A 57,671-nucleotide genomic window follows, 5' to 3' on the forward strand; every position below is an offset into this window, starting at 1 on the left:
ATGTGCCAAGGGCGGTGATGCATACCATGAGACGAAGGGAAGGAAGGTAACGCGTGGTTAGCATGTCGAGACTCCCAGCGAGAGAAGTGGACTCTCGTTTTGTGATTGCGTGAGATTTGTTGTTGAAAGTGGGGAGCCAGGGAGGCACTGATCCAAGGCTCGCGGAATCAGTGTTTACCTTGAATGCATCCGGATGCAATAAGATAAATTAAGAAAGTTGATATGTGTCTATTAAGGTATTGATATTAAAGCAAATATACTTTGGTTTAATGGCTTGAATACGGAGTCGGTAAACTGATTGATAAGCGAATTGATTGATAAGCGAATTGGCTGAACAGCGGGTTGGCAGGTCGTTAAGTAGTGAAGTAGTGAAGGTGTGTTGCAAAGACAGGACATGCCGCCCTTATCATGGGCGGCATGTCATCATGAACGCGGACTGAGCAGCAGCTCAGTGGTTTCGATCACCTGGCCGCAGCGGTGGGGGGCATAGCCCGGCAAGGCCGATACGGCTTTCTGGAAGTCTTCACTGCGCAATATCTCCAGCAGGCGCATGAAGCGAGAGTCGTGCAGGCTGCGTTGCTGGCAGACCAGCAGATAGTTTTCCTGTGCCAGAGGGACGAAATCCAGACCAAAGCGCTGTGCTGCTGCTTCGACACCAAACCCCGCATCTGCCATGCCTGCTGCCACATATGCCGCGACGGCAGAATGGGTGTATTCCTCGACCTCATAGCCGGAGATGGCATTTGGCCTGATACCTGCCTCGCTCAGCAGTCCATCCAGCAGTGCTCGGGTGCCAGATGTTGCTTGGCGGTTGATGAAGCGCACTTTTCTTCCGGCCAATGCCGAGAGTCCATCGACTCCCAAAGGATTGCCTGGGGCCACCATCAGGCCCTGATGACGCGAAATGAACCCGATGACGCGGTGACTGCGTGGCTTGAGCAAGCCTTGATAGTCACGAATGACCTGTTGCCCCACGGGGCCTTGGGGGAGATGGAAACCTGCCAGGTCGCAGGCGCCGCGATTGAGCGTTGCCAGTGCTTCCCGCGGGCTGCAGTACTGCAGGTCCAGGCTCAATTCCTGAAGATATCTGGGCAACAGCTCAACAGCAAAGCCATGGCTGGCATGGAGTCGCAGGACGGGTTGAACACCTTCAAGTTGCTGCTGGATAGCCAGGTTGAGTTCCGATCCCAGACTTTCCAGTTGCGGGCCCAGGCGAGCAATCACTCGCTGCTCGGCCCAAAGCAGTTTCTTGCCCAATGGGGAAAGCTGTGCGCCCCGCCCACGAGTCAGTTCGACCAGGGATGTGCCAAAGAACTGTTCCCATTTCTTGAGCAGATTCCAGGCATGGCGATAGGAGACGCCAGCATCCTCGGCGGCCTGGGTCAGCTTTCCATATCGATGGATGGCCTCGAGCAGGGCGAATAGCGTGGGATCGATCTGGTTGCCGGATTCGTCACTGAAGTACCAGGCGGGGGTAATCTGAATACGTTTCATATGAACAAAGTTTCATATTTTATGCTTGTTCGCACAATGGTAGCTTTGATCGCACCGTGACGCACGTATTTCATAGACCCTTCATGGCTGTTTTATAGCGAACCTGCTGTCGGCATGAATACCAACTCTAAATATGAATTGTCGTGCATATTTGATACAGCAAGATAACAATCAGGGGGAGTGCAATGAGCAAGCCTCGAGAGGGCAGCCCTCAGTCAGTTCAGGCCGAGATAGACGCCCTGAAGCATAAGCCAGGGGCCTTGTTGCCTATCCTGCACGCCATTCAAGATCGCCTCGGTTTCATCCCCGAAGCGGCAATCGCACAGATCGCTGATGCCCTCGGCCAGACCAAGGCTGAGGTGCATGGCGTGATCAGTTTCTATCACCATTTCCGCACGACACCGCCAGGCCGCCATGTGGTGCAGATCTGTCGTGCAGAGGCTTGCCAAGCCGTTGGTGCCCGCCGTCTGGAAGCGCATGCCAAGGCAAGCCTGGGCATTGATTACCATCACACCACTGCGGATCGCGAGATCACCCTGGAAGCTGTCTACTGCCTCGGCAATTGTGCCTGCGGACCGTCCGTGAGGGTCGACGATCGAGTGCTGGGCCGAGTGACCCCGGAGCGTTTCGATGCCTTGACCGATGCGTTGCGTACACAGATTCTGGAGGTGGCCGGATGAGTGTTCATGGCGGTGTTCGTGTCTTCGTCCCTTGCGATACCACGGCCCTTTCCCTGGGTGCCGATGAGGTCGCAGCGCGTCTTGAGCGAGAGGCACAGGCCCGTGGTCTGTCCATCACTCTGGTGCGTAACGGCTCCCGAGGCGCTGCCTGGCTGGAGCCTCTGGTAGAGGTAGAAACTGCCAATGGCCGCATGGCCTATGGGCCGGTCAGCGCGGACGATGTATCTGAACTGCTGGACGCCGGGATGCTGGATGGTCGTGAAGGGCATGCACTGTCCTTGGGGCCGACGGAGGCGATTGCCTACTTCGCCAAGCAGCAGCGACTCACCTTTGCTCGCATCGGCGTCACCGACCCACTGTCGATTGTCGATTACCTGGCCCATGATGGCTTTCGTGGTCTGGAAGCCGCGCTTGCCCGCGAGCCGCGGGAGATCGTCGAAGAGGTCAAGGCGTCGGGACTGCGCGGTCGAGGAGGGGCGGCATTTCCCACCGGCATCAAGTGGCAGACGGTTCTCGATACTGAGGCGCCGCAGAAATACATCGTATGTAACGCTGACGAGGGCGACTCCGGGACTTTCGCTGACCGGCTGGTGATGGAGTGTGATCCCTACATGCTGATTGAGGGCATGACCATTGCCGGGCTCGCGGTAGGCGCGACCCAAGGCTATATCTATCTGCGCTCGGAATATCCCTTGGCCCAGAAAATCCTGGATACAGCGATAGCGCGTGCCGAAGCTGCGGGCTATCTGGGAGACGATATTCGTCACAGTGGCAAGCGTTTCCATCTGGAAGTGCGACTGGGTGCGGGCGCCTATATCTGTGGCGAGGAAACCTCGTTGCTGGAGAGTCTCGAAGGCAAGCGGGGCCTGGTGCGTGCCAAGCCTCCACTGCCTGCCATCGAAGGGCTGTTTGGCCTTCCCACGGTGGTCAACAATGTGCTGTCGCTGGCTGCCGTGCCCTATATCCTCGCCGAGGGCGGTCAAGCCTATGCCGATTATGGCATGGGGCGTTCGCGCGGCACGCTGGCGCTGCAACTGGCGGGCAATGTACGGCGCGGTGGTCTGGTCGAGTTGGCCTTTGGTGCCTCCCTGCAGGAATTAATGGAAGAGTTTGGTGGCGGCACGCTCACAGGTCGGCCGCTGCGGGCTGTACAGGTGGGCGGCCCGCTGGGTGCCTATCTGCCAGAATCCCAATGGCAACTGCCGCTGGACTACGAAGCCTTCTCGGCGGCAGGAGCTGTACTCGGGCATGGCGGTGTGGTGATGTTTGACGACAGCGTCGACATGGCCGAGCAAGCCCGCTTTTCCATGGAGTTCTGCAAAGTGGAGTCCTGCGGCAAGTGTACTCCGTGTCGAATCGGTTCTACCCGTGGGGTGGAGGTCATCGACAGCATCCGAGCCGACGAGGACCGGGATGCCAACCTCGTTCTTCTGGAAGATCTCTGCGAGACCATGGTGGATGGTTCCCTGTGTGCCATGGGGGGCATGACACCCTTCCCGGTGCAGAGTGCCCTGACGCATTTTTCCGCTGACTTCCGGCGCCCCGCAGATGGAGGCCATTCATGATCGAGCATTTTGACCCCCGACAGCATGCCCAGGATCTCGGTACACCGGAGCCGCCGCAAGGCCCACCCGTGAGTCTCGAGATCGATGGCATCAATGTCACGGTACCTGCGGGTACATCGCTATTGCGTGCTGCCTCTCTGGCAGGGATCCAGATTCCCAAGCTGTGTGCCACGGATAGCCTCGATGCTTACGGCTCCTGCCGCCTTTGCGCCGTGCAGGTGACAGGCAAGCGCGGTTATCCCGCCGCCTGCACGACGCCGGTGGAAGCCGGCATGCAGGTGACGACCCAGAATGAACGCCTGGCCAAGTTGCGTCGCAATGTGATGGAGCTGTATATCTCCGACCACCCGCTGGACTGTCTGACGTGCCCGGCTAATGGCGACTGCGAGCTACAGGACATGGCAGGAGCCGTCGGGCTGCGCGAGGTGCGCTATGGCTTCGAGGGCGAGAACCATCTTCAGGCTGAGCAGGACCATTCCAACCCGTATTTCAGCTTCGATCCCAGCAAGTGCATCGTCTGTTCGCGCTGTGTGCGTGCCTGTGAAGAGGTCCAGGGTACCTTTGCCCTGACCATCGATGGCCGAGGTTTCGACTCCAAGGTTTCTGTGGGACCGGAGCAATCTTTCCTGGCATCCGACTGTGTCTCATGCGGTGCCTGTGTGCAGGCCTGTCCCACCTCCACTTTGATGGAGAAGAGTGTTATCGAGGCAGGGCAGCCTGAGCACAGCGTTATTACCACCTGTGCCTACTGTGGTGTGGGCTGTTCCTTCGAAGCACAGATGAAGGGCGACCAGCTGGTGCGCATGGTTCCCTACAAGGGCGGGGATGCCAACCATGGCCATTCCTGCGTCAAGGGGCGCTTTGCCTTCGGCTATGCGACGCATCCGGACCGCTTGACCAGCCCTATGGTGCGGGAGTCCATCGACCAGCCCTGGCGTCAGGTGAGCTGGCAGGAAGCCATCGAGTTTGCGGCCCAGCGGCTCAAGGCGATTCAGGCCAAGCATGGTCGCGAAAGTATCGGTGGCATCACTTCCTCGCGCTGCACCAACGAGGAAACCTATCTGGTGCAGAAGCTGGTGCGTGCGGCCTTTGGCAACAACAACACCGACACCTGTGCCCGAGTTTGCCATTCTCCTACTGGGTATGGCCTCAAGACGACGCTGGGCGAGTCTGCCGGCACTCAGACCTTTGATTCCGTGATGCAGGCCGATACCATCCTGGTGATCGGTGCCAACCCCACCGATGCCCACCCGGTATTCGGATCGATGATGCGTCGTCGTCTGCGCGAGGGTGCTACGCTGATCGTGGCCGATCCACGCCGCATCGATCTGCTCAAGACGCCACACCTGCAGGCGGCCCAGCATCTGCCACTGCGCCCGGGAACCAATGTGGCGCTGATCAATGCCTTGGCGCATGTGGTTGTCACGGAAGGCCTGGAAGATCATGAGTTCATCGCCAAGCGCTGTGACACGGCGGCCTACCAGGCCTGGCGTGATTTCATCAGTGATTCGCGTCACTCTCCCGAGGCCAGCGAGGCCATCACGGGAGTGGACGCCGAGGCCGTGCGCCGTGCTGCACGCAGCTATGCCACCGTAGGCAATGGCGCCATCTACTACGGCCTGGGAGTCACCGAACACAGCCAGGGCTCCAGCATGGTCATGGGCATCGCCAACCTGGCCATGGCCACTGGCAACATTGGCCGAGAAGGCGTCGGGGTGAACCCGCTGCGTGGCCAGAATAATGTGCAGGGTTCCTGTGACATGGGCTCTTTCCCCCATGAGCTGCCGGGTTATCAGCACGTATCCAATGCGGAAGCGCGAGGCCGCTTCGAAGCAGCATGGGGGGTCGATCTGGATGATGAGCCAGGCCTGCGCATTCCCAACATGTTCGATGCCGCCATCGAAGGCACCTTCAAGGCACTGTATGTGCAGGGTGAGGATATCGCTCAGTCCGATCCCAATACGCAGCATGTCGAGGCGGCGCTGTCTTCCCTGGAATGCCTCATCGTTCAGGATATCTTCCTCAACGAGACGGCCAAGTACGCGCATGTACTGTTGCCGGGGTCGAGCTTCCTGGAGAAGGATGGCACCTTCACCAATGCCGAACGGCGCATCAACCGGGTTCGTCAGGTCATGCCACCATTGGCCGACAAGGCCGACTGGGAAGTGACCCAGGAGCTGGCCCAGGCCTTGGGCTATCCGATGAACTATCGCCATCCGTCCGAGATCATGGATGAGATTGCAAGTCTCACGCCTAGCTTTGCCGGTGTCAGCTATGCGCGGCTTGAAGCCCTGGGTAGTCTGCAATGGCCATGCAATGTCGAGCATCCCAATGGGACTCCGACCATGCATGAAGTTGATTTCCCCATTGGTCTGGGACGTTTCGCCATCACCGAATATATCGCGACGGAAGAGCGTACCAGCCGCCGTTTCCCTCTGTTGCTGACGACCGGGCGGATTCTGTCCCAGTACAACGTTGGTGCCCAGACTCGTCGTACCGACAATCAGCATTGGCACGATGAGGATGTGCTGGAGTTGCATCCTTCTGATGCTGAAGTGCGTGGCGTGCGCGACGGTGACTGGCTAGGCATCACCAGCCGGGCCGGGCAGACGGTGCTGAGAGCTCGAATCAGCGAACGCATGCAGCCAGGGGTGGTGTATACCACCTTCCACCATCCGGGGAGCGGGGCCAACGTCATCACCACCGATAACTCCGACTGGGCCACCAACTGCCCTGAATACAAGGTCACGGCGGTACAGGTGGAGAAAGTCAGTCAGCCTTCGGCCTGGCAGCAACGCTTCAGCGATTTTGATCGCCAGCAGCGTCACCATCTGGCATCCGCCCAGCAGGTATCGGGCAAGGCAATATCACCATGACCTACCAGCACTATTCGCTAGAAGTGCGTCGCGGGGAACAAGGGCATATCTCGGCTCAGGCCGAGGATGCCCTGGCCAGTGAAGTGCCCGTGGCCATGATCTACAACGGCATTTCCCATGCGGTGATGATGGCAAGTCCCGCGGACCTGGAGGACTTTGCTCTGGGCTTCAGCCTGTCCGAGGGCATCCTGATGCATCCTCATGAATGCTACGACCTGGAAGTACAGGAAGAAGCACATGGGATTGCAGTGCAGATGAGAATTGCCGGCCAACGGCTTGATGCGCTCAAGCAGCGGCGGCGCAATCTGACGGGGCGTACCGGCTGTGGCCTGTGCGGAACCGAAGCCCTGGAGCAAGCCATCCGGCCTATTCCCCGGGTCACTGCACCTGCCATTCGCGATAGTGCCATCCAGCATGCCCAGGCGTCTCTGGCCCAGCATCAGGCATTGCAGGCCATGACTGGCGCTGCGCATGGCGCAGCCTGGTGCAATGCCCAAGGACGCATCGAGCTGGTGCGGGAAGATGTGGGGCGGCACAACGCATTGGACAAGCTGATTGGAGCTCTGGCGCGCCGTGGCGAAAGTGTTGCCGAAGGGTTTGTCCTGGTGTCCAGTCGTGCCAGCTATGAAATGGTTCACAAGAGCGCCAGTGCAGGCATCGGGGCGCTTGTGGCGGTCTCGGCAGCCACGGCCCTGGCCGTGGAACAGGCTCGGGAAGCCAACATGCTGCTGGTGGGGTTCTGCCGTCCGGGACGTCATCTTGTCTATCATCGTCCTGCGGCCGGCACGTTGTCGGCCATGGCGACGTCTTAGCTGCTTGGAGAGAAAATGTCACACAACCTGTCACATAACCAGGATGACACTCTGATTCGCATGGTCAATCAGATCGCCACCAATCTGAGCGGTGCCAGCGATGAAGCACAGGTCGTGCAGGGTATTTGCAAGCACCTGGAAAGCTTCTGGGCGCGTTCCATGAAGCAACGCCTGGTCGCCTGTCTTGATCGAGATGATGCTGAGCTGTCCCCGCTGGCACAGCGTGCTGTGGTGGAACTGGCCGGTCGCTATCGCAACGGTGCTCAGGACAGCGCCCAGTAAGCAATTTCTTGCCTTGCCAATGGCTTTGGCGGTCTAGCGTGATGCGATGACCGCCGCTCTTATTGCCAGGACAAGAGGTGGGTCGGCAGCAGTGGATGGAACAGAAGCACGATGCCGCTGGAGACGAGGATGGCCGCCGTGATGCGCATTAGGACGAGGCTTCCCGGTACAAGTTTCTGTGCGAGAACTAGCAGGGCCAGGGCGGCAACCCAGATCAGGTTCATGACTCCGCCGACGAAGAGCAGAAGCATCAGCACCCAGCAGCAGCCGAGGCAATAAATGCCGTGCTCCATGCCCATGTGCAGTGCACCCAGGCGGCCTGGACGCATGTGGCGTGGAAGCCACTCAATGGGCGAGCGGCATTGCGTGAGACAACGGTCTTTCAGTGGCGTCAATTCATACAGTCCGGCGCCAATGAAGACCAGGCCAGCAAGGAAGGTGCTTGTTGCTGCCATTTGCATTGATAAAAGGTGTGTATGGGAGAGTAGCGTCTGCACCGCGGCTGCAGCGACGGAGTAGACACCCCAGATAGCGAGATATCCGCCAATGAAAGCTGCCGTCCTTCCTGAGGTCCCGCGCTGCGTGCGTTTCCGTTCGAGTGCGGCAAACAGGAGAATAGTGGGGGCTGCACTTGGCAGCATCATGCCGGTCATCATCACTACCCACATCAGCGTGACAAGGGTGAAGTTGACACTGGCATCGGTGAGCGCGGCAGCCCTTGGTCCCATGGTGGTGGCAATGAAGGCCGACAGGGAATCGTCGGCCTTCATGCCCATCATGCGTGCGGCTACGCCATCCATCGCCTCCATCTGCAGCGTCAGATGAACCAGGAACAGCCAGGCCAGCAGGCAAAGCCCGACCACGCTCGCGATGACAAGAATACGGTCGCGAGCGAGGACGAGTTCAAGTGGCGAGGCAACCATGGCGCCTTACCGAATGATGCCGTGTGGCCCCAGGTGCAGCATGCAGAGATGCGCGTGGAGATCGCTCCATTCATTCTCGATGGGGCCAGCCGTTCTTGTATTGCTGCTGGCGTATTCTGCTTCTGAATATTCGAAGCCTTGAGGCAGTACGACTCTTGCGCGGTGTGGTTGCCCGGTAACGGGGTTACGGATGGGTTCGGCCGAGGCTTCGACGATGCCTTCCACCGAGAAGTGCCCCATTCCCGCCTTTTCGTCGGATTCGAACTCAATGGCCTTGAACAGCGGTTCGTGGACAGTGTCTGTTGTTGCCTTGACCACGTTGAATATGGTGGCGAACTCCTCGGTTTCCTCGCCCCCCAGGATCTTCAACAGTGCCTCGCGCTGTTCGGCTGTGGCACGTTCGTCGACGATGGGCAGGACCTCGCCGTGTCCCTCATGGATAGCACCGGGCCAGGCCAGTATGGCTACCGCTTTCAGCCCGTCGAGCCTTACGTCGCCGAAATGTCCTTCGTCGATGCGCATGCCTACCGCCGCGCGGCAGTTGCCATGGGTAGGCAGTGCATTGAACTGGCAGGGACACCCCCAATTGCAGTTACAGGTGGCAATTTCCGCTCCTTGGATCATCCAATCGACATAAGCCATAGCATGGTTCCTCCAGAGCAGGTCTGTGAAAAGGCCTTCTGCACGACATTTTGCTTCCCTGCATTTCACTTCCCTACGCATCCATATTATATGTAAGGATCCCTTCGCCGGCCGGAATTAAACACGCTGGTGCCGTGGCCCGAGATACCCGATGGCCACGTTTCCTTGAGTCTCACTTTTCTCTTCAGAACAGCTCACCCTGAGGGTGCGGTGGCCGGAAGTCTGTTGTGTTCAACTGATGTTCATTCCGGCGTTCATTCAACCCCAGGCGGCGACAGGTCTTGTGAAAGCGCTGCGACAATAGCTCCGCGAACACGCCTTCGCCGCGCATGCGATGACCGAAGCGGCTGTCGTAATCCGACCCGCCGCGGCATTGGCGGATCAGGCTCATGACCTTGGCGGCTCGCTCGGGGTAGTGAGCCGCCAGCCAGTCTTCAAACAACGGTGCGACCTCCAGGGGCAGGCGCAGCAGCATCCAGCTGGCACTGAGAGCGCCAGCGTTTCGAGCGGCCTCGAGTAAGCGTTCCATTTCATGATCCGTCAGCCCGGGAATCATGGGGGCCAGCAGTGTGCCTACCGGAATGCCTGCCTGGCTCAGGCTCGAGATGACCTTGAGACGCGCCTCGGGGGAGGCCGCCCTGGGTTCCAGGTGTCTTTTCAATTCACGGTCGAGGCTGGTCAGGCTGATGAATACCCGGACCAGGCGATGTCGCGCCATCTCTTCCAGAAGGTCCAAGTCACGCAGGATCAGGCTGCTCTTGGTGACGATGGTGACGGGATGTCGACATTCCAGCAGCAGCTCAAGCACGGCACGCGTCGTGCCATATCTGGCCTCGATGGGCTGATAGCAGTCGGTATTGCCGGACAGATTGATCGATTGGCAGCGGTAACCTGGCTTGCACAGTTCTTCGCGCAGTCGATCGACCAGTCCACTGCGGACAATCAGCCGGGTCTCGAAGTCGATGCCCGGCGATAGGTCCCAGTAGGCGTGGCTAGGTCTGGCGTAGCAGTAGATACAGCCGTGTTCGCAGCCGCGATAAGGGTTCAAAGAGCGGTCGAAGGGCAGGTCCGGTGAACGGTTCCATGACAGAGCACTTTTGGTGGCTTCTGTGGCGGCGATTGTCGCCAGGGTCTCGGGGCATGCCTCTTGCCACCAGCCATCATCAGCATCTTCAACATGCGTTGGCGCATAGCGGTTGGCAGGTGCCTTGTTGGTACCGCGACCTTTGAGTATTGGATGAGTACGAGTCATGGCAGTGGGTCAGTGGGTCAGTGGATCAGGTATGAGGTGGGCGGGTATTAGAAAAATAGAGGGATGATTTTATATGTATGCATATACAGTAATGGTGTTTCGCCGATATTGCCATATCGATGGTGGAATTCTGCTTCGGCCTTATCAGGGACGTTCGATGATCTGGTAAGCTGCGCGGCATTGCTGAGCCGAATGGCTCACAGCCCCTCTGGAAAGGAATGCCTGCATGAGTGACTTGAACACCCTCCTTCAGCGGATTCAGCCAGCCGATGCAAGTGCCCGAGAACGCGCCGAGGCGCGCCTCGACATGTTGACCAAGCCGCCAGGCAGTCTGGGGCGTCTGGAACATCTGGTAACGGATCTGGCGGGTATCAGTGGTGAAGGGCTGCCCCGTGTAAACCCGCCTGCCGTGCTGGTGTTTGCAGCCGATCATGGTGTGGCGGAAGAGGGAGTGTCGGCCTTTCCCCAGGCAGTGACAGCACAGATGGTGACCAATTTTGCCAACGGCGGCGCCGCCATCAATGTCTTTGCCCGTCAGGTGGACGCACGTCTGGAAGTGGTCGATGTGGGGGTGGTGACACCATACGGAGTCCCGACGGGTGAAGGACGGGGTGCGATCGTTGTCGACCGGGTGAGAGACGGGAGTGGCAACATTGCCAGAGAGGATGCCATGACGCGAGAGCAGGCAGTTGCCGCGTTGATGGTGGGCAGTCGTGCGGTCGACCGAGCGCGTGAGGCGGGTTGCCGATGCCTGATTCTCGGTGAGATGGGGATTGCCAACACCACACCAAGCAGTGCCTTGTTGGCCGCCTTCGCAGGACTTGAACCCGAGCAGGTGGTTGGGCGTGGTACAGGTATTGATGACGCGGGCCTGAAGCACAAGCGTGAGGTGATTGCCCTGGCTCTGGCACGGGGGGCAGGTGCCGATGATGCCCTGGCTCTGGCACGGGGGGCAGGTGCCGATGATGCCCTGGACACTCTGGCACGGCTGGGCGGGCTGGAGATCGTTGCCATGGCGGGAGCGTACCTGGCGGGTGCTGCTGCGCGCTTGCCAATCGTGGTGGACGGCTTCATTGCCACGGTTGCCGCCTTGGCGGCGTGTCGTCTGTGTCCGGCAGTGCGTGACTATCTGGTCTTTGGCCACCAGTCCCAGGAGACCGGGCATCGTCATGCCCTGGAAGCTCTGGGGGGCAAGCCGCTATTGCAACTGGATCTACGCCTTGGCGAAGGCAGTGGTGCGGTCTTGGCCTATCCTCTGCTCGACGCTGCCTGCCGCATGCTGGCGGAAATGGCCACCTTCGATGACGCGGGGGTCGCCAAGGGGGAAGAGGGGAACGACGGGGGGCACGAGAGAGCAGGACAAGTCCAGCCCGGAGGGTCCGCTGCGGAGAAGGCGAATTCGGAAGCGTCGGGTTCAGAGAATACGAGCACGGAGAAAAAGTGACCGATGCCTTTCGCGCTTCCTGCTCCCTTTTCCAGCGAAATTCTGTGGTTGACCCTACTGGCACTGCTGGTGGATCTGACCATCGGGGACCCGCGCTGGTTACCCCACCCCGTTGTGGCCCTTGGCCGCTTGATTGCATGGCTGGATAAGCTCTGGAATCACGGCAGTGAGCGTGCCCGGCGTATCAAGGGGATTGTTCTGGCCGTGGTCGTAGTGGTGCTTGCCTGGAGCCTCACGGCGCTGGTGCTGGCTCTGGCAGCCAGGGTGAACACGTGGTTGGCGCTGGTCGTGGAGGTGTTGCTGCTGGCGACATGCCTGGCTGCTCATGGCTTGGTGGCCGCGGCGCGAGAGGTTTTCATTCCCTTGCGCCGGGGCGATCTGGTGGCGGCCAGACAGGCAGTTGCTGCTCTGGTCGGGCGGGATACCCGCGAGCTGGATGAAGCCGGGGTTGCCCGAGCCTGTGTCGAGAGTGTGGCGGAGAACACCGTGGATGGCATTACTGCGCCATTGTTCTGGGCTCTGGTCGGTGGGGCTCCCATGGCCATGGCCTACAAGGCAGTGAATACTCTGGATTCCATGGTCGGATACCGTAATGAACGCTATACGGATTTCGGCTGGGCATCGGCTCGCTTGGATGACATCGCCAACTGGTTGCCGGCTCGGGTGACAGCGTTTGCCATGTGGCTGACAGCCCCGGTATTGCTGAGTGGCTATTGGCGCCGTACTCGCATGCATCTATGGAAGGAAGCATGGCGTGCCACTTGCCGGGAAGCGCCACGCCACCCCAGTCCCAACAGTGGTTGGCCCGAGGCGATGGTAGCCAATCTGCTGGGAATACAACTCGGGGGGCGTAATGTCTATGGTAATCAGGTGTCCGAGCGTGCCCGCCTGGGGCGGCCGTTGCAGACGTTGCATGCCGGGCATATCCAGGAGGCCATCTTGTGTCTGCATGCCGGCACCATTGGGGTGGTCGTCATGCTGGTGATCGCGGCACCAATGATCACCACCTTGCTGCAGGCCGTATTGGCCATATGGCGAGGAGGAGCGGCATGAGATCGTTACGCTCTCAACGGCAGGGGTCTCAATCGCAGCAGTGGCCACAACATGGTGGTGAAGGCGATGCCCTGTTGGCGCGACTGGGGATTTGTGGCAATGACGCTCTGACCGACCTGAGTGCCAGCCTCAATCCACTGGGACCGCCGGTTTGGCTTGGTGACTGGCTGGGCCGTTCGTTGCCTCTACTGACTCATTATCCAGACCGCCAGCAACAGGAAGCGCGTGAGGCGCTGGCGCGTCATCACGGTCTCGATACGGGCCAGGTGCGCGTGACCAATGGGGGAGCAGAGGCGATCCATCTGATTGCCCAGGCGTACCATGGAAAACGCGCCCTGGTGATTGAACCTACCTTTGGCGAGTACGCGCGGGCGTGTGAGCTGAATGGCATGGAGGTTCGACGCCTGTCCCTCGTCGGCGATGACTTTCGTCTCGATGTGGATGAACTGTGTCAGGCGCTGGTGACGGTGGATGTAGTCTTTCTCTGCCGCCCGAACAATCCCACTGGCACTCTGGTGTCGGGCCAGGCCATCGAGACGTTGCTGGAGCATGCCGAAGCAGCGAATACGTTGCTGGTCGTCGATGAAGCCTTCATTGAATTCCATGGTGAACAGGCCTCTCTCGTCGATTGGGTGAGAAGGGGAGCGCCATTGATCCTGCTGCGTTCGTTGACCAAGTTCTACTGCCTGCCCGGGCTGCGCTTGGGCTATCTGCTGGCACAGCCGGAACGGGTGCAGCAGATTTCTGAATACCAAGTGGCCTGGAGTCTCAATGCGCTGGCTGCTGCTTTGATACCGCACTTGCTGAATGACCAGGACTATGCCGAACGCACGTTGAACTGGGTGTCCAGGGAACGCTCTCGCGTGAGCGAAACCCTGCGACGCCTTGGTTATGTCGTTCCCGAGGTGCATGCCAATTTTGTCCTGTGCCGTCCTGGGGGCGTTGCCAGTCCTGCACGGGGTGAAGCCATGCTGCACCAACTGGTGAGGCATGGCTTCATTGCCCGCCATACGCATACCTTTGCTGGCCTGGATGGCAGTTGGGTACGTTTGGCCCTGGGCCTGCCTGCGACCAATGACGCCTGGCTTGCAGCCCTTGCCGGAGATGCCGAGTGATCGTCTTCGTCAGCGGAGGGGTGCGCAGCGGCAAGAGTCGCGTGGCCGAGTCGCTGGCTCGCTCACTGCACCAACAGCCCGACCGATGTGGCGGCAGGCTATGGTATCTGGCCACGGCCAAGACGACAGACGGGGAAATGCGCGAGCGGATCGCACGTCATCGTTGTGATCGCGGTGATGGCTGGACGACCCTGGAAGCGCCCTGGGACCTGGCTTCTGCCTGGAGGCAGGTAGGTAACGGCGATACCTTGCTGCTCGATTGCCTGACCTTATGGGCCAGTCAGGTCATGTTCGACAGCCCGCTGGACGATGATCAGGCCTTGGCCATGTTCGGCGAGTTGCTGGATGACGCTCGGGCACGCAGCATCGCTCTGGTCGTGGTCTCCAATGATCTCAATGAAGCGCTGCCTCCTCGGGATGCCATGGTGTGGCGTTACCTGGCCTTCCTGCAGCGCATCCATTGTCATCTGGCGGACGTTGCCGATCGGGTCGTGGAGGTGGTAGCCGGGCAGGTGATCGATTGGAAGGCCGCGCCATGTGCGCTTGAGGATGAAACGCGCCTTCACGTTGAGGAGCGTATCGTCACCGGGGAACGCATTGATACAAAGAGGCATACATGACGCAGTCGACCAGTGAGGAGACACAGAAGCCACAGGGTGACTGGCGTGATGCCGCTCACGGGGTGGGCCTCGCTATTCAGTTCCTGACGCGTATCCCGCTGCCCGTGGCCTGTGATTGGAACCAGGCATCGCGGCGTTGGGCCGCGCGGGCATATCCGCTGGTGGGTGCCTTGATCGGGATAGTGCTGGGCATGGTGAGCTGGGGCAGCGAGGCTCTGGGGTTACCTTTGCCACTACAGGCATTGCTGATCGTCAGCCTGTGGGTCGGGTTGAGTGGTGGGTTGCATCTGGATGGCTTGATGGATCTTGCCGACGCCCTGGGCAGCAATGCCCCGCTGGAAAAGCGCTGGGCGATCATGAAAGATCCGCAGGTAGGCAGTTTTGCAGTGGTGGTGGTGGTATTTCATCTGGCCTGGAAGCTGGCGCTGGTGTGGTGGCTGCTCGAACTTGAAGCGGGGATCTGGTGGCTGGTGGCCATTCCTGTCCTGGCTCGCTGGATGGCGGTGTTCCTGCTGGTCCGGGTACCGGCGGCGCGCCCGGAAGGGCTGGCCCATCTATGGCAGCAGAGCCTGGTGCCGCGTGATCTGATGTTGGCGACGGCACTGCCCGGTTTGCTGTTTGTGCTGCCGGTTGTGCTGATAAGTTCATGGCAAGTGTGGGGCATGCTGACATTGGGACTGGCAACCGCCTTGTTTGTTGTCATCTTTGCCACGGGGGCGAGACGGGCTTTTGGTGGTATCAGCGGCGATCTGCTGGGGGCTGCAATCGAAGGAGGAGAGTTATGGCTATTGGTGTGGGCCTCGAGCTGGTGGTGGTTCGCCACGGCGTGACCCAATGGAATCTGGAAAAGCGCTACCAAGGGCAGCGTGATATCGAGTTGCTGATGCCGGATGCCCTGGAGGGGATGGATCGTCTGCGCGATTATCTGGAAGGCGAACGCTTCGATGCCGTGGTCACCAGTGACCTGGTCCGTTGTCGTCAGACGCTGGCGCATATCTCGGAAGGTCGCGACTGGCCCAGTCCACGTCTGGATAAGCGCCTGCGCGAAAATGACTTTGGTGCCTTCGAGGGGTGTACCTGGGAAGAACTCAAGGATGACCCGGCCTATCGTGCCTGGATCGACAGTGCCGGAGAACTGGCTCCGACGGGAGGAGAGTCTGCCCAGCAACTGCGCGAACGACTGGAAGCCGCCTTGAACGATATTTTCGCCGACGCTGCTGGAACAGTTGCAGAACGAGTGGTTGGAAAAGTGGTAGAGGAAAGAGCTGTTGGAGACGTTGCAGAAAAAGCTGCTGGAGAGCAGCGGTACAAGGTGCTGGTGGTCACCCATGGTGGTGTGATTCGTGAATGGCGGCGTGGCTTCGAACAGGTTTCATTCTGGGACGGCGTCGTGGAACAGGCGTCCGGGCGGCGCTGGTATCTGACAACCACCACAGAGGGTGTGACATGCAACTCTTCCTCGGCGGTGCCTGTGCTGGCAAGCGCGAACGTGTGAGCGAACGCTTTCCTCAGGCAAGCTGGATTCAGGCCAGCGAAGCACTGGAGCGAATGCCGTCTCCGCATTTGCCGGAGAGCCACGCTGAGGTGGTGATCCATGGCTGGCTCGAATGGCTTGAAGATGTCTGCCGCAAAGGTAGTGGCGCTGGACGGGAGAACGATGCGCTGCGTGAATGCTGGTGTAAGGCCTTCAGGGACTGGGCTGGTCGTGAGTCAGCAGACGTGGTGTTGATTGTCCCGGAAGTCGGGCGCGGAATCGTGCCTGTCGAGCCACTCCAGCGTCGGCTGCGTGATCTGGCGGGCTGGCTGGCCCAGGATGCCGCCGATGCCAGCAGTCGCGTATGGCATGTGCGCCATGGCCTGGTCATGGCCTTGAAAGGGCCTTGATGACACAGCGTCACATTGACGCTCATGGCTGGCATTGGTAGTTTACTTGGGTTCTCAGGTGCCCCTGAAGGAGCGGCATATCACTCGCTGTGATGGAAACGCTGAATAAATCGGCGAGCGGCAAGAAGATATGACGTTCCTGAACGCATGTGATGCGTCGGGGTGAAACGGGAAGTCGGTGACAATCCGACGCTGCCCCCGCAACGGTGATCGAGTAAAGCGCGGCCTGACACACCACTGTGCATATCTAGAACTGTCGACATGAGCAACAGGCTCGTCGGCACTTCCAGGCGGGCTTGCTGCCCGGCACGGGAAGGTGGTCGCGTGGAACACATAGAGGTTCGCTCGTCAGCCCGGAGACCGGCCTGAAATTCCATGCCAGGGGCGGTGGGCTCCCGAAGCTGGGCGCGTTGCTACGCCTTCCTTCCTCATTTCCCCGTTCTTGGTCATTCAAGGCTTTGTGCCGTGCGGGTGCGCATGGTACCAGGGGATACTTCATCATGCTGCGCTCCTTCCTTCCTGCCCGAGCGGTATCAGGCCTGCCTGCTCTCGGTCTTGCAGCCATGCCGCTGGCATTCGTTGCTCAGGCCAGTGCCCAGAGCACTGCCGATGATGAAAGGGTGAATCTCGATCCTATGGTCGTATCTGCGACCCTGGCGCCACGCACGGCCAGTGAGACATTGTCTTCGGTCAGTGTCATCAACGAACAGGCGCTACGCCAGCGCGACCCCATCAGTCTGATCGATGCCCTGCGTGGCCAGGCGGGCGTTGATTTTTCATCCAGCGGTGGGTTCGGCAAGAACACCAGCCTCTATCTGCGTGGTACCGGTCCTGAATCGACATTGTTGCTGATTGATGGCATGCGTCTGCGCTCGGCCACTAACGGTGGTCCGGCCTGGCAGTTTCTTGACCCGCGCATGTTCGAACGCATCGAAGTCGTGCGGGGACCGCGTGGTGCGTTATATGGTGCCGATGCGGTAGGCGGCGTTGTGCAGTTGTTCACCCTCGAACCCGAAGGTGAACAACCGACTCCCAGTATTACCCTGGGAGGAGGTTCCTTTGGCACGGCCAGGGCTCAGGCCAACCTGAGCGGAGAGGCCAATGCGACCCGCTACCAGTTCAGTGCCAGTCATCTGAGCAGTGATGGCACGCAAGTACGCAAGGGCGGGGAAGACAAGGGCTATGACAACACCACAGGCCTGGTGCGGCTGGCTCACGACTTCGACAATGGTGCTGTGCTGGGGATCACGGCGCTGCGTGCTTCAGGCAATACCGAGTACGAAGGCGGCGATTCCGACTATGTGCAACAGGTGGCCGGTGTATATGGCGAGATACCTGTCACGGCCAACTGGACTTCGCGTTTGACCATCAGTGAAGCCCGCGATGAGCTGGATGATGTTTCCGACCTTGGCGCTACCTCTTTCGATACCACGACACACACGGCGCGTTGGGACAACTCTGTGCTGATGGGCAATCACGAACTGGTCGCCGGGGCAGAGTATCAGCAGGACAAGATCGACAGCACCACCGACTATGCCGAAGACAGTCGCGACAATGTGGCGGTGTTCGCTCAGACTCTGCTGGACTTTGCTCCCTTCTCGCTGCAGGTCGGCCTGCGCCATGACGACAACGAGGCCTTCGGCGGCGAGACCACCGGGCACCTTGCTCTGGGTTACGCCCTGGATGATCACTATACCCTGCGGGCCAGTTACGACACGGCATTCCGGGCCCCGACCTTCAATGAGCTGTACTATCCAGGCTTCGGCAATCCTGACCTCGACCCTGAGAAAGCGGAAAGTGTCGAGCTTGGCCTGCGTGGGCAGTATGGCCGGGGATTCTGGGATGTCGCCGTGTACCAGAGTGATATCGAGGACATGGTGGCATATACGGTGCAGGACTCGCATTATGCACCGTTCAATGTGGATCGCGCCCGCATTCGTGGCGTTGAGCTGACCACAGGTCTGGAGTGGAACCAGTGGGTTCTGGCGGCTTCCGCCACCTACACCGACCCCGAAGACCGGGATAGCGGCAAACGTCTCGCGCGCCGTGCGACCCAAGGGGTGCGCCTGGATGCCGATCGCCGCATTGGCGACTGGAATCTCGGTGCATCTTTCGTGGCACAGAACCATCGTTACAACGATGCGGACAATAAAGAACGCTTGCCAGGCTATGGCACGATCGACCTGAGGGCAGGCTGGCATTTCGCCCCTCAATGGAAGGCCAACCTGACCCTGGAGAATGTCCTCGACCGCGAATATGCCACCGCGCGGGATAGCTACAACGAGTGGGACTACATCAACCCCGGACGTGCGGCCTACTTGAGTGTTGGCTTCCAGCCATGAGCAGCCCTGAGCCCATGAGCAGCCCTGAGCTTATGAACAACAGCCCTGAGCTCATGAACAACAGCCCTGCACGCAGAGAAAACGGCAGAGGGCTACAGCGAATGAGAGCCCTCAGTAGTGCATTACTGGTCATGGGCTTGTCGGTCGGCATCGTCGCGGCGAACGCTGAAGAAGCTCCGCGATGTGTCGTGGATGATAGTGGAACTGAAGTCTGTCTTGCTGCGCCGGCACAACGCATTGTCGCGCTGGCCCCCAGCGTGACGGAGTTGCTGTTCGCTGCCGGGGCAGGAAAAAAGGTCGTCGGCGCAGTGAGTTTCAGCGATTATCCGCAGGCCGCCCAAGCCTTGCCAAGGGTGGGAAGCTATGACCGTATCGACCTGGAAGCCTTGCTGGGACTTGAGCCTGACCTGGTCGTGAGCTGGGATGGTGGCAATCCCCGTGAGCAGGTAGAGCGACTGTCTGCGCTCGGGATCAAGGTATTTCATTCCGATGCGAGAAGCTTCGAGACGATAGCTTCGACTCTGGAACGCCTGGGCGTACTGGCCGACAGCCAGGATGAGGCGGAACAGGTTGCGGCAGCACTGCGTGATGACATTCGCGATCTCACCCAGCGCTATGCGGATGCCGAACCTGTGAGCGTGTTCTACGAAGTCTGGGAAAAACCCCTGATGACCATCAATGGCCAGCATTGGATCAGCCAATCTCTGGCATTGTGCGGGGGCGTCAATCTGTTTGCCGATGAGGCTCCCATGGTACCGCGCATTTCCCAAGAGGCCGTATTGGCAGCGAATCCCGAAGCGATCATCACCGGGGGAATGGGTAAGGCGGACGCTTCCTGGCTCGATGCCTGGCGAGCCTATCCACATCTCAAAGCGGTCGAGCGCGATAACCTTTTCTTCATCAATCCCGACCTGGTGCAGAGGGCCACGCCGCGCCTGGTAGAAGGTACCCGGTCTCTCTGTCGTCATCTGGAGAGCGCCCGTGAGCGCCGCTGATGCTTCGTTGCGCCACCTGCCTCGGATCTGGCCGCCATTATGTGTGCTGGGGCTGATCTCCGTGGCCGCTATGCTATTGGCGCTGGCGCTGGGTAGTATCAATCTGTCGCCTGATGAGCTGTGGGCCGCGCTGCTGGGGAATGGCAGCGCCTTGCACCAGACCTTGCTCTGGGAGCTGCGCCTACCGAGAGCCCTGGCCGCTTTCGGTACTGGTGCGCTGCTGGCACTGGCCGGCGCGTTGATGCAAGTACTGCTGCGCAATCCACTGGCCGACCCTTATGTGCTGGGGTTGTCCGGGGGAGCGGCAGTGGCAGCCTTGCTTGCCATGCTGGCGGGCCTGGGGGCTGCACTGGTCTCCTTGGCGGCTTTCTCTGGAGCCCTGTTGTCCACACTGCTGGTCTTCGGCCTGGCCCATGGCGGAGGCAGCTGGACCCCAGCCAGGCTCCTGCTGACCGGTATCGTCCTGGCTTCCGGCTGGGGGGCCACCATCACTTTTCTCCTGACCATCAGTCCAGTGGAGCAGTTACCTGGCATGCTGTATTGGCTGATGGGGGACATGGCCTATGCCGGAACTCCCTGGCCGGTACTCAGCCTGGCCGCTATCGCTGCCGTGTCATTGGCACCTTTCGGACGCACCCTCAATGTGCTGGCCCGAGGTGGGCTTCAGGCCGCCGCTCTAGGGGTGGCGGTTCGTCCGATGGAACTGGGGCTATATGCAGCAGCGAGCCTTGCCACGGCGGTTGCCGTCACGACGGCAGGCAGTGTCGGCTTCGTCGGCTTGATGGTGCCGCATATGCTGCGCCTGCGTCTGGGTTCCGATCAACGGGTCATCCTGCCGGCTTCCTTGCTGGCCGGAGGGGCGCTGCTGACTCTGGCTGATACGCTGGCGCGTACGGTCATTGCTCCCCAGCAGCTACCCGTTGGTGTCATCACGGCGCTGCTCGGTGTTCCGAGTTTCCTGTACCTGCTGCATCGCAGCCGTGGCTGATGGGGTGAGGAGACTGACATGCACCTGAGTACCCAGGAACTGGTAATTGATATACCGGAGCGCGCAGATGGCAGTGCGCTTTCCCTGACGATCGCGCCAGGCTCGCGCTGGGGAATTCTTGGTCCCAACGGCACCGGCAAGACAACATTGCTGCATACCTTGGCAGGTTTGAAAGCACCGCGGCGTGGCCGTGTGTGCCTGGACGGAGTGCCTCTGGGACAGCTGCGTCGACGTCATGTTGCCCAGCACATGGGGATGGTGTTCCAGCATCACCAGGACGATTTCCCGGCCAGCGTGCTCGAGACAGCATTGATCGGACGCCATCCTTTTCTGCACCTCTGGCAAAACGAGAGTGCTGAAGACATCCAGCAGGCCCAGCAGGCCCTGGTTCGCTTGGGGGTCGGTCATCTGGCCACACGCCCCATCGCTACCCTGTCGGGCGGTGAGCGGCAGAGAGTGGGTATCGCCACGGTGCTGACGCAGTCACCTGCGGTGTGGCTGGTGGATGAACCGACCAATCATCTGGATCTGCACCATCAGATGGCCGTCATGGCACTGCTTGATGAGCAGGCGACATCGGGGCATGCCGTCGTCATGTGCTTGCATGACCTGAATATGGCGGCTCGCTGGTGTGATTATCTGTTGCTGCTGTATCCCGATGGCGAAGCCTGCTGGGGCGAGCGCGATGCCATGCTGAGCATTCCGGCACTGGAGCGACTCTATGGCCAATCCCTGACCTCGGCCATCATTGATGGGGTGAGTGTCTTTGTGCCTCTTTCAAACGCTGTCTAGCTTCAAACACTGCCTAGGTCCAAACACTGTCTAGTTTCAAACGCTTTCTCGTTTCACACTTTTGGCCAGTTTCAAATTCCTGGAGGTTTCATGAGTCGTCCTCAAGTTGATTCCGAGCGTCATGCGCAGCGGATGGCGAACAAGCAGCGCATCATGCGCGAACGTATCGCCAATGCCGACAAGGAGCAGGGCGTTCTGCTGGTGCTGACCGGGGCTGGCAAGGGCAAGAGTTCATCGGCCTTCGGCATGCTGGCTCGGGCGCTGGGACATAGCATGAACGTGGGTGTCGTGCAATTCATCAAGGGGGCCTTTGCCACTGGCGAGGCCGCTTTCTGCCGTGCCCAGCCCGGGGTTCGCTTTCATGTCATGGGGGAAGGCTATAGCTGGGACACTCAGGATATCCAGCGTGACATGGCGGCCGCCGAAGCAGCCTGGGACAAGGCGCGAGAGCTGCTGCGTGATCCCGATGTCGACATGGTATTGCTGGATGAGCTCAACATTGCCTTGCGTCGTGGTTATCTGGAGCTCGATCGGGTGCTGGATGACCTTCAGTCCAGGCCGGAGATGCAGCATGTGGTCGTGACGGGGCGTCACGCTCCAGAAGCGCTGATCGAGCTGGCCGATACGGTAACGGAGATGCGAGTGGTCAAGCACGCGTTCAAGGAGCAGGGCATCAAGGCCCAGAAAGGCGTGGAGTGGTGATATGCCGACACTGATGATACAGGGCACGACGTCGGATGCAGGCAAGAGCACGGTGGTGGCAGGGCTTTGCCGAGCCTTGTATCGACGCGGTTTCAAGGTGGCGCCGTTCAAGCCACAGAACATGGCGTTAAACAGTGCAGTGACCATCGATGGCGGCGAGATCGGCCGCTCCACGGCCTTGCAGGCCCAGGCGGCAGGCGTCGAACCACATAGCGACATGAATCCCGTGCTGCTCAAGCCAGAAGGTGACCAGCGGTCACAGGTGATTCTTGCCGGGCGAGTCTACGGCAGCATGCAGGCGCTGGATTATCACGCTTACAAGACCACTGCACGAGAAACCGTGATGTCCTGCTGGCAACGCCTGTCGCGCCGCTATGACGTCATCATCGCAGAAGGCGCCGGGAGTCCGGCTGAGGTCAACCTGCGTCAGGGCGATATCGCCAATATGGGCTTTGCCGAAGCAGCGGACTGTCCGGTATTGCTGGTGGGGGATATCGAGCGGGGCGGTGTCTTTGCGCAGTTGTGCGGCACCCTGGGATTGGTTTCCAGCAGTGAGTGGCAACGTATAAAAGGGCTGATCATCAATCGCTTCCGGGGGGATATTTCCCTGCTTGAACCGGGCTTGAGCTGGCTCGAGGCTCGCGAAAACAAGTCCGTGCTTGGTGTGTTGCCCTATCTGCCAGGGTTGATGCTGGATGCTGAAGACAGTCTGTCCCTTGAGCAGCGTGTTGAAGGTGATGGCGCGCTCAAGGTGGTCGTGCCGGCGCTACCTCGGATCAGCAATCACACCGACCTGGATCCATTGCGCCTGCACCCCGGTGTGTCCTTGCATGTCGTCGGACCAGATGCCCCCGTGCCGGAAGCGGATGTGATCCTCCTGCCTGGGAGCAAGAGCACGCTCTCTGACCTTGCCTGGTTACGGCAACAGGGGTGGGAGGAGCGTCTGCAGCGCCACTTGCGTTATGGCGGGCGGGTGCTGGGTATCTGTGGCGGTTTCCAGATGCTGGGCGACTGGATCAATGACCCTGATGGCCTGGAAGGTGATCCGGGTGGTGCTCCAGGATTTGGCCTGTTGCGCATGGAAACCGTATTGCGCCCGACCAAGCAGTTGCGTCGTATCAGCGGCCGCATCGCGACAGCCGACGGCTCATGCAGCATCCATGGCTACGAAATCCACCAGGGCATCAGTCGGGGCGAGGCACTGACACGGCCGCTGATGACCCTGGAAGGACGCGATGAAGGTGCCGTGAGCGAGGATGGCCAGGTAATGGGGACCTACCTGCATGGCCTGTTCGATACGCCGGATGCCTGCACGACATTGCTGGCTTGGCTGGGATTGAACAAAGGTGAGGCCCGGCGCATCGACCTGAATGTCCATCGCGAGGAACAGCTTGAACGTTTGGCTGACAGCATCGAATATCATCTCGATATGGATGCCATCATTGAGTTGATCCGTTGAACCGTTCAATGATGGCGGTATCAGGCGCTGGTTGATGAAAGCCTAATTCATGAAGCGCTGAGGGTCGTCCGAGATCACGCTGGTCACGCCCCAGTCCCAGCGTGGTCCGAACGCTAGCGGGTCGTTGGCGGTATAGCACAGCAGGGGGATACCGGCTTCCTTCACTTCGCGTGCTCGCTTTTCCTTCAGTTGCTTCCAGTCAGTATGCAGGCTGTATGCCTGGAGCGTATCCATCTTCTCGCGCCACCGTTGCGGCAGCTGCTTGGACAGGACGCCCAGTGCCAGCTCATCCGGATCCGCCATGTGACGCGCTTGCTTCAGAGCATGGTAATGGAACGAGGACAGCAGGCGGCGCTCGAAAGGAAGGGCTTCCAGGAACTGTGGAACCACCGCCTTGGCCAGCGCTATCGGGTCTCGCCCGCGACATACCTTGAGCTCCAGGTTGAGACCCATGTCCAGACGTGAGATCAGGCTTAGCATCTCATCCAGAGTGGCCATGCGTTCGCCACGAAATTCCGCGGAAAACCAGGCGCCCACGTCATACTCCCTGGCTTGTTCCAGATGCATCTTGCGCAGTTTTCCACGCCCATCGGAGCAGCGTTTCATGCCTGGGTCATGCCAGATGACCGGCGTGCCGTCTCCAAGCAGCTGCACATCCAGCTCGACCCAGTGGAAACCAGCACGATGAGCTGCACGAACCGCAGCCCGGGTATTCTCCGGAGCATGGGCAGACAGTCCCCGGTGGGCAATCAGTCGAGGCAGGTGGGGAGAGGGTGGCGTCATGGCATCTCCTTGGTGATAACCAATATGATCAGCAAGCATCATGCGGGTGCCAGTATGGCATGCCAAGGTATCCTGATAGGAATACAAAGGAAACGCTGAATAAATCAGCCGAGCGGGATGAAGGCTATGTTCGTTCCCGACGAACCATTGCACTTCCCACATCCCTGTGGGTCGCGCAAGGCGCACGGAGCGCAACCACCGGAGCCTATGGGGTATAGGTGAGGATGGTGAGCACCGCGCCCCCATTCGCCGGGAGCGAATTGGAACATCCTTCGGATGGCCCGAAGGGTAGCCGCCATGGATGGCGGCTATAGCCCAGTGATTTGCACGCGTAGGCATTTATGCAGTGTTCCCAAGGAAGAGCTTGGCAGCATAATGTGCTAGTCTCCCGCGATTCGTTTGAACCGCTTTTCTCCGGGGAATCTCAATGAAGGTCGTGAAAATCAACCAGCCACAGCAGCGTGAGGCTTGCCTGGCTCGATTGTGTGCCGAAGTCTATGGCCATCAGGCGGGTATCGCTCCCTTGGCGACATTCGCTGGCGTGATCGGAGTGCTGTTCAAGCAGGATGCTGCACGCCTGCTTGCGCTGGTGGATGATCAGTCTCGACCTATCGCGCTGGCACTGCTGGTCAGCGATGAAGCCGGTAAAAGCATGAGTGTCGTGCACATGGTATCGCTGGACCCGGATGCCGATGACCAGGTGTCTGAAGATGTGGTCAAAGCCAAGGCGCGTGGACTCAATCCAGCGTTACGCCTGGTGGCAGAACTTGCCATGCGGGCTCCCATTCGTGTCGATGTGGTCAGCGATGCTGACAAGGCCCGCTTTTCTGCTGCCGGTATCCAGCGTTGGCTCAAGGGGCCGGGTGGTCTGCAGGTTGGACTGGGGCCCAAGCACCCTTCTACCAGCTTCAAGGACTTGCCGCGTGCGCTGACGGTGGACCAGAAATCGGTGGTGGCCAACTTCAAACAGGACAAGGCACTGTTTGAGGATTACAAGAACCGCTTTATCCGCGGACTGGAGTCATTCCCGACCACGCTGTAGTTTGCCTGATGATGTTTGTCTGATGACGTTTGTCTGCTGTCGCAGGTTGCGCTGATGCTGGCAAACAAGACAATGCCCTCGCAGGAGTTCCTGCGAGGGCATTTTGTTGTGGAGACCGTTGACATGGGGCTCCAGCAGACGAGCTTAGTAAGCTGCAGGTTTACTCTGTGACAGTGAACGTCCCGTTCATCATGGCGTAGTGACCCGGGAAGGAGCAGAAGAAAGTCAGGTCCTGGCCGGCCAGGTCGGCTGTGGAGAATTCGACAGTGGTGCTTTCTCCACCACCAATGATATCAGTGGCGGCAATGATGCGGTCATCTTCGGGCAGGTAGCCAGCATCCGGGCCTGCCTGCATGCCGGCCTGAGCGATTTCCTCATAGGCGTCGGTCGGGGCGAGCACCCAGTTATGGCCCATGGCAGAGGCATCCATGCTGCCGGTGTGTTCCAGCGTCAGGCTGACAGTTTCGCAGCTAGAGGGGACGCTGAGCTCTTTCTGGTCGAACTGCATCTGATCATCGCCTGAGATGGTCAGGGCACATTCTTCGGGTACGCCTTCGCCTTCTTCGGCCATGGCGACGGAAGAGCCCATCAGAGGCAGAGCGGCCAGTGCGGCGGCAGCGAGAGCGAAGCGCAGGCTGAGAGCAGTTTTGCGAGAAGTCATGGTGTCGCTCCTGTATGACGTCCTGATTCGAGTTGTCGTAAGTGGCATCATTGGTGAGGATCTGATCCTCTCTCCAATATGTATACACTTTCCTGAGTTTTATGTATGCAGTTTGGGTTGTCAACTCCTGGCGGCGAGTCTCTGGTGACTTGGTGCTTGACCACATTCCCACTCAGCGCTTGACTGAGTAACCCTAACGTCAATAAGCAGCTTAAGGAAATGCTCCGTGGTCAAGCAAATCCAGATCAAGCAAATTCAGTTCTCCCGTACGGGGGGCTCCGAAGTGCTCGAACTCGTCGAGGTCGCGGTGCCTGAGCCTGGGCCCGGTGAGGTTCGGGTGGCCAATCAGGCGATTGGTCTGAACTTCATCGATATCTATTTCCGAACCGGGTTGTACCCGACTGCCGTGATGCCCTCCGGGCTCGGTACCGAAGGTGCCGGTGTGATCGATGCCATCGGCGAGGGCGTCACACATCTCAAGGTAGGCGATCGTGTCGCTTATGCCCAGGCACCTCTAGGTGCTTATGCAGAGCAGCACGTGATGTCCGCAGAAAAAGTGGTGCGATTACCCGACAGTATCGACTTCGATACCGCGGCTGGCTGTATGCTCAAGGGCCTTACGGTGCAGTACTTGCTGCGCCAGACCTATCCCCTCAAGGGCGGCGAGACCATTCTGTTCCATGCCGCTGCCGGGGGTGTGGGGTCGTTGGCCTGCCAGTGGGCGAAGGCACTGGGTGTCAAGTTGATCGGTACCGTCAGTTCAGAGGAAAAGGCCGAGATCGCCATGCGTAACGGGGCCTGGGCGACCATCGATTATACCCGCGAAGATGTAGTGGAACGGGTTCGCGAACTGACGGATGGGGATATGGTGGACGTCGTCTACGATTCCGTCGGCAGGGATACCTGGCTGACTTCTCTGGACTGCCTCAAGAAACGTGGTCTGATGGTCAGCTTCGGCAATGCTTCGGGCCCGGTGGAAGGCGTGAACCTGGGAATTCTCAACCAGAAGGGTTCGTTGTTTGCCACGCGGCCCAGCCTGGCGGGTTATGCCGATACTCGAGAGCGCTTCGAGGCAATGGCCGAGGAGCTTTTCGACATGCTCGCCAGTGGCAGGCTCAAGGTTGATGTCAGCCAGCGCTTCCCTCTGGCTGAAGCAGGCAAGGCGCAGGATGCCGTGGCAGGGCGACAGACAACCGGTTCCACGATCCTGCTCCCTTGACGGGACCTATAATGCTGCGCCGAGTTCCTGAATCATTTTTTCGCGCTGCTTGAGCGCTTCCAGGCCTTTGTCGCCCAGGGTGTCTGCCACTTCGCTGAGCAGGCCCTGGGCGAGCAGCATGAAGGCACACATGCTATTGGAGAAGAACAGACTGTCGTTGGGTACATGGAAGGTTTCACTGGCGACCTGGGCCAGAGGGGAATGCTCGCCATCGGTCAGGGCGATGACATTGATGCCATGGCGGGCCGCTACCTGAGCCGTGGTGACCACGTTAGTGGTGTAAGGAAAGCAACTGATGGCAATCAACACGTCATCGGGCTCCATCTGGGCCAGGGCATCAGCAGTGCCATGGTTGCCAGGATTCAAGACTGACACTTCCGAACGCAGCATCCCCAGGCCATAGGCCAGGAAACTGGCAAGCGATGCGAATTGTCGTTGGCCATGCACTCTCACTCTTTTGGCCGTCGCCAGCTTCTCGACACAGCGCTGGTAGGTGTCCGCATCCAGACGTGCCAGCAGCCCCGAGAAGTTGGCGCTTTCCTGGCGTCCCATGCGTGCCAGGCGCTCGAGACCTCCTCCTTGTTGACGGTCAGTGGCCAGCTTTGCTGCCAGGTCACTGTAGAAATGTCGGCCACCATCGGTCAGTTCGCGACGAAACACTTCCTGTAGCTCGGAAAAGCCACCATAGCCCAAGCGTTGGGCGAGTCGGGTCAGGGTGGATGCATTGACGCTGAGGCGTTGAGCCAGGTCGCTGATGGACGATACGGCACTTTGCTGGGGGGTATCGAGCAGGGTGGCGAGCACCCGTTGTGAGCGCTTGCCGAGACGCATCTCACTGTGTCCGGCACGGATATCTTCGAGACGGGTTTGCAAGGCATCCAGCGTGGCAGGGGCGTCAGTCATCGAGGTTCCTGTGAAGTACGGGCCGACATTCAAGAGGTTAGCGTATTTTGCCAGCTATGTGACGATCTTTCGTGCAAATATCAATTGCTGTATTTAAAAATGCATTGTAAATTTGCATAAAATGTCTTTTGACGTGCATGGATGCTTTTTGCTGATCCGAATACCGGGAGCCTCACATGAGCCATGTTTTCCATCGTCACCTGCATCACCAATACCCCACTGCTGTAGCCGGTGATGGGCCTTACCTGATTGATGCCGACGGGCGCCGTTATCTGGATGCCTGTGGTGGCGCGGCGGTGTCCTGCCTGGGACACAGCGATTCTGATGTCCGCAATGCCATTGCTGACCAAGTGGCGAACATGGCCTATGCGCACAGTTCCTTCTTTACATCGCAACCGATGGAGCAACTGGCAGACTTCCTGGTCGAGCGGGCGCCAGAAGGTATCGAATCGGTGTATTTCGTGTCAGGAGGGTCCGAAGCCGTAGAAGCGGCGCTGAAAATGGCGCGCCAATACTTTCTCGAGATTGGCCAGCCACAGCGACGCCACGTTATCGCCCGGCGCCAGAGTTACCATGGCAACACGCTGGGCGCCTTGGCCACGGGGGGTAATGCCTGGCGACGCCGTCCGTTTGAGCCGTTGTTGATGGAAATGACACACGTCAGCCCTTGCTATGCCTACCGGGGGCAGGAATCTACGGAAACCGCGGAGGCTTATGGGGAGCGTCTGGCGGCAGAACTCGATGCCCAGATTCAGCGCCTGGGACCCGATAGCGTCATGGCGTTCGTTGCGGAACCGGTGGTTGGGGCGACGCTTGGCGCTGTACCGGCGGTACCGGGATATTTTCGTCGGATACGAGAGATCTGCGATCGCTATGGCATTTTGCTGATTCTCGATGAAGTGATGTGTGGCATGGGCCGCACGGGGACCTTGTTTGCGGCTGAACAGGAAGGCATCGCACCCGATCTGACGACCGTGGCCAAGGGCCTGGGGGCGGGGTATCAACCGATTGGTGCTACTTTGGTCAGCGGCAAGATTCGTGATGCCATTGCTGCGGGTTCGGGCTTTTTCCAGCATGGCCACACTTATATCGGCCATGCGACGGCCTGTGCGGCGGCCCTTGCCGTCCAGCAGGTGATTGAAGAGCGCAATCTGCTGGCACGTGTCAGGCAATTGGGAGAAGGGCTGGAGCAACGCCTGAGAGATCGTTTTGCCGAGCATCCATATGTCGATGACATCCGGGGTCGGGGACTCTTCTGGGGGCTGGAACTAGTCGAGAATCGTGAGACCAAGGCGCCTTTCGATGCTGGGCGTGGTATCAACGGGCGTATCAAGGCTGCAGCCATGCAGGCTGGCCTGATGTGCTATCCCGCCGGCGGTACGGTGGATGGCCGCCAGGGCGACCATATCCTGCTGGCGCCGCCGTTCATCCTCGAACAGCAACACCTCGATGAAGTCGTCGACAAGCTGGGGACGGCCATCGATCAAGTGCTGTCCTGTTGAGATATCCACCAAGGAGCTTTCATGGAGATTCAGTCCCGCCTCACTTCCCTCGGCGATGAACAGATGAGTGACGCCCAGCGCGCGGTGCTAAAGGATATTCTCAGTGGCCCCCGGGGCAACCTCGATGGCCCCTTTCTTGCCTGGATCCATAGTCCGGAACTGGCTGACCATGCGCAGCGTCTTGGGGCCTTCTGCCGTTATCACACGCAGTTGCCATTGCGGCTGACAGAATTGGCCATTCTGGCGACGGCATCGTGGTGGCGCTCCCAGGCGGAATGGCAGATACATGAGCCTATCGCCCGTGAGGCTGGCGTATCCGCGACTATCATCGAGTCGTTGAGAAGCGGGGAGACGCCTGATTTCAGTGCTGCGGACGAGTCCCTGGTCTATCGGGTAGCGCGTGAGCTGTACGACACTCGCCGAGTCAGTGATGCGTTGTATCGTGACGCCGTGGATGCCTTGGGTGAGGTGGCTGTTGTCGAACTGGTCGGCGTGCTGGGGTATTACGCTCTGGTCGCGATGACACTCAATGTATTCGAAGTGCGGCGCGGGGAAGCGCCTTTGCCGTTTTCCGAATCGGCATCGTGATCGGAACAGCGTTTTCATTTCCCTGCCAGCCTTCTTGCCGTCCTTTTGTGCGGGCATTGCCTACTGTCTTGTTGCTGCTTTTCTGCCGTTTTTTCGCTAAGTGCGGTATGTGAGAGATCTTCCTGAATCATTCAGCAACTATGCTGAAGTGACGACACAGGGAGGTGCAACATGACGGGGTTATCGGGTGGCATGGCGGGGTTATCAGATAGTACGCAAATCTTCATCGTCCTCGGATTGACGCTGGCAGCGTTCGTCTGGGGACGTTTTCGTTATGACCTGGTGGCGGTCAGTGCGCTGCTGGTATCGGTAGTGCTTGGGCTGGTTCCTGCCGATGACGCCTTCATGGGGTTTGGCCATCCTGCGGTCATCACGGTGGCGGCTGTACTGGTGCTGAGCAAAGGGTTCGAGCGTTCAGGGCTGGTGGATGTGATCGCCGAACAGGCCTTGAAGGTCGGTAGTCAATTGACACTGCAGTTGCTGGTTCTGACCGGTGTGGTGATGGTGTTGTCGGCAGTGATGAACAATGTCGGAGCACTGGCACTGCTGCTGCCGGTTGCGCTGCGCATGGCCAGGGAGCACAACATCTCGCCGTCGATATTGTTGATGCCGTTGGCCTTTGCATCACTGCTGGGAGGGTTGATGACCCTGATCGGCACACCACCCAATATCATCATCGCCAGCTTCCGCGCCACTCAGACGGGAGAAGCTTTCGGTATGTTCTCCTTTTTCCCGGTGGGGGCTGTCGTAGGCATTGCAGGCCTGGCCTTCATCATTCTGCTGGGCTGGCGCCTGGTGCCCCAAAGAGCCAGCAAGGCGAGCACGGAGGCCATGTTCGAGACTTCGGAATATCTGGTGGAATTGCGTGTGGACGAAGATTCCAAGGCCAATGGCTGGTCATTGCGCGAACTCCGACAGGCACTTGAGGAGCCGATGCCGATCCTGGGTGTCATCCGTGATGACAAGCGGCGGCCAGGACATGCCTTCATGGGGGCCTTGCAGGAAGGCGATATCCTGCTGATGGAAGTCGGCCCCGACGAGATGAAGCTTCTGGCGGACAAGGCCGGCCTGAAGCTGGGGCGCCGTGATGAAGAAGAGGCCGGTGCGGTGGACAGCGCGGATAAGGGAAAATCAGCAACAAAGGCTGACAATGGCAATGACGATAAGCAGGCCAGCAAGCAAGACAAGAACAAGCAAGACAAGAACAAGGTTGATACCGAGGGGCTGCAACTGATTGAAGCGGTGATTCGCAATGACTCGGTGATGGTCAACCGGACGGTCGGTCAGTTACGCCTGCACAATCAACATGGGCTGCATCTGGTGGCGGTGGCCCGTGACGGGGTACGTCTCAAGCAACGCCTGCGTGACATTCGCTTCCAGCCAGGAGATGTCCTGCTGTTGCAAGGAGACGAAGGCGACATTGCCGAGAGTCTCTCTGCGCTGGACTGCCTGCCGCTGGCCAGCCGCGACCTGACAATTGGGCAACCTCGATTGTTGCTGATGTCCATTGGTATTTTCGCCCTTGCCATCGTGGCCATGCTGCTCGACTTCATGTCATCGGCGGTTGCATTGTCCGCGGCCGCGGTGGTCTCTCTGTTGATCGGGGTATTGCCATTGCGTGATGCCTACAAGGCCATTGATGGGCCGATCATCGTGCTGCTTGCCGCCATGCTGCCCGTGGGGCAAGCTCTGGAGAGCAGTGGCGGGGCGGCCATGGTGGCCGAGTGGATGCTGACACTGGGTAGCCAATGGCCACCAGTGGTCACGTTGGTGGCATTGTTCGGGATTACCATGATGCTTTCGGATGTGATCAACAATGCGGCCGCAGCCGTGCTGATGGCGCCTATAGCTGTCAGTCTGGCCAGCGGTTTTGACGTGTCCATGGACCCCTTCCTGATGGTGGTGGCCATCAGCGCCTCCTGCGCCTTCCTGACGCCGATTGGACATCAGTCCAACACGCTGGTCATGGGGCCGGGTGGCTATCGCTTTGGTGATTACTGGCGCATGGGGTTGCCACTGGAGCTGCTGGTGCTGGCAGTGTCCATTCCGATGATTTTATGGGTCTGGCCGTTATAGGTGCCAGTTTCTATGCAGTGTCGAGACCAACTCCTGTATGTCGCATGAATTCGATGACAAAGGGCATGGCAGTAGACAAGAGTATGGTGATAGCGAAGGGAGTAGGACGATGAGGAAAAGTCATGCGCAACACTGCTAGGCCGTCTCGTTTCACATCATCACCCGTCAGGGACCTTCTGGAAGTGGCCAGAAAGGAGGGCATGATATCGCTGGCGGGCGGCATGCCGAATAGCGATTTGATGGATATCGAGGGATTGGATGCAGCCTGCCGGACCTGGTTGTCCGATTCGCCAGCGAAGTCTCGTTATCAGTACAGCCTGACAGAAGGAGAACCTTCGCTCAGGCAAATGATAAGTGATCGGTTTCTCTCCTATGACCAAGGGGTGGACATCCATGACGTGCTGATAACGACGGGATCTCAACAAGGACTTGAGCTGGCGTTCCATGTGGCTGTTGCGCCTGGAGAGAAAGTCATTGTTGAGCGCCCGACCTACCTTGCCGCCTTGCAGATCCTGGATATTGCAGGCATCGAGATGGCAAGTGCTGGTGGCGACGAGGATGGAATAGCGCTTGATGAAGTCGAGGACCTGGCTCAATCTTCGAAGGTCGGTGCGGTGTATGTCGTGCCGGACTTTGCCAATCCAACTGGGCGGGTCATGGCACTGGAGCGGCGTAGAGCCCTTATTGAACTGTCTGAAAAGTATGGTTTTTATATCATCGAAGATAACCCTTATGGGAAATTGCGCTTTTCAGGACAGGAGCTCCCCAGCATTCATCAGCTTGCGCGCTCGATGGGTAGCCATAACTGCATACATGTGGCGTCCTTTTCGAAGTTCATCTCTCCTGGATTGCGTGTTGGCTGGGTGACGGCAGAGCCAAGCCTGCTCAGGGATATGGTGATCATGAAGCAGTCCAAGGATCTGCATACCAGCACCATGTCGCAAAACATTGTCTCCCACTATCTGGCGTCGGGGCGATTGGAAGCGAATCTAGACAAGGCAGTACAGGGTTACCGGCAACGCATGCATGCACTGGCGGATGCACTGAACTCAGAGCTTGCGGGCAGCATCAGCTTCACACGTCCCGAAGGCGGTATGTTCCTGTGGGGCACGCTTGAGCAAGATGTGGAGGCTTCCACCTTGCTGCAACTGGCCCTTGAAGAAGGAGTAGCATTTGTCCCCGGTGCGGAGTTCTATCCTGCTGAAGCCCGCTACGAGGGAGCTAATCAAATGCGGCTTTCATATTCGGGCATCACGCCGGAGCAAGCCGGGCCCGCAGTCATGCGCTTGAAATCGGCCTTGCGCAAACTTGGTTGAGCATGCGTGCAGTGCCAAAGAGGCAGGGCGAGAGTCGCTGGCCAGAAATGCAATACGCCCGGCTGATAAGCCGGGCGTATGCCTTTGCAGGTAGGTGACTGTCTTGACAGCGTGAATGTCACGCGGCGTCGGCGTGACGCACGAGCTTTTCCTTGTCGCTGACAAAGGCATCGAAGGCGAAGTCATCCACGCTGAGCATTTCCAGCACTTCTGCCTCACGCTCTCTCATGAACTGTGCATCCTCCTGGTTGATCACGCCTGCCTCAAGAGCGGCTTCAAGACGCTGTTCAGGATGCAGTGCCTGGGCGGGTAACTCGCCCTTGGCATAAGCCTTGTTGATGGTGCGGTACAGGGCCTCGGCACGGTCCTGGGTGGCGAGCAGCGCGTTGTAGTGAGCCAGAGGATTGTCCTCGGTACCATCCTGCTGATCCCAGCTGCCTGCCAGCAGTTTGCTGCGTAGCGGGGTATGACGTGAGACCTGAGCGGCAATGTTGCGCGCAAGGTCGTCATGGGGCTTCGACCAGCGCCGACCACGCGGCATCACGACGAGCTTCAGGACGCGCCCCAATGCTCGGTTGGGCAGGTTATCGAACACTTCAACGAAGGCTTGTTCAGCACGATAGAGCAAGAAGATGCAGGCGTACTGGAACAGCGCTTTCTCTCCTTCGACCTTGTCGCCTTCATGCCAGTGCTTGATCACCATGCTGGTGAGATAGAGGTTGGCCAGGATGTCACCGAGACGCGCGGAGAGCATCTCGCGTTGCTTGAGAGCAGAACCGAGGCTGGCCATGGCGGCATCGGCGCATAGCCCGAAGCCGGCGGATAGACGCGCCACATCCTGAGCGAAGGGGGTGGCAACCTGGTCGAAGGGCGTCGCGGGCTGGCCGATACCCAGTCCTTGTGTCAGGCCCATGCTGAAAGCCCGGGCTGCATTGCCGAAAATCAACCCGGCATGCGCGAAGAAGGCTTTGTCGAAGCGGGCCTGGTCGTCGGTATCCTTGGCGGCCAGTTCTTCGAGCACATAAGGATGGCAGCGAATGGCTCCCTGGCCGAAGATCATCAGGTTGCGGGTCATGATATTGGCGCCTTCCACGGTGATGGCCACCGGGTTGGCGCTGTAGCCGACACCGATATAGTTGCGCGGACCAAGGGTAACCGCCTTGCCGCCATGGATGTCCATGGCATCGGCCAGCACTTCACGCTGAAATTCGGTCAGGTGGCTCTTGAGAATGGCGGAAGGTACAGAAGGTGCTTCCCCATGGTCGATGGTGTTGGCGGTCTGGTAGACCACGGCATTGGCGATATAGCCCTTGGCTGCCATGCGTGCCAGAGGCTCTTGAACACCTTCCATTTCCGCGACGGGAACGTTGAACTGACGACGAATGCGGGCGAAGCCTCCCGCCCAGCCGATGGCATAACGGCTAGTGCCCGTGGCGCCGGAGGGTAGGGTGATGCAACGTCCCACGGACAGGCATTCGACCAGCATGCGCCATCCTTCGCCAGCCATCTTTGGGCCGCCGATGATGGTATCCAGCGGGACGAACACATCCTGGCCGCGAATTGGGCCGTTCATGAATGGGCTGCCGATGGGGTGGTGACGACGGCCGATCTCCATACCCTCGGTATCGCGTGGCACCAGGGCGCAGGTGATGCCAAGGTCCTCTTCGTCACCCAACAGGTGATCCGGGTCGAACATGCGGAAGGCCAGGCCGACTACGGTGGCAATGGGCGCGAGAGTGATCCAGCGCTTGTTGAAGGTCAGGGAAAGGCCCAGCACTTCTTCTCCATCGATGACCTTCTTGCACACGATGCCGACATCCGGCAGGGAGGTGGCATCGGAGCCGGCGCGTGGTCCTGTCAGGCCGAAGCAGGGGATTTCACGGCCATCTGCCAGACGAGGCAGGTAGTAGTCTTTCTGTTCCTGAGTGCCGTACTTGAGCAGCAGTTCTCCGGGGCCAAGCGAATTGGGAACACCAACGGTGACCATCAATGTCTCATTGACGGCAAGTTTCTGCAGCACGGCAGACTGTGCCTTGGCGGAGAAGCCCAGCCCGCCGTATTCCTTCGGAATGATCATGCCGAAGAAACGTTCCTTCTTGATGTAGTTCCACAATTCCTCGGGCAGGTCAGCACGTTCCTTGGCAATGTCCCAGGAATTACACATACCGGCGGCCACGCTGCACTGATGGTCGATAAAGGCGCGTTCTTCTTCGCTCAGGCCATCATCATGAAATGACAGCAAGCGTTGCCAGTCCGGCTTGCCGGAGAACAGTTCTCCGTCCCAGGCGACGCTGCCAGCTTCGAGGGCCGTGCGCTCGGTTTCGGAGACCTTCGGGGCCACTTTCTTGAACATGGCGAACAGGCGGGCTGTCAGCCACTTGTTGCGCAAGGTGGGGAGGCCGCAGACAGCAATGATCGCAGCGCAGGCCAGCAGTACGACGGCGGCCAGGCTTGCCCCGCTTATCAGACCAATCAGCCCGAAGATTCCGGGCACTGCCAGGGCAGTAAGAGCACCGGCTTCGCGCCGAGCGACAAGGATCAGACCCACAAGGGTGAGCAACAGCAAGAGCAGGCTGAGCATGAGGCTCTCCAGTCAGGAAGAATTAAACACTTGTTTGAATACTGGCAGAGCCCTGCCGTTTCAGCAAGGAAAGGAGGGTGTGAAAGAAGGGCCCTTGGACCAATGTCGAGTATGACGCTGGAATGGGCAGGGTAAAAGGCGTGCACCTTACACTTTCCTGCCAAGTGTAAGGTTCGTGATCCTATATCGACATGTCTACGCGGCGGTTGGTTTGTGTGACTGCCACGTGGAAGCTCTTCCATGCGTTCGTACCCATGGCGGTCATGTGTAGGTTCGATGTGGTGGGCGAATATGGAAACAGGCAATGGAGCTCATGCAATGGCAGGACTAAAGACCAGTTTATTGTCATTACGTCTAGGTGTGTTTGTCGTGTTGTTCGCCTGGACGCTGGACAAGTTTCTCGACCCTGCCCATGGCAGCCGTGTCTTTGACGCTTTCTTTGGCATTGAGGGCGTAGGAAGCATCGCAATCCATGCATTGGGGATTCTTGAGTTGATCCTGGTGGTGGCATTTGTCAGCGGAAGCTTCAAACGCATCAGCTATGGTCTGGTGCTGATGCTACATGGGATCACAACGTTGGTGACAATCCCTTCGATGGTGACAGATCCATTCGGCAACCTGTTGTTCTTTGCTGCGTTTCCCATGCTGGCGGCGTGCTGGACGCTGTATGTGATGCGTGACCACGACACGTTGCTGACCGTGAAACGTGGCAAAAGCTTAAATGCATGATGTCAGAACACAGGTGATTCATGCTTGATACCAGAGAATATCTTATCGCCGGCGGTTTTCCGCCGATCAGACGTCGCACACTGCGCACACTGCAGGTGAATATCGGTTATCTATGCAACCTGTCCTGCACGCACTGCCATGTTGCTGCCAGCCCGCGCCGCACCGAGATGATGGATGAAGATACGCAGGCGCTGGTGCTGAAATTCATCGAGCGGCATGACATCAAGACGCTCGATCTGACGGGAGGTGCCCCGGAAATGATGCCGGCGTTCCGCCCTCTGGTGAAAGCCGCGCACAAACGCGGTGTGCATGTCATTGATCGCAGCAACTTGACCATTCTGGTGGAGCCGGGCCACGAAGATCTGGTGGCATTTCTCGCTGCACATCGGGTCGAAGTCGTGGCATCCCTACCTTGTTATACCGAGGACAATGTTGACGCTCAACGCGGCAAGGGAGTGTTCAATGCCAGCATCGAAGGTCTGCGTAGGCTCAATGCAGCGGGTTATGGGAGTGGCGAGCCAGGTGCACCGAAGTTGCACCTGGTGTTCAATCCTGGCGGCCCTAGCCTGCCACCACCACAACAACAGCTGGAGCAAGCCTACAAGCAAGAACTGGCGGATCAGTTTGGCATCCGGTTCGACGGCTTGTTCACCATCACCAATATGCCGATTGCACGCTTTGGTAGCCAGTTGATCTCTAGAGGAGAGCTCAACGATTACATGACACTACTCAAGGATAGCCATTGTGATGCCAACCTTGAGCGCGTGATGTGCCGAGATACCTTGTCAGTGGATTATCGCGGCTATACCTACGACTGTGATTTCAATCAAATGCTTGATATGCCTCTGGGTGGCAAGCAGCGAACCCTGCACCTGCGGGATCTGCTGGAACACGATTTTTCCCATCAGCCAATTCAGGTTGCAAGTCACTGCTATGGCTGTACGGCAGGGCAAGGTTCAAGCTGTGGAGGCGCGCTGGCATGAGTACGACATTCCTCATGGCCTTCTGGGGGTTTCTATGTGTCTATGGCGTACTACTGGTGTGGCTGACCCCACGAGCCTCGAACGCAGAAGGCTTCTTCAATGGGGTGGTGAATGGGCGAGCGGTATCCATGCCGATGCTGACATTGTCAGTATTCATCTCCTGGATCTTTGCCAAATCGATTACCAATGCCGCTAACCTCGGTGCCTCCTACGGACTGGTGGGAGGGCTGGCCTATGCGACCTGGTGGTTATCGATTCCGGTTGCTGGCGTGGTCATCCTTTATCTTCGTCGCCGTTTCGCCGCTACCGGGCTTGTGGCATTTCTGATGCAACGCTATGGCCGTGCTGCTGCATTGGCCTTCTCGCTGGCGATCCTGGTGCGGCTATATAACGAGATATGGAGTAATACCGCAGTGGTAGGCGGTTATTTTGGTGCGCCTGGCTCGACAGGTTTCATTGCCGCAGCGTTGGCCTTCACCGGCTTTACCCTGGTTTACAGTCTCAAGGGAGGCATGCGGGGTTCTCTGTTCACAGATGCTATCCAGAGCGCACTGTTTGTCGTTCTGCTTGGATTGGTCATGTTCTGGGTATTGCCTCGGACAAGCACCAATGAAACGTCCCTGTTGCATGCGGGTGAGTGGACGCTGGCGGGAGGCGTTGACCTCCTGCTGGTAGCGATGCTGCAGGTGTTCAGTTATCCCTTCCATGATCCCGTACTGACGGATAGAGGCTTCCTTAACCGAGAGCGCGATATGCTGAGGGCCTTTATCATCGCAGGAGTGGCCGGGTTCCTGGCGATAGCCCTGTTCAGCCTGGTGGGCGTTCAGGCATACGTAGAGGGTATTGAGATCAATGGTAATGCACCTGCTGCTGTAGCAGCGTTGCTGGGAAGCGGCACTTTGCTGTTGATGTCGATGCTGATGATCGCTGCGGCAGGCTCGACCTTGGATTCCACCTTTGCTTCGCTGTCGGCATCATTGGCCCGTGATATTCCGGCCTTGGCTGAGCGTCTGCCCAGTACCCAGCAGTGGCGTAATGGCGCCATTGTCATGGTGGTGTTTGCGGTACTGGGTAACCTGCCAATGTTGGCAGGCACGGATATTCTCAAGGCAACGACCATTTCCGGGACCATGGTCATGGGACTGGCGCCGGTATTTATCCTTGCTCGCTACTCTTCTGGGGCATCGAGCTTCCATCTGGCCTTCTGGCCGGGTATGGCCTTTGGCTTAATGCATGCTTTTGGAATGTTGCCCGATTGGATGGCCATTGGTGATGGAAAATATGCATTGTTGCTGGGGGCGAATGCTTGGGGACTGCTAGTGTGTTGCATCGGTTTTTTCCTGCCAAGGTTATGGCAAGCCAGGAATATACAGGAGTCACTACCTGCAGTGACTGTGCAGCAAGATTGAAGTTGAAACATGTGTAGAGCAAGACACTGGTGGCGAAGATGCCACCAGTGTCTTTCCATTGCCAGTCTGTTTTATTCTGGCCTGGATGAGGGGCAGCAAAGGAGCCGTTCGGCACAGAGCAGGGCATCGCCGAGGGTGTGATATTCATGACGCTTCAATAGCCATTGACGGGCGATTTGAAGGGCTTGCTGTTCGAGATCCGCGCGTAGCGATGGGTTGGCGATATGCTCGAAGTCCTCTACATGCGCTATGCCGATGATGCGACGAATGATCTCGGCACCGGCGAAACCGAGGCTATCGGCAAGGATGGTGTGTAGGTGTCGGTCGAGCAGCATGTCGAGGCTTTCCACATCGAGGTGCATTGCGCTGATGAAGTCGCCAGCATGTGTGTGGGCCAATGCGCGAAAACGTTGCGTGAAACGTTGCCATAGCTGATGAATGCAGGACAGCAGCCAATGGCTCATGTCCTCTTGCTCGCGAAGTGATTGGCGATGCCCCGGTTGACTGATGGCAGCCATCAACAGGTTGCCCATCAGGACGCCTGAATCAAACCCCATTGGACCATGAAACGCCCACTCAGCATCAATGACCCGGTTGTCACTGCCCTTGAGCATGATGGATCCAGTGTGAAGGTCACCGTGTATCAGTGCTTCTGAACGTGTACGAAAGACCTGTTTCATCTGAGTAACGGCCAGTTTCAACGGGATATCGGCGCGCAGCTGCCTGGCCATGCTTTCAGTGCCGGGTGACACTCGGTTCATGGGGTGGTGATGATAGGGACTGGTGAAGATGACATCTTCAGTGGTCTCACACAGTACGGCGTTGCCGCAAAAGGTCGCGGCCAGAGATTTCTTCTGCGGGGTAGAAAGGTGGTAGTCAGAGGTGAAGAACAGGCTGTGGGCAAGGAAATCACCTAACTGCACGCCCAGGTCAGGAAACTGCTGGCCCCGGATGAATGCCAGGCGGGCGACGCAGTGATGCCTGAGATCTTCCATGACCATCACGCCGAGTTGATGGTCATGATGCAACATCTGAGGTGATTGGTGCGGCGTCAGCCGGTTGTACCAGCCCAGAGCCTGGGCTTCGTAGTCGATACGGGAGACAGGAAATGGCCAGTCTTCACCGATGACGCGAATATAGGGTAATGCCTGCTTGATGATGACGGAGCCATTCGGGCCGCTCAGACGGTAGACGGCATTCATGTTGCCATCACTGATTTCATCGGTTTGCCAGTGGTCGGCATGGCCACCAAGGATGGCCGCTACATTCGCCACCTTGGCCATGACAGGAGCCAATTCGCTTATGCCGAGAATGCGGTAGTCCAGAGGACGAGGAAAGTTTTGGCTCATTAAGGCTCCTTGTTGTGCATAGCGAGCTCTCATGAGCTCAGTGATGTCTTGTCGCAGAAGGAGGCCATGTATTGCTTGTACCATTTGCAGAAGTAATGAATGGACGCTTAAGGCGGAGTGACTGCACTGCTTTAAAGCGTCTATCGCCGTCGATGTGAAAAGGCCCCGATGGAAAGTCGAGTCAGATTGTGAATTCCTTACATGAAGCGAATGATGATGGCCTCACGCAGCAACTCCGGCATTAAGCTGGGTGTGGAAGGAGAAGGCATTGCGATGTGATTCGGTCCGCCACCGTCGCTCTCAAGAAAAGGCGCGTATAAAGAGCTAGGGGGCGAAGCTCTCGAAATATCGTATTGATGAATCATTGACCATTATGAAGGCCCCTTTCATGCTCGGCATGAATAATATAGTTCAATAGAGAAATGTATTTCATTATAAAATCTATTCATCTGTACGGTTTCGATAATTTTTTAGAGCTCTTTTCATCAGAAAATATGACTTATATTATAATTCTGGGTTAATGAAATGCTTTTCTGATAAACCACGTTATCATCAGTATGACGGTTTCTCTGAAATCTTGGTAGGTTCTGAAATCTTGGTAGTTCATAAAGGTAATATAAAGAAACAAGAATCTTGCAAAAGAATGGGTTTGGTTATAGAGACTTTGGCAATAAGCTGATTTATCGTGAATTTCCCCTTGGTTTTGCTCGTTCTGGCTTTTCTAGGAATCGTTGATTTTACTTTTGGAAATTTTATAGGGTGGTTCTATTATAGGCATTTTGGTTGTTGGTCGGCGCGCCTTATATTTGTTCTGCTATGTACAATGTATTGTCAGAATGTCTTGACTAAAAAATTAAGGAGGAGCATGTCGAAATATATGTCAATAAGTTAAGTGAAAATTCTCTACCTGATGAGATAAAATTTATCGCCATTAGGTTAGTAAGTGTGCTTTTTGTAGGAATTTTGAGTCAAGGTTTTCAGATCTATCTTTAGATTGTTGCTGTCATAATTCCAGATGATAAAACGGTATTGTTTGATGCTGATCGATAAGACGTCCATTGCCTAGTGTTTTATAGTGGAGGCAGAATTCATGTTGGCTACAATCATCTTTGGAAAGTGGTGTTCCGATGAAATGGCGTAGGGCTCTATTAGCCGGCAGTGCCACGGTGGTGTTGGGGGTTCTTGGCTTTCTCGCCTATGCCTATGAGTCTCCGATCGATCCGGTTGATCGGCCGTCTGCCGATAGCTTTGCGCCTGAGCTGGTGGAAAAGGGCCGTATTCTGGCTGCTGCCGGAGATTGCGAAACATGCCACTCTGCCCCGGGGCGTCCTCGGTTCTCCGGTGGCCTCGGACTGCCGACCCCTTTTGGGGTGTTATACACAACAAATATTACCCCGGATCCGCAGTACGGAATCGGTCGTTGGTCGAAGGAAGCATTTCGGCGTGCGATGCGCGAAGGCGTACGACGCGATGGAGCACACCTGTATCCCGGGTTTCCCTACACAGCCTACAAGAACGTGACCGAGTCTGATATTGATGCCATCTACGCTTACCTGATGACGCAAGAACCGGTCGCGATGGACCCGCCTGAAAATGGCATCATCTTTCCGTTCAATTACCGCTTCTTTCAAGCTGGCTGGAAACTGCTGTTTTTCGACCCAGCTCCCTTGACCGTTGATCCCTCAAAATCAAAGCAGTGGAATCGTGGGGCCTATCTGGCTGAGGGCCTGGGCCACTGTTCTGCCTGCCATTCACCGCGCAACCTGCTGGGAGCCGAGAAGCAAGGGGGAGACAGATATACTGGAGCGCTGGTTGAAGGCTGGTATGCGCCTGCGCTCAACGGCGATACAGGCTCGCCACTTCCCTGGTCGAAAGACGAGCTTTATTCATACCTTCGTACAGGTGCGTCACCGTTGCATGGCGTGGCTGCTGGTCCAATGGCGCCGGTGATTTCCGATGGTCTTGCACAGCAGAGCGACGCCGATATCGAGGCGCTCGCGACGTATTTTGCCGACCTTGCCGACGCGCCCGAGCAGGTAGATGAGCAGACGATAGTCGAAGCGTTGCAATCCACGCGAGCCCCGTCGCTCTCGGAACTCGCGAGCCGTGGAAAGACGCTCTTCGAGGCCGGCTGCATTGCGTGCCACTATAACGAGCCAGACAAGGCCCCGAATATACTGCGCCCGGAGCTGGCGTTGAATACTGCTGTTACCGGGCCCAATCCATCGACGCTTATTCAAGCGATCCTCAATGGTGTCAATAAGCCGCACGGTCATCCGGATATTTTCATGCCCGGCTATGCCAGTTCGCTGACGGACGAAGATATTGCAGCCATCGCTGCCTATCTGCATGAAACCTACGCAACACCGATCGGGGCTATATCTCCTGCGTGGGCTGATCTTGCTGGCACGACCAAAGCACTACGCACCGAGAACACAGAGAAACAACACAGACAAGCGGAGGCCGCGCAATGATTGGTTTCATGCTCAATGGCCAGAAAGTCGAAAGCAAACTACCTCCAGATACTCCTTTGCTTTGGGCAATCCGGGATGAATTCAATCATACGGGAACAAAGTTCGGGTGTGGGATAGGTTTTTGCGGCGCCTGTACCGTTCATGTCGATGGACGCGCCGTACGCTCCTGTATCACGACGTTGGAGATGGTCGAGGGGGCTATTGTCACCACCATCGAAGGGCTTGGTGCGAGTGGGCAGCATCCGCTCCAGAAAGCCTGGATCAATGTGCAGGCACCACAATGTGGCTACTGCCAATCTGGGCAAATCATGCAGGCGGCAGCGCTACTCGTAGATTTTCCTGACCCTACGGATAACGATATTGCCCATGCGATGAACGGGAACCTTTGTCGATGCATGGCCTATTACCGGATCAGGGACGCAATAAAACTTGCGGCCAGTGAAATCAATCGGAGTAAAGAGGCATGAGCGGATTCGGGCGGATAGCCGCATATTACCGCAATCGTTTCGCTCCAGACGTGGCTAAGAGTGTTCCTGATTGCAATCTGATTCCATTGTCGCGCCGCAGCTTCATCATTGGCACCGGGGCGGCTGGTCTGTTGTTCGGGTTTGGCGGTGTTGGTCTCGGCACTGGAGTTGCCGAGGCGGCAATCGGCACTTCCCGAGACGGATACACGCCGACCCTGTGGTATTCCATCGCTGCTGATGGGGCCGTGACGGTCAACATCAAGTATGCCGAGATGGGACAGCATATCGGTACTGCGCTGGCCAGGATGGTTGCCGACGAGCTGGAAGTATCCTGGGACATGGTCAGGATCCATGCTGTCGACACTGACGCGAAATGGGGCTTGATGTCGACCGGCGGAAGCTATTCGGTCTTCGGAGAATTCAAGCCGCTCAGTCAGGCTGGTGCCGCTGGGCGCATTGCCATGATTGATGCTGCTGCACAACTTCTTGGCGGCGAAGCTTCGGCCTATACGGTTCGCAATGGGCGCATCAGCGGGCCCGGAGGTTCGATAACTTACGCAGAGCTTGTGTCGCAGGGCGCGGTCAACCGGGTATTCTCTCCGGACGAAATTGCCGGTATGCCGCTGAAGCCGATCAATGAACGACGCCTCATCGGATCACCTGGAAGGGCGCTCGACATTCCCGCGAAAGTCGATGGCACGGCCAAGTACGGCATTGATGCCAGAACCGAAGGAATGGTTTATGCCCGTCCGATCATCCCACCGACGCGCTATGGCAGCGTTGTCGAGACGATTAACGACACGGCTGCCAAATCGATACTGGGCTATCAGCAGACCATTGCCCTGGACGACCCCACCGGCTTTGTTGAAGGTTGGGTTGTCGTGCTTGCCGATACCTATCCGGCGGCGATGAAGGCAGCGCGCCTTGTCGAGGTGTCATGGTCTACCGGGCGCAATAGCACTGTTTCCGACAAGGATATTCTCGACTTCGGGCGCAAGCAGATCGACGACAGCAGCGGAGGCTCATTGCTGCGCGATGATGATGGTCTTGCTGACGCTTTTGCAAAAGCCAGTGAAAACCTGCAGGCCGAGTATACGACTTCTACCGTCATTCAGTTTACGCTTGAGCCGCTCAATGCCACTGCATGGCGCGACGATGATGGCCATTGGGAGGTTCTGACCGGAAATCAGTGGCAGTCGCTGATTCTTCCACATCTTGAATCAGCCGCAGGCGTTGAGTCTGGTCAGGTAACGATGCGTACTTATTATCTGGGCGGTGGGTATGGGCGGCGACTGTTTGGTGACTACGCCATTCCCGCCATTCTTGCATCAAAGGCTCTTGGAGGGCGCCCGGTCAAACTTTTGGCTGAGCGGGCTGAGGATAGCCGCTTCTCAACCCCTCGCTCGCCCTCTGTTCAGCGCTTCAAGGCTGCACTCCAGAAGGGTGATGTGGTTGGTATGGAGCACCATGCAAGCGCCGGATGGCCGACGGAAGTGATGTCACCCGGCGATCTTATAGAGGGGCTCAACAAGGTCAAGTTCGACCCCTTCGCTATCCACGGTGCAGAGCACTGGTATTCGCTTGGACCGCAAAAGCTGCGGGCACTGTCGAATACCCTTGCCAATGAAACCGTTGTTCCCGGTTGGCTCCGATCAGTTGCGGCTGGTTGGGTTAACTGGGGGCTCGAAAGCTTCGTTGATGAGCTTGCCCGCAAGCTTGGCCGAGACCCACTCGAATTCAGACTCGAGAGACTTAAGGCAGAAGGTAGAAACAAGGGCGAGGATCCCGTCTCAACGGGAGGGGCTTTGCGGCAAGCAGCCGTTCTGCGCAGGGCTGCGGAAATGTCGGGTTATGGCAACACGCTTCCGCCGGACACCGGGATCGGCATTGCCTGCACCCACGGACAGGAACGCGATGCGCCGACCTGGTGTGCCTGCGTTGCCCAGGTCCATGTTGATCGGGCAACGGGCAAGGTGACCTGCCAGCGCCTCGATATGGCGATAGATGCCGGATCGCTCATCCATCCCGATGGGGCGCTGGCGCAGGCTCAGGGTGGTGCTCTATGGGGCCTGTCCATGGCTCTTCACGAAGGAACGGAAATCGTCAATGCCCAGGTAAGGGATCTCAACCTTGACGCCTATAGCCCGCTGCGCATGGCTGATCTTCCCGAGTTGAACGTCGAGTTCATCGACAGTGGAACTGTACCGACAGGTCTTGGTGAGCCTCCCGTCACTGCCCCCGCACCGGCTATCGGCAATGCCATTTTCAATGCGATCGGAGTACGCATACGCCACCTGCCGATCCGCCCTGAGGACGTTCTGGCTGCGTTGAAAGAGTAAGCTGCAAGAATAAACTGGGTAAGAAAATCGCCGACCTGTGATCAGGTATCGGAAAGTTTCTGTCCTGCGATGAAGGCGTACGACTGACTTGGTGAAGTGAAAGAGCTTCGGCCTTCATGAGGCGGATGAGGGGGCTTACGCAGCAACCCCGGCTTCATGCCGGGGTTGGAAGGGTGCGCCGTATAGCAGAATGGTGGCGTAATGTCAGCCGATGGCATCACGCTCTGGCTGGACTTTGCGCATAGGCTCTTGCTGTGCCGGAGCACCGTTGGCGATGTAGTAAGGGGCATCGCTGGGAGGCGCCATTTCGCGGCCGCGGATCTTGTCGGCCATGCGTTCGGCCAGCATGATCGTCGGGGCATTGAGATTGCCCGTCGGAATGACCGGGAACAGCGAGGCATCCACCACGCGCAGGTTTTCAACACCATGCACGCGTCCTGCACCGTCGACAACACAGTCATCACCTTCGCCCATGCGACAGCTACCACAGGGATGGTAGGCGGTTTCGGCATGTTCGCGCACAAAAGCGTCCAGTTCATCGTCGCTCTGGATGTGCGCACCTGGGGAGATTTCACGACCGCGGTATTCGTCCAAGGCGGGCTGGTTCATGATTTCCCGAGTCAGGCGAATGGCATCGCGAAATTCCTGCCAATCCTTGTCGGTCGACATGTAATTGAACAGGATCGACGGCGCTGCCTTGGGATCACGCGAGGTCAGGCGTACTCGGCCCTCACTTTCTGAACGCATGGAGCCAACGTGTGCCTGGAAGCCGTGCGCCTGGACAGCACTCTTGCCGTTGTAGCTGATGGCGATGGGCAGGAAATGGTACTGCAGGTTCGGCCACTCTTCCGCATCGTTGGTGCGGATGAAGCCAGCTGCCTCGAAATGGTTGCTGGCGCCCAGCCCGCTGCCCATGAATAGCCATTCAGCCCCGATCTTGGGCTGGTTGTACCATTTCAGTGCCGGGTACAGGGAAATGGGCTTCTTGCATTCAAACTGGATATACATCTCCAGATGGTCCTGCAGATGCTTGCCGACGTTATCGTTGACATGTACGGCCTCAATGCCGAACTCGTCGAGCACATCCTTGGGGCCAATACCAGAGCGTTGCAGGATCTGGGGTGAGGCGATGGCACCAGCGCACAGCAGGACTTCACGTTGGGCGCGCACTTCCTGCACCTGGCCCTTGCGCTCATAGCGCACGCCAACGGCACGCTTGCCCTCGAACATGATGACGTCAGTAGTGGCATGTGTCTCGATGGTCAGGTTGGCGCGGCCCTTGGCCCGATCAAGATAGCCACGTGCGGTACTTGAGCGTCGACCATTCGGAGTGACAAAGCGGTCCATCGGACCGAAGCCTTCCTGCTGGTAGCCGTTGACATCCTCGGTGGCAGGATAGCCCGCTTGCTGGCCCGCCTCGATGAAGGCGTGGTACAGCGGGTTGTTATCTGCCTTGGGCGTCGTCACGCTGACGGGACCATCACCGCCGTGATAGTCATTGGGGCCGATATCACGGGTCTCTGCCTTGCGGAAGTAGGGCAGACAGTTACGGTAATGCCAGTCCTCCAGTCCCGAACGCTTGGCCCAGTTGTCGTAATCCAGCGCATTGCCACGGATGTAGCACATGCCGTTGATCAGCGAAGAGCCACCGAGTCCCTTGCCACGACCACATTCCATGCGTCGCCCGCTCATATGGGGCTCGGGATCGGTTTCGTAGGCCCAGTTATAGCGTTTGCCTTGAAGAGGGTAAGCCAGGGCGGCAGGCATTTGGGTGCGGAAGTCGAGCCGGTAGTCAGGACCACCAGCCTCCAGCAGCAGCACGCTGACATTTTCATCTTCTGTCAGGCGTGTCGCGAGCACATTGCCGGCTGAGCCGGCACCAATGATGACATAGTCGAATTGGCGAACTTGGGTCATGACTACCTCTTTGATGCGTGAAACACCAGAACGCTGAAAACACCTAAGTGTTCAAACCTGGCGCTCAAACCTGGACGCTTAAAAAACCGATGCGAACGGTCCCATCTCGATCTGGATGGACTTGGTCTGGGTGTAGTGAGCCAGTGTTTCGATGCCATTCTCGCGGCCAACGCCGGATTGCTTGTAGCCACCCACCGGCATTTCGGCAGGGGACTCTCCCCAGGTATTGATCCAGCAGATGCCTGCCTCGAGGCGGTGGATCATGCGGTGGGCCTGGTTGAGGCTTTCGGTGAAAACCCCAGCAGCGAGGCCGTAGGTGGTGTCATTGGCACGCTCGATGACTTCTTCTTCGCTGTCGAAGCCAAGGATCGCCATCACCGGGCCAAAGATTTCCTCGCGAACGATGCGCATGTCATCGGTGCAGTCGCTGAAAACGGTGGGAGATGCCCAGGCACCCTTGGCCCAGTCGCCCTGGTTCCAACTGTCGCCGCCGGCCACGAGGCGAGCGCCTTCCTGCTTGCCCAGCTCGATATAGGACAGCACCTTCTGTTGATGCTCGAAGCTTACCAAGGGGCCGAAGTTGACCTCAGGGTCGAGAGGGTCCCCGGCCTTGATGCGCACGACACGCTCTGCGATGAGTGCTTCGAATTCTGCCTTGACGGCATTGTCGACGAACACACGAGTGCCATTGGTGCAGACCTGGCCACTGGAGTAGTAGTTGGCCATCATGGCGGCGTCAGCAGCTCGCACCAGGTCGGCATCACGGCATACGATCAGAGGCGACTTGCCGCCCAGCTCCATGGTGACATCCTTGAGAGAGGAAGCTGCCGCCGCAGACATGACTTTCTTGCCAGTGCCGACTTCACCGGTGAAGGAGACCTTGGCGATATCCGGATGCGCGGTGATGGCCTGGCCGACGCTTGCGGCACCATGGACGACATTGAACACGCCATCAGGCAGGCCGGCCTCGGTGAAGATCTCGGCGAGAATCATGGTGGTCAGAGGGGTGACTTCGCTGGGCTTGAACACCACGGCATTGCCTGCTGCCAGGGCAGGGGCTGCCTTCCAGCAAGCGATCTGGATGGGGTAGTTCCAGGCACCGATGGAACCGATTACGCCCAGGGGTTCGCGGCGGGTATAGACGAAGCTGTCTTCGCGCAGGGGGATCTGGCTGCCTTCGATGGCCGCTGCAAGACCAGCGTAATATTCGATGACATCTGCACCGGTGACAATATCGACGCTGGACGTTTCGCTGTATGGCTTACCGGTATTGAGGGTTTCGAGCCTGGCGATGTCATCATTGCGTTCGCGCAGCATGGTGACGGCACGCTGCATGATGCGTCCTCGTTCCATGCCTGACATGGCCGCCCAGACTTTCTGGCCGCGCTGGCTTGAAGCCACGGCAGCATCCAGGTCGGTTTGACTGGCAACCTGAACATCGGCCAGATGACTGCCATCATAGGGATTGATGACCGAGAAGGATTCGCCGGAGGTCGCTTGTTGGCGACGTCCGTCAATGTACAGTGTCTGGATGTCGAGTAATGGCATGGCACCCTCTTGAAAGGTTAGTTTTTGTCGTGACCTGCGTGGTGATCGACAAGACGGTCAACATACTCCCGAGCCAACTGGCGAGCTTCCAGTGGGTTCAGGCCCTCAGGGCTCAGTGCGCCGCGCAGCCATAGGCCATCGATCATGGCGGCAGTCCCTCGAGCAGCGTCTTGTGCTTCTTGTCGGGGCATCAAACGCCGATACTGATGGCACAGGTTGGCGTACAGGCGGCGGTCATTGGCCCTTTGCAGGCGTTGCAGGTCTGGCTTGTGTACGGAATTGGCCCAGAAGGCCAGCCACGTGACGGCGGCTCGCTCATTGGTCTGCGAAGAGTCGAAGTTGCCGTCGACGATGGCGAGCAGGTGAGCGCGCGGGCTGTCATCGTCCAGTGCCCTGCGGCGTGCGGCCACCGCCTCGTTGAGATCCTTGAGGATCTGGCGCATGGTGGCTTCGAGCAAACCATCCTTGCCGCCAAAGTAGTGACTGATGATGCCGGCGGATACACCCGCATGACGGGCGATACGCACGACAGTTGCATCGGCCAGACCGACTTCACTGATAGCTGTCATGGTGGCCTGGATCAGTTGCTGGCGACGGATCGGCTCCATTCCCACTTTTGGCATTGCATACTCCTTCACTGTCCATGACGGAACATGTCCTTGGTGGCTGTTCCCATCCTTTGGGAAGTATGGACATAGAAGTAGTATGCCTTTTGTTGATTGTTCGTTCAATTAAAAAACATTATTGCCATGGGACTTGCCAATGGCTCGCTCGATATGCATAATTCAGCCCCGTCGATATGGCGGTGGTTAGCCAAGAGACGATAGAAAGATCGAAAAGGCTACATAGCTCAGTTGGTTAGAGCACATCACTCATAATGATGGGGTCCCCTGTTCGAGTCAGGGTGTAGCCACCAGAATACAGAAAGCGCCCACCGGTTCCTGGAATCGGTGGGCGCTTTCGTTTTCCGATGTTTTACGCTGATGGATGGCATGACATGTGGCTGGCCAGCCGGGCTGGCAGGTGCATGAAAGTCATTGATGGGCTTGACGTATCGAAAGCAATCCGTATACTACGCCCCGTGCTTGAGGCGATTCCCCGATAGCTCAGTTGGTAGAGCAAATGACTGTTAATCATTGGGTCGTAGGTTCGAGTCCTACTCGGGGAGCCAGCGCCAAAAAAGTTTTGTGATGATGTCCTGTGGCAATCACGAAGTAGCACCGACAATTCAGGGTCATTCCTCGATAGCTCAGTTGGTAGAGCAAATGACTGTTAATCATTGGGTCGCAGGTTCGAGTCCTGCTCGAGGAGCCATCCCTCTGCCTGATTATTGTCGCCCTTGTTTGCACATCGTCGTTCCCCGATAGCTCAGTTGGTAGAGCAAATGACTGTTAATCATTGGGTCGTAGGTTCGAGTCCTACTCGGGGAGCCAGTGCATCTGCTTGCTTGTCCTGTCGTTACCTATCTCGTTGTTGATCCGATACCCGTGAATGGTATGCGTGTGTCTGATTGATTTATTTGTCAATATCTCCGTTTTGATGTTGTCGCCTCCAGCGACTATCGGAAGCAGTTGCAGCAGCTGTTGCTCAACGCGCCAATGGGCATTTTTGCTTGGGCGCTTTGCTGATTGCTATGACACCATTCTGATCGATATTCCGACGAGATCTGCAGAGCTTTGAGGCCGAGTGGATTGCCGATCGCGGAGAATGTCGTAGTGCTCTCAAGTGTTGCGCAGACCGATTAGGTGCCGACATCAATGACGTGACTGTCGGGTCCTTCATCACACATTTTCAATGATCCACTCAAACGCCCTCCGGGGCGTTTTTTTATTTCAGGATTGATTCCTGTCGAGGTACTGCGCACAGGACGTTATCGGCTGGCCATCATGGGAAGATATGTCGAGTAGCCTAGTAAAAGCTCAAACACCGGGTGCACGACTGAACATTAAGCGTCCGCCCACAAATATGTATAGCATGCCAGTCATCGACTGGATGGTTCTCCAAACTGTCGGGCGACGAAGCCATTTTGTTGTTCGCTCCACGGTCAGAACGACACAGCCATAGAAGATGAGAGCAATCGTCGCGTGACTTGCTCCGAGTCCAAGCCCCGCAACCCAGGTTGCCGGTCCACTTGTGTCGAGAAACTGCGGGAATGCTGCCACGTAGAAGATCGCTGGTTTCGGGTTCAGAATGTTTGTCAGGAAACCGCGGAGGAAGCTTCGCCGTAGATCGAGCGAAGGCGTCATTGTCCCTCCTGGAACTACGGCAGGTACTGGACATCCCCTAACACTTGCGGCAAGGGCCTTGATACCCAGCCAGATCAGGTAGCTGGCCCCGGCGATCTTCAGGATGGAAAACAACATCGCGGAAGCCATGATGATGGCACCCACTCCGATGAGTGCCAAGGACGCATGAACCATGATCGCTGCGCAAAAACCCGCGGTCATCATTAGTCCTGCATACCGTCCGTTCGTCGGCGTAGCCTGGATCAGAAGAGCTAGGTTGACACCAGGCGATACCACGATGAGCGTCACGATCGACAGGAAGACGAGATAGCTATCGAAGCCAAGTGGCATTTGTGACGCTCCACTGTAGAGGACTAGAAAACGAGCTTACTAGCTTAGTGAATTGAAGCCCCATCGCAACTCCAGGGCTGGTAATCAGGGAACTAGGCCCGCAGGCCAGGTAGAGCAAGCAAATAGGCCCACCAGCAATAAGCTGGCAGGCCTTCATGTGTGGACTGTCGAAAGCGTTGTGCATCAGCCGCGTTGTTGCTTTACACCCTGCTCGATACGTTCGCCAAGCGTCTGGTCGACGTTCTTCCAGTAGGCAAAGGCACGCTCCAGCACCGGTTCGGTGACACCACCGCAAAGGTGCCCAACCACGTTGGAGACCAGACGATCTCGCGCGGCTGCATCCATCACCTTGTTGACCAGCACATTGGCTTGGCTGAAATCGTCATCGTTCGGACGCAGCGTGTAAGCTGCGCGCACGAACTCGCCGTCGGAGGACCAAACCGCATCCTCAGGATAGCGCTCGGGATCAGCCTTGGGGCCGCCTTTGCTGTTCGGCGCATAGACTGGATCAGAAGCATTGTGGATACGCATGGTGCCACCCTTGCTGAAACTGTGCACGGGGCACTTGGGTGCATTGACCGGAATATGCTTGTAATTGACGCCGAGACGCGCGCGGTGTGCATCGGAATAGGAAATGGAACGTGCCAGCAGCATCTTGTCCGGCGACAGCCCGGTACCCGGCACCATGTTGTTGGGCTCGAACGCCGCCTGTTCGATTTCGCTGTGGAAATCGGTAGGGTTGCGATCCAGCGTTAGCTTACCGACCGGAATCAGCGGGTAGTCTGCATGTGGCCAGACCTTGGTGAGATCGAAAGGGTTGATGTTGTAGGTCTTGGCATCCTCGAACGGCATGATCTGCATTTTCAGTGTCCAGCTCGGATAATCGCCGCGCTTGATCGCTTCATACAGGTCACGACGATGATAGTCGGCATCGGTACCGGCCATCTGATCCGCCTGTTCCTGGGTCATGCACTTGATGCCCTGATCGGTCTTGAAGTGGTACTTGACCCAGAAACGTTCTCCCTGGGCATTGGTCCACATGTAGGTATGGCTGGAGAAACCATCCATGTGGCGCCAGGTGGCCGGGATTCCGCGATCACCCATCAGCCAGGTGACCTGGTGTGCGGATTCTGGTGCCAGCGTCCAGAAGTCCCACTGCATGTCGTTGTCGCGCAGTCCATTATCGGCGCGGCGCTTTTGGGAGTGGATGAAGTGCTGAAACTTCATCGGGTCACGCATGAAAAAGATGGGGGTGTTATTCCCCACCATGTCGAAATTGCCTTCCTCTGTATAGAACTTCAGCGCGAAACCACGCGGGTCGCGCCAGGTATCCGGGCTGCCGGCTTCCCCTGCGACGGTGGAAAAACGGATCAGCACATCCGTTTTGGTGCCTTTTTGTAGAAACTTGGCTTTGGTGTACTTGCTGACATCTTCCGTGACTTTGAATTGGCCGAAAGCTCCGCCCCCTTTCGCATGTGGTTGACGGTCCGGAATCATTTCTCGGTTGAAGTTCGCCATCTGCTCCATCAGGTAGTGATCATGGAGCACGATAGGACCGTCAGCCCCGACGGATAGTGAAAACTCTTCGCTTGATACGGGCATGCCCGAATCGTTAGTCGTAGGTTTGCGATTGTCTTGAGTCACGATGATATCTCCTCTTTTCATTATGACGCGGCTTTCCATGACCTTGTAGATGAGCTGGCTATCCCGCTGGCAGACAACTTTGAGCAGCGCTCATTCATCCACGTCACATCTAAGGTAGGAAACCAGAAAAGGGATGCCAAGGACCATGCATCAGCACTCGTTGAGTTTCAGCTACTCACAAGCGCCGACAGATTCACATTGATCGTAACGGCTCCCTTCTGGTCGTGCTTCTGCTACCCCGACTGCGATGAAACGAAAGCAATTATGAAAACAACGCATCAACGTTATTCCATGAAGCAAGCGGAAAAAAAGAAAAGATATTCCACGTGAACAACGTTGTATATGAAGAGCCATGTTTTCCATTGTTAGAACGCTTCATGTTAAGCGTGATAGGGTTCTATCGCTTAAATCAATGAATAACCAGTGTCGTTATTGAGTGAATACAAGAAGAAAGATCAACTCTTCAAGCAGATTTCGAAAAAGCCCAAGGCCTTGGAAAGCGATCAGTACTTGAGAGGCTGGCCTCCTTTACTGAAGAACAGCAGCAGGTCTCCCATTCATATCTGGATGGAGCCCACCTCCTTTCTATCTCGAAAACCTGGTGTGTTCTTCGGCATTTTCATGTAACCACCGCGAACCGAAAGAGATGGATTTTGAAGAGGGTGAATGGAAAAGTTCAGATTGTCTGTCGCTTGCCTTTTCATTATTTAAAATTCAATAGTGCTTTGGTGTGGCAATATGGGCTATCACATTTTGGAGTCAGGTTATTATATTTTCTTGATTTGAGTGGAATAAGATGAACGAAGGGCTTATTTTCATCATTGAAAGTGATGGTCAAATTCCCAGATTCAGATATATGCTAAAAGATTTGGATGGCTAATATGGAACTTGGGCATACTATGACGATAGAGTCGGTTTCAATTTTTAATTGATCAATATATTAACTCTACTGGGAGGAATTAATGAAAAATGGCCTATTCAATAAAATCAGTCGTAGTGTAACGGCTGAATGGATTGCTCCCCTGTTGATTACGCTCACGGTCGGCGCTGCGCCCTCCATAGCTCTTGGCCAGGATGCCTTTCCCGACCGCTCTCTGTCTATTGTCGTGGCGTTCGGGAAGGGAGGCGTCTCTGACATCACTGCGCGTATCATTGCCGACCCCCTCGGTAAAGCTTTAGGGAATCGTGTATTAGTCAAGAACATGCCTGGTTCTTCCGGCGCGGTCGCGTCACAGTATGTGCTTCAAGCAGGCAGCGACGGCTATACGCTGCTGAATATGGGCAACGCTGCGACGATTCGGGCCACGTTGATGCCCAATTTCGAACCGGACCAACTTCGTGAATTTCAGCCTGTAAGCCCCATTGCCAAATTTGGACTCGTAGTGGTGACTGCGCAGGATTCTGAAATCGATTCGATAGGAGACCTGTCAGCGCGCAGGAGTTAGGCGAAATGACCGGCTGTTCAATGTCAATCGGTCTTCACAACGTCATCGGCGCATTGAAATGGATGTCAATCAGGTAGAGCGCTTCTTTAAGCGCCTTTCTGGCTTCTGTGGAGAAAAAATTTCTCCACACCGATATCGACATACGCTAGCAACTGACCTAATGGAAGAGCCTGAGAGGAACATAAAATTGACCCAAATGATATTGGATCATGCCAGCATCGGGACAGCGCTGCGTCAAACCCAGGCGCTTATGGCCGAATACAGTGTGAGCCAGGAGGATATCGCGCTGGCTGATGTTGATATGCCCATCGCGGAGGCCAGCTCTGGAAAGACGCCGCCACGCTATGTGCGGCTCCCTGAATCGCTGGTCTGTCACGCCTTTGGCACTAGCACTGTCCATGCACCATTCTGTGACGAAAGAGGGCGCATCCATGGGGCGAGTTCATCGGGCCCCGATGCCGTGACAGCCGCGGCGTATGCCTTTGCAAAAAGCGTAGGAGGGGGGGGCAGGCTCGGGAGATGTTGCTCATCTCTCGAACCTGAAGGGCAGGCATCAATCCTGCAACGGGATATCGAACGAATAAGTGGCGTGGGAGACGGGTCCCTTGTCAATAAACAGGAATCCCACCGGTTTATCGTAAAAGTGGTAGGCGCGCCGAGGCCAACTGCCATCGAATGAATGACGCACTTCGGCGATTCTCTTCAGGTAGTGGCCTTCCGCGTCGCGAGCGAGCACCAGGTCCGGGACTTGATTGTCCGCCGCTGAAGGACCGAACAGCGTCTGCCCATACATCTCATAGTTTTCGGGCAGGTCATCAACAGAAACCCAACGCACGTCGATTTCCGGCAGCATCAAGATATCGAGTTCACCACGAACACGTACTGCGGGCTGTTTAAAGCTTTCCGGGTAATACTCAATTCTATTGACCGTGAATCTCACTGGCCCATCTCGTTCCTGCGGATCGTATTCGAACACCGGCTTGCCTTCCTTATCGAGAAAGGTAAGCTCCCGCACCTGATTGAAACGATCGAAATCTGACATCAGGCGATTACTCATCTGATCCGGAAAATGAAAGTACAGCATGTTGAGTTTTTCGTCCGCCAAGCCGGGATTTCCCCCTTCCTTGCGCTCGACCTTGATAGTCTGATCCAACAAGCCAGGATCCGCTTCCAGCGGCTGATCCAGTTCCCAGTCACTGGCGGTGTGATCATACACTCTGGTCCGTACGCCAAAGGCTTGCGGCTTATCCTGATTGTCCGGTACGTTGAATTGCACTGGCGCCAGATCCAGCGGCACAGACAGGGTTGTCTCGCCGATGAAACCGGGCAAAAACACTTGCACCTGTTCCACCGTGCCGCGGAATGCCACCTCCACATACAGTTGCCGATCGGCATCGTCCAACATGGCCTGCTGTTGCCCCTGTATACGCTGTTCTAGGGGCTGATCCTTCAGCTCCCCGGATTTAGCCGCATCAATCAATTGATCCAGCATTTCGATGATCTGTTCATCATCACCGGCCGGCCCTTTTCCTGTATTGCTACGTGACAAGAACGAACCAGTGCTGTCACGGGCTTCTACCTCGACCTGGTCAAGCAAGGACAGTGCTTTTTCAACCGACACGTCTTCTGGCACTTTAAACAGCAGTCGTACCCGGTGTCCTTCAACCTCCTCCAAAGTGATGCGCCACCCTGACACATCGTAATGGTTGCCCACATCGGAAACTGAATAATCGACTTCTGGCAATGACTCCGGCACGGTCAAGATCATCTCTCCGCGCGCCCTTGCCACCGGTGGTGGCGGTGGCGGCACCTGGCCGATGGGCAGGTTCACGTGTTTCTTCAACTGGGTGGTAAACCTATGAGCAGAGGAATCCCACAACGCCACTGGAATCAGATTACTCTGGTCGGTGAACGGGTCCTGCTCCACTACAGGCAGTTCAGTGCCGTCTGCCAGTGTCACTTGTTTCCAGTTGATACTGAAATCAAAGGGGTATGCGAACGGCAATATAAGCTCCGCCTCCTGGGGACGATAGCGCACATCAGTGGTCAGCAGCACACCGGCGGCCAACTGATCGGCCATATCCTTCGTGTCTTGATAATCATCCAGGATCGTGTATGGCGAGATGTGATATTGGACCTTTTTAGGGGGTATCCGACGCTCCAGGTCTCCCTCGCGAATCCAGAACATGAGACTGGCCAA

At 57.5% G+C, this 57,671-nt stretch carries 48 protein-coding genes, 4 tRNA genes, 1 pseudogene and 1 riboswitch (2 of these 54 only partly in view); of the genes and pseudogenes, 37 read left to right on the forward strand and 16 right to left on the reverse strand.

Annotated elements, in window-relative coordinates; translation table 11 throughout:
* Positions 1-64 carry the start of a TRAP transporter substrate-binding protein gene (locus Q1K07_RS10700; RefSeq protein WP_300310601.1) on the reverse strand. Its footprint begins 932 nt before the window's first position, so only the first 64 of its 996 coding nucleotides appear in the window; the start codon lies at positions 62-64; the stop codon falls past the left edge of the window.
* A 359-nt stretch (positions 65-423) separates the two neighbouring features.
* A complete protein-coding gene (locus Q1K07_RS10705; RefSeq protein WP_300310603.1) occupies positions 424-1,494 on the reverse strand; it encodes a substrate-binding domain-containing protein in 1,071 nt (356 codons plus the stop codon).
* A 185-nt stretch (positions 1,495-1,679) separates the two neighbouring features.
* On the opposite strand from Q1K07_RS10705, the gene Q1K07_RS10710 reads away from it, so the two are divergent.
* From Q1K07_RS10710 to Q1K07_RS10730, 5 genes are read left to right on the forward strand one after another with little or no spacing between them, the layout of a single operon-like run.
* Positions 1,680-2,174, forward strand: coding sequence for a formate dehydrogenase subunit gamma (locus Q1K07_RS10710; RefSeq protein ID WP_300310605.1), 495 nt, complete (start codon positions 1,680-1,682; stop codon positions 2,172-2,174).
* Positions 2,171-3,739: an NADH-quinone oxidoreductase subunit NuoF gene (locus Q1K07_RS10715; protein WP_300310607.1), complete on the forward strand. Its 1,569-nt coding sequence runs from the start codon at positions 2,171-2,173 to the stop codon at positions 3,737-3,739. The genes Q1K07_RS10710 and Q1K07_RS10715 overlap by 4 nt, the downstream gene beginning before the upstream one ends.
* Complete coding sequence (gene fdhF, locus Q1K07_RS10720) at positions 3,736-6,615, forward strand: formate dehydrogenase subunit alpha (protein WP_300310609.1); 2,880 nt, start codon at positions 3,736-3,738, stop codon at positions 6,613-6,615. The genes Q1K07_RS10715 and fdhF overlap by 4 nt, the downstream gene beginning before the upstream one ends.
* Positions 6,612-7,427: a formate dehydrogenase accessory sulfurtransferase FdhD gene (gene fdhD, locus Q1K07_RS10725; protein ID WP_300310611.1), complete on the forward strand. Its 816-nt coding sequence runs from the start codon at positions 6,612-6,614 to the stop codon at positions 7,425-7,427. Before fdhF ends, fdhD begins: the two co-directional genes overlap by 4 nt.
* 15 nt (positions 7,428-7,442) lie before the next feature.
* Positions 7,443-7,709 (forward strand): formate dehydrogenase subunit delta, encoded by a 267-nt coding sequence (locus Q1K07_RS10730; protein ID WP_300310613.1) that lies wholly within the window; start codon positions 7,443-7,445, stop codon positions 7,707-7,709.
* A gap of 59 nt (positions 7,710-7,768) precedes the next feature.
* On the opposite strand, the gene Q1K07_RS10735 is transcribed toward Q1K07_RS10730, so the two are convergent.
* The 3 genes from Q1K07_RS10735 to Q1K07_RS10745 form a co-directional block, all read right to left on the reverse strand.
* Positions 7,769-8,632 (reverse strand): DUF2182 domain-containing protein, encoded by an 864-nt coding sequence (locus Q1K07_RS10735; protein WP_300310615.1) that lies wholly within the window; start codon positions 8,630-8,632, stop codon positions 7,769-7,771.
* 6 nt (positions 8,633-8,638) lie between these two features.
* Positions 8,639-9,274: a DUF1326 domain-containing protein gene (locus Q1K07_RS10740; RefSeq protein ID WP_300310617.1), complete on the reverse strand. Its 636-nt coding sequence runs from the start codon at positions 9,272-9,274 to the stop codon at positions 8,639-8,641.
* 184 nt (positions 9,275-9,458) lie between these two features.
* Entirely contained in the window at positions 9,459-10,526 is a 1,068-nt protein-coding gene (locus Q1K07_RS10745) for a PA0069 family radical SAM protein (protein WP_300310619.1), read from the reverse strand.
* Positions 10,527-10,752: 226 nt separating this feature from the next.
* On the opposite strand from Q1K07_RS10745, the gene cobT reads away from it, so the two are divergent.
* The 13 genes from cobT (at position 10,753) to Q1K07_RS10810 (ending at position 23,920) form a co-directional block, all read left to right on the forward strand.
* Entirely contained in the window at positions 10,753-11,970 is a 1,218-nt protein-coding gene (cobT, locus tag Q1K07_RS10750; protein ID WP_300310621.1) for a nicotinate-nucleotide--dimethylbenzimidazole phosphoribosyltransferase, read from the forward strand.
* 3 nt (positions 11,971-11,973) lie between these two features.
* On the forward strand, positions 11,974-13,023 hold the full coding sequence (gene cbiB, locus Q1K07_RS10755) for an adenosylcobinamide-phosphate synthase CbiB (RefSeq protein WP_300310623.1): 1,050 nt from the start codon (positions 11,974-11,976) through the stop codon (positions 13,021-13,023).
* Positions 13,020-14,138, forward strand: a complete 1,119-nt coding sequence (gene cobD / locus Q1K07_RS10760) for a threonine-phosphate decarboxylase CobD (RefSeq protein ID WP_300310625.1) — start codon at positions 13,020-13,022, stop codon at positions 14,136-14,138. The genes cbiB and cobD overlap by 4 nt, the downstream gene beginning before the upstream one ends.
* Positions 14,135-14,758, forward strand: coding sequence for a bifunctional adenosylcobinamide kinase/adenosylcobinamide-phosphate guanylyltransferase (locus tag Q1K07_RS10765; RefSeq protein WP_300310627.1), 624 nt, complete (start codon positions 14,135-14,137; stop codon positions 14,756-14,758). The genes cobD and Q1K07_RS10765 overlap by 4 nt, the downstream gene beginning before the upstream one ends.
* Complete coding sequence (cobS, locus tag Q1K07_RS10770) at positions 14,755-15,588, forward strand: adenosylcobinamide-GDP ribazoletransferase (RefSeq protein ID WP_300310629.1); 834 nt, start codon at positions 14,755-14,757, stop codon at positions 15,586-15,588. Before Q1K07_RS10765 ends, cobS begins: the two co-directional genes overlap by 4 nt.
* Positions 15,540-16,253, forward strand: a complete 714-nt coding sequence (locus Q1K07_RS10775) for a histidine phosphatase family protein (protein WP_300310631.1) — start codon at positions 15,540-15,542, stop codon at positions 16,251-16,253. The genes cobS and Q1K07_RS10775 overlap by 49 nt, the downstream gene beginning before the upstream one ends.
* A complete protein-coding gene (locus tag Q1K07_RS10780; RefSeq protein WP_300310633.1) occupies positions 16,205-16,642 on the forward strand; it encodes a bifunctional adenosylcobinamide kinase/adenosylcobinamide-phosphate guanylyltransferase in 438 nt (145 codons plus the stop codon). Before Q1K07_RS10775 ends, Q1K07_RS10780 begins: the two co-directional genes overlap by 49 nt.
* Before the next feature lie 116 nt (positions 16,643-16,758).
* Positions 16,759-17,026, forward strand: a riboswitch (cobalamin riboswitch).
* A 116-nt stretch (positions 17,027-17,142) separates the two neighbouring features.
* On the forward strand, positions 17,143-18,984 hold the full coding sequence (locus tag Q1K07_RS10785) for a TonB-dependent receptor (RefSeq protein WP_300310635.1): 1,842 nt from the start codon (positions 17,143-17,145) through the stop codon (positions 18,982-18,984).
* A 101-nt stretch (positions 18,985-19,085) separates the two neighbouring features.
* Positions 19,086-19,979 (forward strand): cobalamin-binding protein, encoded by an 894-nt coding sequence (locus Q1K07_RS10790; protein ID WP_300310637.1) that lies wholly within the window; start codon positions 19,086-19,088, stop codon positions 19,977-19,979.
* Between the two features lie 70 nt (positions 19,980-20,049).
* On the forward strand, positions 20,050-20,967 hold the full coding sequence (locus tag Q1K07_RS10795) for an iron ABC transporter permease (RefSeq protein ID WP_300310719.1): 918 nt from the start codon (positions 20,050-20,052) through the stop codon (positions 20,965-20,967).
* Positions 20,968-20,985: 18 nt separating this feature from the next.
* A complete protein-coding gene (locus tag Q1K07_RS10800; RefSeq protein WP_300310640.1) occupies positions 20,986-21,759 on the forward strand; it encodes an ABC transporter ATP-binding protein in 774 nt (257 codons plus the stop codon).
* Positions 21,760-21,849: 90 nt separating this feature from the next.
* Positions 21,850-22,461, forward strand: a complete 612-nt coding sequence (gene cobO, locus Q1K07_RS10805) for a cob(I)yrinic acid a,c-diamide adenosyltransferase (protein WP_300310643.1) — start codon at positions 21,850-21,852, stop codon at positions 22,459-22,461.
* 1 nt (position 22,462) lies between these two features.
* Positions 22,463-23,920, forward strand: coding sequence for a cobyric acid synthase (locus Q1K07_RS10810; protein ID WP_300310645.1), 1,458 nt, complete (start codon positions 22,463-22,465; stop codon positions 23,918-23,920).
* Positions 23,921-23,962: 42 nt separating this feature from the next.
* Here Q1K07_RS10810 and Q1K07_RS10815 read toward each other — a convergent pair whose 3' ends face one another.
* On the reverse strand, positions 23,963-24,703 hold the full coding sequence (locus Q1K07_RS10815) for a glycerophosphodiester phosphodiesterase family protein (protein ID WP_300310647.1): 741 nt from the start codon (positions 24,701-24,703) through the stop codon (positions 23,963-23,965).
* A 427-nt stretch (positions 24,704-25,130) separates the two neighbouring features.
* Between Q1K07_RS10815 and Q1K07_RS10820 the strand changes: the two genes are divergently transcribed.
* Positions 25,131-25,745 carry a hypothetical protein gene (locus Q1K07_RS10820; protein WP_300310649.1) on the forward strand — a complete coding sequence of 205 codons (615 nt, stop codon included), beginning with the start codon at positions 25,131-25,133 and terminating at the stop codon, positions 25,743-25,745.
* Positions 25,746-25,905: 160 nt separating this feature from the next.
* Here Q1K07_RS10820 and azu read toward each other — a convergent pair whose 3' ends face one another.
* Positions 25,906-26,406: an azurin gene (gene azu / locus Q1K07_RS10825; RefSeq protein ID WP_300310651.1), complete on the reverse strand. Its 501-nt coding sequence runs from the start codon at positions 26,404-26,406 to the stop codon at positions 25,906-25,908.
* Positions 26,407-26,632: 226 nt separating this feature from the next.
* Here azu and Q1K07_RS10830 point away from each other — a divergent pair, with 226 nt between their 5' ends.
* The gene (locus Q1K07_RS10830; protein ID WP_300310653.1) at positions 26,633-27,625 is read left to right on the forward strand and encodes an NADPH:quinone reductase; all 993 of its coding nucleotides are present in this window, start codon (positions 26,633-26,635) and stop codon (positions 27,623-27,625) included.
* Between the two features lie 6 nt (positions 27,626-27,631).
* Here the strand turns inward: Q1K07_RS10830 and Q1K07_RS10835 are convergent, their stop codons facing one another.
* On the reverse strand, positions 27,632-28,528 hold the full coding sequence (locus Q1K07_RS10835) for a MurR/RpiR family transcriptional regulator (protein ID WP_300310655.1): 897 nt from the start codon (positions 28,526-28,528) through the stop codon (positions 27,632-27,634).
* 176 nt (positions 28,529-28,704) lie between these two features.
* Here Q1K07_RS10835 and Q1K07_RS10840 point away from each other — a divergent pair, with 176 nt between their 5' ends.
* From Q1K07_RS10840 to Q1K07_RS10855, 4 genes are all read left to right on the forward strand, one after another.
* Positions 28,705-30,030, forward strand: a complete 1,326-nt coding sequence (locus Q1K07_RS10840) for an aspartate aminotransferase family protein (RefSeq protein ID WP_300310657.1) — start codon at positions 28,705-28,707, stop codon at positions 30,028-30,030.
* Between the two features lie 21 nt (positions 30,031-30,051).
* Positions 30,052-30,618: a carboxymuconolactone decarboxylase family protein gene (locus Q1K07_RS10845; RefSeq protein ID WP_300310659.1), complete on the forward strand. Its 567-nt coding sequence runs from the start codon at positions 30,052-30,054 to the stop codon at positions 30,616-30,618.
* A 171-nt stretch (positions 30,619-30,789) separates the two neighbouring features.
* Positions 30,790-32,694, forward strand: coding sequence for an SLC13 family permease (locus tag Q1K07_RS10850; protein ID WP_300310662.1), 1,905 nt, complete (start codon positions 30,790-30,792; stop codon positions 32,692-32,694).
* Positions 32,695-32,894: 200 nt separating this feature from the next.
* The gene (locus tag Q1K07_RS10855) at positions 32,895-34,010 is read left to right on the forward strand and encodes a PLP-dependent aminotransferase family protein (protein ID WP_300310664.1); all 1,116 of its coding nucleotides are present in this window, start codon (positions 32,895-32,897) and stop codon (positions 34,008-34,010) included.
* Between the two features lie 118 nt (positions 34,011-34,128).
* Here Q1K07_RS10855 and Q1K07_RS10860 read toward each other — a convergent pair whose 3' ends face one another.
* Complete coding sequence (locus Q1K07_RS10860; RefSeq protein WP_300310666.1) at positions 34,129-36,591, reverse strand: acyl-CoA dehydrogenase; 2,463 nt, start codon at positions 36,589-36,591, stop codon at positions 34,129-34,131.
* A gap of 291 nt (positions 36,592-36,882) precedes the next feature.
* Between Q1K07_RS10860 and Q1K07_RS10865 the strand changes: the two genes are divergently transcribed.
* The 3 genes from Q1K07_RS10865 to Q1K07_RS10875 are packed head-to-tail and all read left to right on the forward strand — an operon-like array spanning position 36,883 to position 39,712.
* Positions 36,883-37,320 (forward strand): hypothetical protein, encoded by a 438-nt coding sequence (locus Q1K07_RS10865; protein ID WP_300310668.1) that lies wholly within the window; start codon positions 36,883-36,885, stop codon positions 37,318-37,320.
* 20 nt (positions 37,321-37,340) lie between these two features.
* The gene (arsS, locus tag Q1K07_RS10870; RefSeq protein WP_300310670.1) at positions 37,341-38,303 is read left to right on the forward strand and encodes an arsenosugar biosynthesis radical SAM (seleno)protein ArsS; all 963 of its coding nucleotides are present in this window, start codon (positions 37,341-37,343) and stop codon (positions 38,301-38,303) included.
* A complete protein-coding gene (locus Q1K07_RS10875; protein ID WP_300310672.1) occupies positions 38,300-39,712 on the forward strand; it encodes a hypothetical protein in 1,413 nt (470 codons plus the stop codon). The genes arsS and Q1K07_RS10875 overlap by 4 nt, the downstream gene beginning before the upstream one ends.
* 71 nt (positions 39,713-39,783) lie before the next feature.
* Here Q1K07_RS10875 and mtnK read toward each other — a convergent pair whose 3' ends face one another.
* A complete protein-coding gene (gene mtnK, locus Q1K07_RS10880) occupies positions 39,784-41,061 on the reverse strand; it encodes an S-methyl-5-thioribose kinase (RefSeq protein ID WP_300310674.1) in 1,278 nt (425 codons plus the stop codon).
* 1,127 nt (positions 41,062-42,188) lie between these two features.
* Here mtnK and Q1K07_RS10885 point away from each other — a divergent pair.
* Genes Q1K07_RS10885 through Q1K07_RS10895 form a run of 3 tightly spaced genes read left to right on the forward strand, consistent with a single transcriptional unit; the run spans position 42,189 to position 46,341 of the window.
* Entirely contained in the window at positions 42,189-43,535 is a 1,347-nt protein-coding gene (locus Q1K07_RS10885; RefSeq protein ID WP_300310676.1) for a cytochrome c, read from the forward strand.
* Complete coding sequence (locus tag Q1K07_RS10890; RefSeq protein ID WP_300310678.1) at positions 43,532-44,002, forward strand: (2Fe-2S)-binding protein; 471 nt, start codon at positions 43,532-43,534, stop codon at positions 44,000-44,002. Before Q1K07_RS10885 ends, Q1K07_RS10890 begins: the two co-directional genes overlap by 4 nt.
* Positions 43,999-46,341: a molybdopterin cofactor-binding domain-containing protein gene (locus tag Q1K07_RS10895; RefSeq protein ID WP_300310680.1), complete on the forward strand. Its 2,343-nt coding sequence runs from the start codon at positions 43,999-44,001 to the stop codon at positions 46,339-46,341. The genes Q1K07_RS10890 and Q1K07_RS10895 overlap by 4 nt, the downstream gene beginning before the upstream one ends.
* Before the next feature lie 204 nt (positions 46,342-46,545).
* Here Q1K07_RS10895 and betA read toward each other — a convergent pair whose 3' ends face one another.
* From betA to betI, 3 genes are all read right to left on the reverse strand, one after another.
* On the reverse strand, positions 46,546-48,258 hold the full coding sequence (betA, locus tag Q1K07_RS10900; RefSeq protein ID WP_300310682.1) for a choline dehydrogenase: 1,713 nt from the start codon (positions 48,256-48,258) through the stop codon (positions 46,546-46,548).
* A 78-nt stretch (positions 48,259-48,336) separates the two neighbouring features.
* The gene (gene betB / locus Q1K07_RS10905) at positions 48,337-49,806 is read right to left on the reverse strand and encodes a betaine-aldehyde dehydrogenase (protein ID WP_300310684.1); all 1,470 of its coding nucleotides are present in this window, start codon (positions 49,804-49,806) and stop codon (positions 48,337-48,339) included.
* Positions 49,807-49,823: 17 nt separating this feature from the next.
* Entirely contained in the window at positions 49,824-50,429 is a 606-nt protein-coding gene (betI, locus tag Q1K07_RS10910; protein WP_300310686.1) for a transcriptional regulator BetI, read from the reverse strand.
* 216 nt (positions 50,430-50,645) lie between these two features.
* Between betI and Q1K07_RS10915 the strand changes: the two genes are divergently transcribed.
* The 4 genes from Q1K07_RS10915 to Q1K07_RS10930 all read left to right on the forward strand — a co-directional run bounded on the left by Q1K07_RS10915 (position 50,646) and on the right by Q1K07_RS10930 (position 51,239).
* Positions 50,646-50,722 (forward strand) — tRNA-Met (locus Q1K07_RS10915).
* Between the two features lie 179 nt (positions 50,723-50,901).
* Positions 50,902-50,977, forward strand: a tRNA-Asn gene (locus Q1K07_RS10920).
* Between the two features lie 67 nt (positions 50,978-51,044).
* Positions 51,045-51,120 (forward strand) — tRNA-Asn (locus Q1K07_RS10925).
* A gap of 43 nt (positions 51,121-51,163) precedes the next feature.
* Positions 51,164-51,239, forward strand: a tRNA-Asn gene (locus tag Q1K07_RS10930).
* A gap of 486 nt (positions 51,240-51,725) precedes the next feature.
* Here Q1K07_RS10930 and Q1K07_RS10935 read toward each other — a convergent pair.
* Positions 51,726-52,382, reverse strand: a complete 657-nt coding sequence (locus Q1K07_RS10935) for a LysE family translocator (protein ID WP_300310690.1) — start codon at positions 52,380-52,382, stop codon at positions 51,726-51,728.
* A 183-nt stretch (positions 52,383-52,565) separates the two neighbouring features.
* The gene (locus Q1K07_RS10940) at positions 52,566-54,026 is read right to left on the reverse strand and encodes a catalase (protein ID WP_300310692.1); all 1,461 of its coding nucleotides are present in this window, start codon (positions 54,024-54,026) and stop codon (positions 52,566-52,568) included.
* Between Q1K07_RS10940 and Q1K07_RS10945 the strand changes: the two genes are divergently transcribed.
* The 3 genes and pseudogenes from Q1K07_RS10945 to Q1K07_RS21265 form a co-directional block, all read left to right on the forward strand.
* Positions 54,018-54,356: a hypothetical protein gene (locus tag Q1K07_RS10945; protein ID WP_300310694.1), complete on the forward strand. Its 339-nt coding sequence runs from the start codon at positions 54,018-54,020 to the stop codon at positions 54,354-54,356. The genes Q1K07_RS10940 and Q1K07_RS10945 overlap by 9 nt on opposite strands.
* A gap of 632 nt (positions 54,357-54,988) precedes the next feature.
* On the forward strand, positions 54,989-55,471 hold the full coding sequence (locus Q1K07_RS10950; protein ID WP_300310696.1) for a tripartite tricarboxylate transporter substrate-binding protein: 483 nt from the start codon (positions 54,989-54,991) through the stop codon (positions 55,469-55,471).
* A 58-nt stretch (positions 55,472-55,529) separates the two neighbouring features.
* Positions 55,530-55,688: pseudogene (locus tag Q1K07_RS21265) on the forward strand (hypothetical protein); the annotation flags it as partial.
* Positions 55,689-56,024: 336 nt separating this feature from the next.
* Here the strand turns inward: Q1K07_RS21265 and Q1K07_RS10955 are convergent.
* Positions 56,025-57,671 carry the 3' portion of a hypothetical protein gene (locus Q1K07_RS10955; RefSeq protein WP_300310698.1) on the reverse strand. The gene runs 201 nt beyond the window's last position, so 1,647 of the gene's 1,848 nt are visible here — the last part of the coding sequence; its start codon lies off the right edge, out of view — the gene reads right to left on this strand; its stop codon occupies positions 56,025-56,027.

This window comes from Halomonas sp. (assembly GCF_029263665.1).
Taxonomy (GTDB): Bacteria; Pseudomonadota; Gammaproteobacteria; order Pseudomonadales; family Halomonadaceae; genus Halomonas.

Excerpts from the sequence above, each read along its gene's own strand:
- Q1K07_RS10705 (WP_300310603.1), bottom strand. The coding sequence starts at position 1,494 with ATGAAACGTATTCAGATTACCCCCGCCTGGTACTTCAGTGACGAATCC.
- Q1K07_RS10710 (WP_300310605.1), top strand. The coding sequence starts at position 1,680 with ATGAGCAAGCCTCGAGAGGGCAGCCCTCAGTCAGTTCAGGCCGAGATA.
- Q1K07_RS10715 (WP_300310607.1), top strand. The coding sequence starts at position 2,171 with ATGAGTGTTCATGGCGGTGTTCGTGTCTTCGTCCCTTGCGATACCACG.
- fdhF (WP_300310609.1), top strand. The coding sequence starts at position 3,736 with ATGATCGAGCATTTTGACCCCCGACAGCATGCCCAGGATCTCGGTACA.
- fdhD (WP_300310611.1), top strand. The coding sequence starts at position 6,612 with ATGACCTACCAGCACTATTCGCTAGAAGTGCGTCGCGGGGAACAAGGG.
- Q1K07_RS10730 (WP_300310613.1), top strand. The coding sequence starts at position 7,443 with ATGTCACACAACCTGTCACATAACCAGGATGACACTCTGATTCGCATG.
- Q1K07_RS10735 (WP_300310615.1), bottom strand. The coding sequence starts at position 8,632 with ATGGTTGCCTCGCCACTTGAACTCGTCCTCGCTCGCGACCGTATTCTT.
- Q1K07_RS10740 (WP_300310617.1), bottom strand. The coding sequence starts at position 9,274 with ATGGCTTATGTCGATTGGATGATCCAAGGAGCGGAAATTGCCACCTGT.
- Q1K07_RS10745 (WP_300310619.1), bottom strand. The coding sequence starts at position 10,526 with ATGACTCGTACTCATCCAATACTCAAAGGTCGCGGTACCAACAAGGCA.
- cobT (WP_300310621.1), top strand. The coding sequence starts at position 10,753 with ATGAGTGACTTGAACACCCTCCTTCAGCGGATTCAGCCAGCCGATGCA.
- cbiB (WP_300310623.1), top strand. The coding sequence starts at position 11,974 with ATGCCTTTCGCGCTTCCTGCTCCCTTTTCCAGCGAAATTCTGTGGTTG.
- cobD (WP_300310625.1), top strand. The coding sequence starts at position 13,020 with ATGAGATCGTTACGCTCTCAACGGCAGGGGTCTCAATCGCAGCAGTGG.
- cobS (WP_300310629.1), top strand. The coding sequence starts at position 14,755 with ATGACGCAGTCGACCAGTGAGGAGACACAGAAGCCACAGGGTGACTGG.
- Q1K07_RS10775 (WP_300310631.1), top strand. The coding sequence starts at position 15,540 with ATGGCTATTGGTGTGGGCCTCGAGCTGGTGGTGGTTCGCCACGGCGTG.
- Q1K07_RS10780 (WP_300310633.1), top strand. The coding sequence starts at position 16,205 with ATGCAACTCTTCCTCGGCGGTGCCTGTGCTGGCAAGCGCGAACGTGTG.
- Q1K07_RS10785 (WP_300310635.1), top strand. The coding sequence starts at position 17,143 with ATGCTGCGCTCCTTCCTTCCTGCCCGAGCGGTATCAGGCCTGCCTGCT.
- Q1K07_RS10790 (WP_300310637.1), top strand. The coding sequence starts at position 19,086 with ATGAGAGCCCTCAGTAGTGCATTACTGGTCATGGGCTTGTCGGTCGGC.
- Q1K07_RS10795 (WP_300310719.1), top strand. The coding sequence starts at position 20,050 with ATGCTATTGGCGCTGGCGCTGGGTAGTATCAATCTGTCGCCTGATGAG.
- Q1K07_RS10800 (WP_300310640.1), top strand. The coding sequence starts at position 20,986 with ATGCACCTGAGTACCCAGGAACTGGTAATTGATATACCGGAGCGCGCA.
- cobO (WP_300310643.1), top strand. The coding sequence starts at position 21,850 with ATGAGTCGTCCTCAAGTTGATTCCGAGCGTCATGCGCAGCGGATGGCG.
- Q1K07_RS10810 (WP_300310645.1), top strand. The coding sequence starts at position 22,463 with ATGCCGACACTGATGATACAGGGCACGACGTCGGATGCAGGCAAGAGC.
- Q1K07_RS10815 (WP_300310647.1), bottom strand. The coding sequence starts at position 24,703 with ATGACGCCACCCTCTCCCCACCTGCCTCGACTGATTGCCCACCGGGGA.
- Q1K07_RS10820 (WP_300310649.1), top strand. The coding sequence starts at position 25,131 with ATGAAGGTCGTGAAAATCAACCAGCCACAGCAGCGTGAGGCTTGCCTG.
- azu (WP_300310651.1), bottom strand. The coding sequence starts at position 26,406 with ATGACTTCTCGCAAAACTGCTCTCAGCCTGCGCTTCGCTCTCGCTGCC.
- Q1K07_RS10835 (WP_300310655.1), bottom strand. The coding sequence starts at position 28,528 with ATGACTGACGCCCCTGCCACGCTGGATGCCTTGCAAACCCGTCTCGAA.
- Q1K07_RS10840 (WP_300310657.1), top strand. The coding sequence starts at position 28,705 with ATGAGCCATGTTTTCCATCGTCACCTGCATCACCAATACCCCACTGCT.
- Q1K07_RS10845 (WP_300310659.1), top strand. The coding sequence starts at position 30,052 with ATGGAGATTCAGTCCCGCCTCACTTCCCTCGGCGATGAACAGATGAGT.
- Q1K07_RS10850 (WP_300310662.1), top strand. The coding sequence starts at position 30,790 with ATGACGGGGTTATCGGGTGGCATGGCGGGGTTATCAGATAGTACGCAA.
- Q1K07_RS10855 (WP_300310664.1), top strand. The coding sequence starts at position 32,895 with ATGATATCGCTGGCGGGCGGCATGCCGAATAGCGATTTGATGGATATC.
- Q1K07_RS10860 (WP_300310666.1), bottom strand. The coding sequence starts at position 36,591 with ATGCTCAGCCTGCTCTTGCTGTTGCTCACCCTTGTGGGTCTGATCCTT.
- Q1K07_RS10865 (WP_300310668.1), top strand. The coding sequence starts at position 36,883 with ATGGAAACAGGCAATGGAGCTCATGCAATGGCAGGACTAAAGACCAGT.
- arsS (WP_300310670.1), top strand. The coding sequence starts at position 37,341 with ATGCTTGATACCAGAGAATATCTTATCGCCGGCGGTTTTCCGCCGATC.
- Q1K07_RS10875 (WP_300310672.1), top strand. The coding sequence starts at position 38,300 with ATGAGTACGACATTCCTCATGGCCTTCTGGGGGTTTCTATGTGTCTAT.
- mtnK (WP_300310674.1), bottom strand. The coding sequence starts at position 41,061 with ATGAGCCAAAACTTTCCTCGTCCTCTGGACTACCGCATTCTCGGCATA.
- Q1K07_RS10885 (WP_300310676.1), top strand. The coding sequence starts at position 42,189 with ATGAAATGGCGTAGGGCTCTATTAGCCGGCAGTGCCACGGTGGTGTTG.
- Q1K07_RS10890 (WP_300310678.1), top strand. The coding sequence starts at position 43,532 with ATGATTGGTTTCATGCTCAATGGCCAGAAAGTCGAAAGCAAACTACCT.
- Q1K07_RS10895 (WP_300310680.1), top strand. The coding sequence starts at position 43,999 with ATGAGCGGATTCGGGCGGATAGCCGCATATTACCGCAATCGTTTCGCT.
- betA (WP_300310682.1), bottom strand. The coding sequence starts at position 48,258 with ATGACCCAAGTTCGCCAATTCGACTATGTCATCATTGGTGCCGGCTCA.
- betB (WP_300310684.1), bottom strand. The coding sequence starts at position 49,806 with ATGCCATTACTCGACATCCAGACACTGTACATTGACGGACGTCGCCAA.
- betI (WP_300310686.1), bottom strand. The coding sequence starts at position 50,429 with ATGCCAAAAGTGGGAATGGAGCCGATCCGTCGCCAGCAACTGATCCAG.
- Q1K07_RS10935 (WP_300310690.1), bottom strand. The coding sequence starts at position 52,382 with ATGCCACTTGGCTTCGATAGCTATCTCGTCTTCCTGTCGATCGTGACG.
- Q1K07_RS10950 (WP_300310696.1), top strand. The coding sequence starts at position 54,989 with ATGAAAAATGGCCTATTCAATAAAATCAGTCGTAGTGTAACGGCTGAA.